The sequence below is a fragment of the Candidatus Ozemobacteraceae bacterium genome (genome assembly GCA_035373905.1).
Taxonomy (GTDB): Bacteria; Muiribacteriota; Ozemobacteria; order Ozemobacterales; family Ozemobacteraceae; genus MWAR01.
Window position 1 is genome coordinate 76,661 of record DAOSOK010000003.1, and the last position, 57,671, is coordinate 134,331.

45 protein-coding genes (1 of these 45 cut by a window edge) are annotated in these 57,671 nt (G+C 62.4%); 22 read left to right on the forward strand and 23 right to left on the reverse strand.

What is annotated here, in order from left to right; translation table 11 throughout:
• The coding region (locus PLU72_02020) for an aspartate--ammonia ligase (protein HOT26934.1) at positions 1–135 on the forward strand (135 nt) is incomplete at its 5' end.
• A gap of 11 nt (positions 136–146) precedes the next feature.
• Here the strand turns inward: PLU72_02020 and PLU72_02025 are convergent.
• On the reverse strand, positions 147–1,052 hold the full coding sequence (locus tag PLU72_02025) for an endonuclease/exonuclease/phosphatase family protein (GenBank protein ID HOT26935.1): 906 nt from the start codon (positions 1,050–1,052) through the stop codon (positions 147–149).
• 190 nt (positions 1,053–1,242) lie between these two features.
• On the opposite strand from PLU72_02025, the gene PLU72_02030 reads away from it, so the two are divergent.
• From PLU72_02030 to PLU72_02045, 4 genes are all read left to right on the forward strand, one after another.
• Positions 1,243–2,094 carry a hypothetical protein gene (locus PLU72_02030; protein HOT26936.1) on the forward strand — a complete coding sequence of 284 codons (852 nt, stop codon included), beginning with the start codon at positions 1,243–1,245 and terminating at the stop codon, positions 2,092–2,094.
• 1 nt (position 2,095) lies between these two features.
• Positions 2,096–3,229 carry a hypothetical protein gene (locus PLU72_02035; protein HOT26937.1) on the forward strand — a complete coding sequence of 378 codons (1,134 nt, stop codon included), beginning with the start codon at positions 2,096–2,098 and terminating at the stop codon, positions 3,227–3,229.
• A gap of 112 nt (positions 3,230–3,341) precedes the next feature.
• Positions 3,342–4,106, forward strand: coding sequence for a methyltransferase (locus PLU72_02040; protein ID HOT26938.1), 765 nt, complete (start codon positions 3,342–3,344; stop codon positions 4,104–4,106).
• Positions 4,107–4,433: 327 nt separating this feature from the next.
• Positions 4,434–7,436: a hypothetical protein gene (locus tag PLU72_02045; GenBank protein ID HOT26939.1), complete on the forward strand. Its 3,003-nt coding sequence runs from the start codon at positions 4,434–4,436 to the stop codon at positions 7,434–7,436.
• An 88-nt stretch (positions 7,437–7,524) separates the two neighbouring features.
• On the opposite strand, the gene PLU72_02050 is transcribed toward PLU72_02045, so the two are convergent.
• From PLU72_02050 to PLU72_02060, 3 genes are all read right to left on the reverse strand, one after another.
• The gene (locus PLU72_02050; protein ID HOT26940.1) at positions 7,525–7,698 is read right to left on the reverse strand and encodes a hypothetical protein; all 174 of its coding nucleotides are present in this window, start codon (positions 7,696–7,698) and stop codon (positions 7,525–7,527) included.
• A 199-nt stretch (positions 7,699–7,897) separates the two neighbouring features.
• On the reverse strand, positions 7,898–9,742 hold the full coding sequence (locus PLU72_02055) for a citrate/2-methylcitrate synthase (protein ID HOT26941.1): 1,845 nt from the start codon (positions 9,740–9,742) through the stop codon (positions 7,898–7,900).
• Positions 9,743–9,767: 25 nt separating this feature from the next.
• On the reverse strand, positions 9,768–11,042 hold the full coding sequence (locus PLU72_02060; GenBank protein HOT26942.1) for an ATP citrate lyase citrate-binding domain-containing protein: 1,275 nt from the start codon (positions 11,040–11,042) through the stop codon (positions 9,768–9,770).
• A 413-nt stretch (positions 11,043–11,455) separates the two neighbouring features.
• On the opposite strand from PLU72_02060, the gene clpB reads away from it, so the two are divergent.
• The 4 genes from clpB to PLU72_02080 all read left to right on the forward strand — a co-directional run bounded on the left by clpB (position 11,456) and on the right by PLU72_02080 (position 17,914).
• Positions 11,456–14,062, forward strand: coding sequence for an ATP-dependent chaperone ClpB (gene clpB, locus PLU72_02065; protein ID HOT26943.1), 2,607 nt, complete (start codon positions 11,456–11,458; stop codon positions 14,060–14,062).
• A gap of 46 nt (positions 14,063–14,108) precedes the next feature.
• Positions 14,109–14,672 carry a hypothetical protein gene (locus tag PLU72_02070; protein HOT26944.1) on the forward strand — a complete coding sequence of 188 codons (564 nt, stop codon included), beginning with the start codon at positions 14,109–14,111 and terminating at the stop codon, positions 14,670–14,672.
• A gap of 247 nt (positions 14,673–14,919) precedes the next feature.
• Positions 14,920–17,187: a phospholipase D-like domain-containing protein gene (locus tag PLU72_02075; protein HOT26945.1), complete on the forward strand. Its 2,268-nt coding sequence runs from the start codon at positions 14,920–14,922 to the stop codon at positions 17,185–17,187.
• Positions 17,188–17,335: 148 nt separating this feature from the next.
• Positions 17,336–17,914 carry a thymidine kinase gene (locus PLU72_02080; protein HOT26946.1) on the forward strand — a complete coding sequence of 193 codons (579 nt, stop codon included), beginning with the start codon at positions 17,336–17,338 and terminating at the stop codon, positions 17,912–17,914.
• A gap of 16 nt (positions 17,915–17,930) precedes the next feature.
• On the opposite strand, the gene PLU72_02085 is transcribed toward PLU72_02080, so the two are convergent.
• The 4 genes from PLU72_02085 to PLU72_02100 are packed head-to-tail and all read right to left on the reverse strand — an operon-like array spanning position 17,931 to position 21,059.
• Entirely contained in the window at positions 17,931–19,538 is a 1,608-nt protein-coding gene (locus tag PLU72_02085) for a GH3 auxin-responsive promoter family protein (GenBank protein HOT26947.1), read from the reverse strand.
• Positions 19,535–19,753, reverse strand: coding sequence for a hypothetical protein (locus PLU72_02090; protein ID HOT26948.1), 219 nt, complete (start codon positions 19,751–19,753; stop codon positions 19,535–19,537). The genes PLU72_02085 and PLU72_02090 overlap by 4 nt, the downstream gene beginning before the upstream one ends.
• The gene (locus PLU72_02095) at positions 19,750–20,937 is read right to left on the reverse strand and encodes a hypothetical protein (protein ID HOT26949.1); all 1,188 of its coding nucleotides are present in this window, start codon (positions 20,935–20,937) and stop codon (positions 19,750–19,752) included. The genes PLU72_02090 and PLU72_02095 overlap by 4 nt, the downstream gene beginning before the upstream one ends.
• Entirely contained in the window at positions 20,934–21,059 is a 126-nt protein-coding gene (locus PLU72_02100) for a hypothetical protein (GenBank protein HOT26950.1), read from the reverse strand. The genes PLU72_02095 and PLU72_02100 overlap by 4 nt, the downstream gene beginning before the upstream one ends.
• 556 nt (positions 21,060–21,615) lie before the next feature.
• Between PLU72_02100 and PLU72_02105 the strand changes: the two genes are divergently transcribed.
• Positions 21,616–23,871, forward strand: a complete 2,256-nt coding sequence (locus PLU72_02105) for an MMPL family transporter (GenBank protein HOT26951.1) — start codon at positions 21,616–21,618, stop codon at positions 23,869–23,871.
• Positions 23,872–23,977: 106 nt separating this feature from the next.
• Here PLU72_02105 and PLU72_02110 read toward each other — a convergent pair whose 3' ends face one another.
• A complete protein-coding gene (locus PLU72_02110; GenBank protein HOT26952.1) occupies positions 23,978–25,102 on the reverse strand; it encodes a hypothetical protein in 1,125 nt (374 codons plus the stop codon).
• A gap of 95 nt (positions 25,103–25,197) precedes the next feature.
• Here PLU72_02110 and PLU72_02115 point away from each other — a divergent pair, with 95 nt between their 5' ends.
• Both PLU72_02115 and PLU72_02120 read left to right on the forward strand, forming a co-directional pair.
• Positions 25,198–26,544, forward strand: coding sequence for a radical SAM protein (locus PLU72_02115; protein HOT26953.1), 1,347 nt, complete (start codon positions 25,198–25,200; stop codon positions 26,542–26,544).
• A gap of 96 nt (positions 26,545–26,640) precedes the next feature.
• Positions 26,641–27,369: a L,D-transpeptidase family protein gene (locus PLU72_02120; GenBank protein ID HOT26954.1), complete on the forward strand. Its 729-nt coding sequence runs from the start codon at positions 26,641–26,643 to the stop codon at positions 27,367–27,369.
• Here the strand turns inward: PLU72_02120 and PLU72_02125 are convergent.
• The 3 genes from PLU72_02125 to PLU72_02135 form a co-directional block, all read right to left on the reverse strand.
• Entirely contained in the window at positions 27,359–28,093 is a 735-nt protein-coding gene (locus tag PLU72_02125) for a hypothetical protein (protein ID HOT26955.1), read from the reverse strand. The genes PLU72_02120 and PLU72_02125 overlap by 11 nt on opposite strands.
• A gap of 86 nt (positions 28,094–28,179) precedes the next feature.
• Positions 28,180–29,415 carry a phosphoribosylamine--glycine ligase gene (gene purD / locus PLU72_02130; protein HOT26956.1) on the reverse strand — a complete coding sequence of 412 codons (1,236 nt, stop codon included), beginning with the start codon at positions 29,413–29,415 and terminating at the stop codon, positions 28,180–28,182.
• 399 nt (positions 29,416–29,814) lie between these two features.
• Positions 29,815–31,374 carry a hypothetical protein gene (locus PLU72_02135; GenBank protein ID HOT26957.1) on the reverse strand — a complete coding sequence of 520 codons (1,560 nt, stop codon included), beginning with the start codon at positions 31,372–31,374 and terminating at the stop codon, positions 29,815–29,817.
• A 268-nt stretch (positions 31,375–31,642) separates the two neighbouring features.
• Here PLU72_02135 and PLU72_02140 point away from each other — a divergent pair, with 268 nt between their 5' ends.
• Positions 31,643–32,488, forward strand: coding sequence for a zinc metalloprotease HtpX (locus PLU72_02140; protein HOT26958.1), 846 nt, complete (start codon positions 31,643–31,645; stop codon positions 32,486–32,488).
• An 18-nt stretch (positions 32,489–32,506) separates the two neighbouring features.
• Here the strand turns inward: PLU72_02140 and PLU72_02145 are convergent, their stop codons facing one another.
• Positions 32,507–33,427 (reverse strand): PfkB family carbohydrate kinase, encoded by a 921-nt coding sequence (locus PLU72_02145; protein ID HOT26959.1) that lies wholly within the window; start codon positions 33,425–33,427, stop codon positions 32,507–32,509.
• Positions 33,428–33,552: 125 nt separating this feature from the next.
• Between PLU72_02145 and PLU72_02150 the strand changes: the two genes are divergently transcribed.
• The 8 genes from PLU72_02150 (at position 33,553) to PLU72_02185 (ending at position 44,068) form a co-directional block, all read left to right on the forward strand.
• A complete protein-coding gene (locus PLU72_02150) occupies positions 33,553–35,034 on the forward strand; it encodes a tetratricopeptide repeat protein (protein HOT26960.1) in 1,482 nt (493 codons plus the stop codon).
• On the forward strand, positions 35,031–35,513 hold the full coding sequence (locus PLU72_02155; GenBank protein ID HOT26961.1) for a hypothetical protein: 483 nt from the start codon (positions 35,031–35,033) through the stop codon (positions 35,511–35,513). The genes PLU72_02150 and PLU72_02155 overlap by 4 nt, the downstream gene beginning before the upstream one ends.
• Entirely contained in the window at positions 35,497–36,006 is a 510-nt protein-coding gene (locus PLU72_02160) for a hypothetical protein (protein HOT26962.1), read from the forward strand. Before PLU72_02155 ends, PLU72_02160 begins: the two co-directional genes overlap by 17 nt.
• Positions 36,007–36,016: 10 nt before the next feature.
• On the forward strand, positions 36,017–36,655 hold the full coding sequence (locus PLU72_02165) for a hypothetical protein (GenBank protein HOT26963.1): 639 nt from the start codon (positions 36,017–36,019) through the stop codon (positions 36,653–36,655).
• A gap of 113 nt (positions 36,656–36,768) precedes the next feature.
• Entirely contained in the window at positions 36,769–37,611 is an 843-nt protein-coding gene (locus PLU72_02170; protein ID HOT26964.1) for a hypothetical protein, read from the forward strand.
• 40 nt (positions 37,612–37,651) lie between these two features.
• On the forward strand, positions 37,652–39,760 hold the full coding sequence (locus PLU72_02175; GenBank protein HOT26965.1) for an adenylate/guanylate cyclase domain-containing protein: 2,109 nt from the start codon (positions 37,652–37,654) through the stop codon (positions 39,758–39,760).
• A 1-nt stretch (position 39,761) separates the two neighbouring features.
• Positions 39,762–40,562 (forward strand): BsuPI-related putative proteinase inhibitor, encoded by an 801-nt coding sequence (locus tag PLU72_02180; GenBank protein HOT26966.1) that lies wholly within the window; start codon positions 39,762–39,764, stop codon positions 40,560–40,562.
• Between the two features lie 23 nt (positions 40,563–40,585).
• Positions 40,586–44,068: a GspE/PulE family protein gene (locus tag PLU72_02185; protein ID HOT26967.1), complete on the forward strand. Its 3,483-nt coding sequence runs from the start codon at positions 40,586–40,588 to the stop codon at positions 44,066–44,068.
• Positions 44,069–44,071: 3 nt separating this feature from the next.
• Here the strand turns inward: PLU72_02185 and asnB are convergent, their stop codons facing one another.
• From asnB to PLU72_02205, 4 genes are read right to left on the reverse strand one after another with little or no spacing between them, the layout of a single operon-like run.
• Complete coding sequence (asnB, locus tag PLU72_02190) at positions 44,072–45,982, reverse strand: asparagine synthase (glutamine-hydrolyzing) (protein HOT26968.1); 1,911 nt, start codon at positions 45,980–45,982, stop codon at positions 44,072–44,074.
• Positions 45,983–45,988: 6 nt separating this feature from the next.
• On the reverse strand, positions 45,989–47,500 hold the full coding sequence (locus tag PLU72_02195; GenBank protein ID HOT26969.1) for a radical SAM protein: 1,512 nt from the start codon (positions 47,498–47,500) through the stop codon (positions 45,989–45,991).
• The gene (locus tag PLU72_02200; GenBank protein ID HOT26970.1) at positions 47,487–48,359 is read right to left on the reverse strand and encodes a glycosyltransferase family 2 protein; all 873 of its coding nucleotides are present in this window, start codon (positions 48,357–48,359) and stop codon (positions 47,487–47,489) included. Before PLU72_02200 ends, PLU72_02195 begins: the two co-directional genes overlap by 14 nt.
• Complete coding sequence (locus PLU72_02205) at positions 48,356–48,970, reverse strand: methyltransferase domain-containing protein (GenBank protein HOT26971.1); 615 nt, start codon at positions 48,968–48,970, stop codon at positions 48,356–48,358. Before PLU72_02205 ends, PLU72_02200 begins: the two co-directional genes overlap by 4 nt.
• Before the next feature lie 135 nt (positions 48,971–49,105).
• Between PLU72_02205 and PLU72_02210 the strand changes: the two genes are divergently transcribed.
• On the forward strand, positions 49,106–49,588 hold the full coding sequence (locus PLU72_02210) for a hypothetical protein (GenBank protein ID HOT26972.1): 483 nt from the start codon (positions 49,106–49,108) through the stop codon (positions 49,586–49,588).
• Between the two features lie 9 nt (positions 49,589–49,597).
• Here the strand turns inward: PLU72_02210 and PLU72_02215 are convergent, their stop codons facing one another.
• The 6 genes from PLU72_02215 to ablA form a co-directional block, all read right to left on the reverse strand.
• Positions 49,598–51,379 (reverse strand): hypothetical protein, encoded by a 1,782-nt coding sequence (locus PLU72_02215; GenBank protein ID HOT26973.1) that lies wholly within the window; start codon positions 51,377–51,379, stop codon positions 49,598–49,600.
• 19 nt (positions 51,380–51,398) lie between these two features.
• A complete protein-coding gene (locus tag PLU72_02220; protein ID HOT26974.1) occupies positions 51,399–52,199 on the reverse strand; it encodes an OAM dimerization domain-containing protein in 801 nt (266 codons plus the stop codon).
• On the reverse strand, positions 52,196–53,758 hold the full coding sequence (locus PLU72_02225; protein HOT26975.1) for a lysine 5,6-aminomutase subunit alpha: 1,563 nt from the start codon (positions 53,756–53,758) through the stop codon (positions 52,196–52,198). Before PLU72_02225 ends, PLU72_02220 begins: the two co-directional genes overlap by 4 nt.
• A gap of 24 nt (positions 53,759–53,782) precedes the next feature.
• Entirely contained in the window at positions 53,783–55,264 is a 1,482-nt protein-coding gene (locus tag PLU72_02230; GenBank protein ID HOT26976.1) for a hypothetical protein, read from the reverse strand.
• The gene (locus tag PLU72_02235) at positions 55,248–56,339 is read right to left on the reverse strand and encodes a hypothetical protein (GenBank protein HOT26977.1); all 1,092 of its coding nucleotides are present in this window, start codon (positions 56,337–56,339) and stop codon (positions 55,248–55,250) included. Before PLU72_02235 ends, PLU72_02230 begins: the two co-directional genes overlap by 17 nt.
• A 159-nt stretch (positions 56,340–56,498) precedes the next feature.
• Positions 56,499–57,671, reverse strand: partial view of a lysine 2,3-aminomutase gene (gene ablA / locus PLU72_02240; protein HOT26978.1) — the 3' portion only. The gene runs 96 nt beyond the window's last position; the window shows 1,173 of its 1,269 coding nt (coding positions 97–1,269); its start codon lies beyond the right edge, outside the window; its stop codon occupies positions 56,499–56,501.

Sequence of the window (57,671 nt, forward strand, 5' to 3'; positions counted from 1 at the left end):
ATCGGCGGCGGCATCGGACAGTCGCGCCTCTGCATGTATCTGCTCGAAAAGGCGCACCTCGGCGAAGTCCAGTCGAGCGTCTGGCCCGTCGAAACCGAACAGGCCTTTCGCGATCGCGGCGTTCCCTTGTTATAAATTACAATATATTATTTACGGGGATAGGCGATCCGGAACTCGTTGATAAGACAGCCGTGGTCCGAATACCCCTCCTCGAAGCCCTCGACGAAGGCCGTTCCTGCGCGGACCGGTCCGTAGCTGAAGATGTAATCGATCTTCACGCCTGGCTTGTTCAGGAACGTCGTGCCAACGTTCGCCGTCGCATCGTTCATTCGTGAAGACAGCCACTTGATGCGGTCGCTCTTCGGTCGCGAGTTGAAATCTCCCAGGAGCAGGACGGGTTCCGGGCTCGTGCGAACCATATCCCAGATTTCCTCGATCTGCCGGGCCGACTCGTCGGCCTCGAGACTCAGATGAGCGACCAGCACACGCAGCCGCCGGTCGTTTCCCAGATCGAGAAGCGCCTCGAGACAGCCGCGCTGCTCGTGCTTCTCGTCGGAACGATAGAGCTTGTGATTCTGCGACCGGAGAATCGGGAATCTGCTGAGAACGGCGTTTCCCTGCGTCGCAAGCAGGCCGAACGCGCGCCGGTAGTTTTCGGCGTAAACGTAGTGCATGCCGCCGGCGTGGTCCGCGAGGTATTTCGGCTGGTTTCTGAACTTCGCGCGGAGATCGCCCTTCGAAATCTCGGTGAAACCGGCAACGTCGATCCTGTGCGATTTCAGAAGGTTCGCGATTCCGTCGAGATTTTCCTTCCGGGCAATCTCGTTCTTCGTCTTCCCCTCTTCATTCCCCCGGGCGTGAGCGATGTTGTAGGAGGCGACCCTCACGCAGACCTCTACCGTTCCGCTTGCCGGCATGGCCGTCGTCATTGAGGCGGCATTCGAAGCACGCGGGTCGATAACGACACGGCGACCGTCGAACGGGCCCGCCTGAAGCCCCGTTTCCAGAAGCAGCACACAGACGATCCAGAGCATGCGAATCGGAAAACGCATCGGAATACCCCCTTTTACGACGGGAAAATGCATCTGATTTCATTCATACCACACCGCCAGCCAAAAGTTTCGATGTAAGCGCATCCGGCCGAACCGGGTGGTTCGCGGGCTTGAAGTCGCACAAACTTCTTCATGGATGACGCGGATCTGCCGATAACCCGGGTGTATTCCGTCATTCAGGGGAACCTTCATGTTCAGCAGGTCCAGAATCTCACGGGCGATCCGGGCGTTTTTCATGCTCTGGATCGCGCTCGGGCTGTCGGGGTGCAACATCTTCGACGGCATGGACACGGCCCTCAAGGCGCGCACGGATGACGAACTGATCGACGAAGGGTATCTGGCTCTCGGCTCGGGCGATTTCGCCGGGGCCCGCGAAACGTTTCAGACCCTTCTCGGCCGGGGAAACGGCACCGACCAGGTAAAGCAGGGAATGGCCGAAGCCGAGGCCGGTCTCGCCGGTTTTCGCGTCCTGTCCGTGCTCGACACCATGCAGAACGGCGTCGGGCCGTACGACCGGGGTGCGCTCTGGTTCACATGCGCGGCCATGATTTCCGACGTCGACCTCCTGGAAACGGCCGCCGTCATGATGCGCCAGGTCTCCTCCCCCTCCCGGACGGAACAGCTCACCCGCGGTCTGCTCCCGCCGCTGATCGCGGCGAAGCGGCTGCTCGAGAAATACGACACCAACAAGAACGGCCGTCTCGACAAATTCGACAACGTGACCTTCACGACCAACGACGGAAAGACCGCGACGTGGCCGGAACTCTACACCGCGCTCATCTCGGGGCCACACTCCTCGGGCACCTCGCTCGAGCAGGCATTCAGGGATCTCGCCTACGGTTTCGACGGCCGCGGCGACGCCTGGACCTTTCTCAGCCCGGTCGCAGGTCTCCGCCTGACCGGCAGTTACAGCGAATCGAACCGGGCGACGATCACCGCCGTGGGCGATCTTGCCGACCGGCTCGAAGCGGTTCACCCCTTCTTCAACGTGAACGCCGCCAGTTTTTCCTCGTTGATCATCGATCTGGACGGAACGGACTGAGATGACCCGCCGAGATATTTATATTTTTCGATATATAGCAAATGCCGGGTTCCTCGCCTGGCTGGCCTGCGTTTCAATGACAGGAACGGCGCTTGCCGGGCAGGCCCACCCGCTGACCTACGAAACACCCCGCAGTCAGGGAATGGGCGGGGCGTTCGTCGCCGTTGCCGATGACCAGCAGGCGCTGTTCTCCAACCCTGCCGGCCTGGGCCAGATAACGGACAAATCGTACGCCGTTCTCGATGCGACGGCCGAGATCAACCAGGACATGCGGCGGGTCGAGAACAAGACCGACGGCCTCTCGGACGCCGACACTCCCGAGGCGCGAGCCACGAACAACCGCGTCCTGAGCGAGATCATGGGGCAGCAGTCTCGCCTCGTCGCCTCCAATCTCGCGTATTATCTCGGAAGCACCGGCTTCGGCGCCGGGTTCCTCTATCAGACGGTCGCCCAGATCGGCGTCGAGCGTCCGACCAGCCCGCGCATCAGGGCGAAAGCCGACGTCGACTCTGTGCTGGTGGGCGCAATCGCCCGGCCGATCGGAAACCGTGTCGTGTTCGGCGACTCCGCGTCGGGCCACTGGGGCCTGGGGATGAAGTTCGTCTCCCGGCGAACCCTCGACCGGGAGTATGATGCGCGCGACTTCGCCTCGCTTTCCGAAGACGATCTCCGGAACGACTCGCTCAAGGGGGCGGCGTTCGATATCGACGGCGGGGTGCTCTACAAGCTTGCGAATCCCTGGAACCAGACGGTCGGCTTTTCCGTGAGCAACGTGTTCGAATCCGAGATCGATGCGCGCATCGGGCGTCTGCCGCGTCGCGTCGACGTCGGCACGGCGATCCGCCCCCTGTCGGGCTCGACGGAGCGGTCGCGCAAACTGCTTCTGGCCGCCGACCTGGCGGATATCACGAGCGACGGCACGTTCTTTTCCAAGCTCAGGCTCGGCATGGAAGCGCGCATGCGGACATGGCTCACCCTCAGGGGCGGTCTCCGGGGCGGCTATCTGAGCGCCGGCGCGACCGCGAAGTTCAGGGAAGCGCGATTCGAGTTCGCGACGTATTCCGAAGAGCTCGGTGAGCGGCCGGGCGACCGCGAGGACCGGCGGTATTCGGTCTCGATGGCTGTCGATTTCTGAGCTGATCACCGCATGCCCGTGACAGGGCGGGTCTGAGCCCCCCCTACAGAAGACAAACAGGGTTATTCCCGCAACTGTACAGAAACCGTGTTGTGCGGTACAATGCGGGACTATGCAGGAGCCATTTCTCGACACCGATGAACGCCTCGACGAGGTCGTCGGCACAAACCTGAAGCTGATCCAGAAGATCGACGGCACCGCCTTTGCCATCGACACGCTTCTGCTGGCCGAGTTCGCGCCCCTTTCGAAGGAGATCGTCCGGGTCGCCGACCTGGGTTCGGGGAGCGGAATCCTCGCGTTCATGCTCAAATACCGGAACCCCGCGCTGTGCATCACCGGGTTCGAGATCCAGGAGGAGTTTCACGCCCTCGCCCGGCGCAATCTCGACCTGAACCCACGCCTCATCAACATGGATTTCGAGCGGGTCGACGTGCGGGAAATCCCTTCGCGCATGCTGCCCGAGTCGTTCGACCTGGTGGTCATGAACCCGCCCTACTACCCGAAAGGAAGCGGCCGCCTTCCCGAGCGGCCGGGGCGGGCCGCTGCACGGCACGAACTGAACGGGACGCTCGCAGATTTCATCGAGGCAGCCGCGTATCTTCTGCCCTACGGGGCGAAACTGGCGATGATCATTCCAGCCGAGCGGTTCTACGAGGCGTGCAGCTTGTTCAAACAAGCCCACTTCGGCATGAAACGTGTAAGGTTCATCATCCCCAAGGAGGGCCAGCCGGCGCATCTCGTGCTCATCGAAGCCGAGCGTTTCTACAACGGCGCCCACGAACCCGTTCCGAACCTCACGATCCACCTCGCCGACGGCCGCTTCAGCGAAGAACTCGACCGCCTCTTCAAAACCGGCCTCACGCGCAAGATCGGCTGAACCGGTTCTCATATATTGAGTCACACTATTCATGGCTCCAGCGCCGAAGATACAGCTTTGCGCCCCCGTTCGTGCTGAGCCTGTTCGAAGCACGAATGACTCTCGCCCCCGTCAGTTGGCTCAAGATGTGAACGACCAAGTCTCGTTCGTTTCATATATGCATTCGCCCTTTTTTGGCAGAGATATCACGAATCCATCGAACTTCACACAACCCCTTACATGAACTTCCCGCATAGAGATCACTATTGTTGACTTCCCTTTATCGTTTGATTAGCCTTGTTTCCGTACGTCCTTGAAACGGATATTTTTCAGGAGGCAATGAGGAAAATGAGATCGAGGTTTCTTTATGTTCTGTTCGCCTGTCTGCTGGCAACGGCATTGTTCACCGTCGGCTGCGGCGGCGCCGGCGGAGATGACGGCATTTCAAACCCCGCTTCCGCAGCGAATCCCGAAGCGAACGAGGGCGGCATTTCCGGCAACGGCGTCGCGACCGGATATGCCAGTTCCAATGCCGTGTCACAAAGTATCCGCATGGCTGTCAGGGCACGGGTGACCAGTCCGGCGGCGGACGCCCGAGTCATTGCCGGCGACTATAACGAAGCCGGCGAATTCGTTTCCTTCAATAAAGAAACCACGACCGACGAGAACGGTTTTTACAGGCTTACAGGGCTTCCCACGGGCAGAAAGAACATCGTTCTCCGTGTGCTGTTCGGCAACGAGATCATGGAGGGCATTCTTCCCCTGATCGAAGACGGTGCGATCGCCACGGCCCCCCTGATCGACCCAACTACAAAGTATCAGGCGATGCTCGTAAAATATGCCGAAGCCTACGACGCCACGTTCGAAGTCAACCTCGGAGAAATCCTCAGCATCATCCCGCCCTCAAAAATCCCCCAGGCACCGGCGGATCTCATGAAGATCGCGCAGGCGTTTGTCAACCGTGAAAAGGCCCAACTCCAGACCTTCCGCGCCGCCGGCTTCGCCGATGCGAAGTTCATCGAGTTCCGCAAGATCGCGTTCGATCTTCAGAACAAGATCAACGCCGGCATCGCCGAAGGCCTGTACACCGCCGAAGAGGGTTGGCAGTTGTTCAACGACCAACTTCGCCTCATGGCCCGGACGCTCGGACTTCCTGCGGATGTCATGCTTGCCCTGCAGGATATCGACAACACGATGATCAACAACGCACTTCCAACCGATGCGACAATATCGCTGCAATTCCAGTATCAGCACATTCTCGCCAAATTGGAAGGACTTCTGACGGCTCTGAAGGTTCTCACCCCGACGTATCTCCCCCAGGCCGATTACGATCTGATCGCCGCCGGCGTCGAGCGCGTCTCGCTCGCGCTCAAGACGGCTCCAGACGCCTCCACGATCGGCATTCTCCTCAAGAATGACGCGCTACACAGCCTTTTCCAGGCTGCGTTCAAGACGATTTTCACCAGTCTTCGCCTGCTCGAAGGCGCACCTCCTCTGATCGCCAGGCTGTATCCCACCCCCACGGAAGTCCAGGCCGTCCAGGCGGCCGCCGGCGGCTACGTTCCCGACCTCGGCGCCATGACCGTCTCCTACGCGATTCGCGGCCAGACCACCCCGACGGTCACGAATCCGACCCCCACGCAGGTCACGAGTTTTCACGACGCCATCAAGGACCTGATGGTCCGCAAGATCATGGCGAACCTCCCCGGCCTCACCCAGGCACAGGCGACGGCGCTGTTCGTCCTGCTGATGCAGGGCCCCGAGATGGGCTTCTCATACGTTCCTTCCGAAATTCCGCCGGACGGTATCGTCGATCAGGTGGGCTCCGAGATCATGGGCATCATCGTCGAGAACGGCAGCAACGTCTATATCCAGCCTCCCGCCGGGTTCCCGGCCGGTCCGGAGCAGTTCGGCGGTTTCATCGCGCTGATCGATCCGGAAAGCACGATCAAGACGGCAACGTCAACGCCTCATATTTATATTGGATACTATACAGCCAAGCCCACGGCGAGCACTCCGCCGACGTTCAGGATCACCGGCATGAACGACGGCGTGGTCACCATTCCGGAGTTCAACAAGATGACCTTCACCGGCGGCCCGCTCGAGCGGGACAGCGCCGGAAAGTTCTGGTTCGGCCTCGGCAAACCCGTGGCGACGGAGTTCGTTCCGACTTCCGACCTGATCGCCAACGCCATGCAGGGTTTCCTCGGCAGAATGGTTCAGATCGAAGGCATGATCACGGAAAAACGCCCCGCTCCGGATTACGGTCCCGCTGTGGTTGAAGTCTACGCGATCATTCTCGCCTCAATGACCGGATATATCCCTCCCCAGATCACCCCTCCAACCGTCCCGGTCTACGGCACGCTTCTCGAGAATCAGAGCGGCCTCTGGAGCTTCGACAAGAATGCGAACGAGCCCAGGAACATGTTCAAGTTCACCTGGACCGTCGGAGGCACTGCGACGAGCGCCTATGTCGACTTCAACCCGGACGGACTGGACAAGTATCCCCAGTTCCGGTATCAGAACCAGGTCAGCGGCCGCGACCTGTGGGAATCCGATGGCCACACCGTGACGATCTCGGGAAAGGCCTTCACCGCCTCCGACGGATCGCATCGGATTTTCATGACCACGTTCGTCGACGAGTCCGTCGTCTGGCCGGACCCGATGGTCCCCTTCACTCCTCCGTCAGCCCCCACCACGGGTACGAATGTGACGAACCTGAAGGGAACCTGGGTGTTTAATCCTGCAAACGCGACCCAGCCTTTTGAATTCACCTGGATGGACAACGGCACGCATATCGCTTTCGTCGAATTCGACGCGGCGAGCATCAACAAGACCCCGCTCTTCCGTTACCAGGATCCTATCAACGGCCACGACATGTGGGAATCTCATCTCCATTCGGTCACCGTTTCAGGCAAGCTGAGCGACGACGGGAAACACCTGTTCATCACCTCCTTCCTTGACGAATCCACCGAGTGGCCTCCGGCTCAGGCCATGCCGACGAATACCGGCATGAAGCTCCGCGGCGTCCTTCTTCCCGAGGGTCCCTCGACGTTCTCCGTCACGCATTTCGAGATTTCGACCGGAACTGCCTGGGTGCCCTTCACGTTCCCGGACAACCTGATGCCCAATGTCCTCCTCGACCCGACTCCCGAAACCCAGAACCTGCTCCTGAACATCTACAGCGCCGGCACCTATCCGGTCGGCGTCGAGCTCTCCGGGACATGGGGCGCTTCCACGCCGTATCCGATGGATATGACAAAAATGGTCCTCCATTTCGTCCCGAAGACCGCGAAGGGCGTCACAGCCACGCCTCCCGACGGCAACCACGGCTGGTTGTTCGGCAACTAACCTGATTCGAAGACCTGAATCCATGGCCCCGGGCTTCCAGCCCGGGGCTTTTTCTTCCGCCCAGCATCTCGTCTCCGTGCAAACCGCATCAGGCCAGTGCGTTCCTGGTGTCGAAACACAACCGTTCGCCCTGAGCCTGTCGAAGGGCGCGAGGATTCTCGTGCTTCGACAGGCTCAGCACGAACGGATTTCCGCCAGGTGCGGCCGTGTTCGCCCTGCGATCCCTGACGACCAGGCTGTACATACTATGGGTTCCGGTCATCCCGAGGTCTCGAAGGGTGATCCGAACCTCATGAGCAGGCCTGCTCGTGGTTTGATGCCTCACCATGAACGGACATGGTGATTTCCCTCACAGTCTGGGAAGGGCGAACGGGTGGATTTCGGGCTTCGGCGAGCAATATCCGACATTCAGCGAACAAAAAGCCCGGGGCCAGGAGGTCCCGGGCTTTTTGTTCGTGGGGTTACTCGGTGAGTTTCGGCAGGTCGTAGAGGACGTCGTCCATGGGGTGGCGATAGAGCGGGGCTTCGAGGCGGCGCTGGTCCATGTAGTGGCCGATCATGCCGATCGTGCGGCCGAGGAGGAAGAGGCCGTTGAGGCCGCCGCTGTCGACGACTTCCTGGATCTTCTCCTCGTTCCAGCCGAGGCCGTACATCATATCAACCGAGAGGACGCCGATGCAGCCGTCGACGTTGAGGATGAGCGTATCCTTCTTCGAGGTGGTGACCTGTTCGACCTCGAGAGCGTAGTCGAGCAGCGGAGTCGCCGGGAAGTGCTCTTTGGCGAACTTCTTCAGCAAGACGACGCGCATGTCGGGGTTTTTGAGGCTCTTGATCAGGTGGCCGATGCCCTGGATCTTCTCGTTCTTCTTCTTCATGTGCTCGACGAAGCCATCGGGCGTCATCTGCGCATCGCGGGCGGCCTTGAACGAGAGGGCGGCGCCGGCGACCGCGCCGCCGAACCGCGGGCCGATCGTGAGAATGCCTGATGCAACGGCGCTCATGAGATCGCGGCCGGCGCGAGCCGTGACGATGGCGTTGTGGGCGCCGGAAACGCAGGGGCCGTGGTCGGCGCACAGTTTGAGCACGTTCTCCATGAAGCCCGCGGCCCACTTCGGTAAACGCTCCTTGAACCAGAGCAGGCCAATCACCTCGCCGAGCGAGTAGCCTTCCGAGATCACCTTGCTGATCTTGTGGCCGGCGTAGATCAGTTCGTCGCCGGAGTCATCCGAGATCGTGCAGGTGAAGTTGGTGGGTCGGCGCACCAGGTTCCGCGCCACGGCTTCCTTGTACATCATCGGGATCGCCGGGGGCTCTACGTCCGGAATCGGCTTGTGGGCACCCTTCGCCACGAGCTTATCGAAAGTTTCCCTGATCGCCTTGTCGAAGTCGTCGAACGAGGTCGGCACGATGGCTCCGGCCGCGCGCAGGGCGTCGTTTTTCGCCTCGGCGGTTTCGCGGCTCGCGTCGGCTTTGGCGCCGGCGTGTCCGAATTGAATACCCTTCGGCATATATTTGATCGACGTGCCGGTAACCCACATCACGAGCGGCTTCTTGATCTTGCCCGAGCGCAGGGCATCGACGATGCGCCATTCCTCTTCGCCGCCGACCTCGCCGAGGCAGACGAGCATCTTGATCGACGGATTGGCTTCGTACCGCATCAGGTGCTCGAGCAGGTTCGAGCCGGCGAAGGCGTCGCCGCCGATGGCGATGCCTTCGAACAGGCCGTCGCTGTTGCGCGCGATGATGTTGTAGGCCTCGTTCGACATGCCGCCCGACTTGCTGACGAAGCCGACCGAGCCCGGCCGGTGCAGCTTGGACGAGCAGATGTTCTCGATCGTGCCGCCGGTGTTGCCGATCTTGAACGCGCCTGCCGCGATGCCGCCGACGGTGGCCGGCCCGATGATGACCTTGCCGCGCTCGATGGCGACAGCGCGCATGTGGCGCGAGAATCGCTCGGGTATGCCTTCGGCGATGACGCAGATGGTGCGGATCTGCTCGATGTCGAGCGCCTGCATCGTCGTGTCGTAGGCGGAGCGGAACGAGGCGAAGTTGATCATCACATCGACGTCGGCGCTCTCGGCGACGGCCGAGGCGATATCAGGATAGACGGGTACGAATATTTCCTTCTTGCCGTAGAAGCATTTGGTCGTGCCGCTGCGGCCCGGATCGACGACGCCGGCCACGGAGGGCTTTTCCCTTTTACAGCAGTAGTCGAAGTCGAGCATGCGCTGGACCGCGTTGGTCTGCATACCGAAGATGATCGCACGGGTGTTCCTGTCGAACAGGAGATATGACGGTCGTTTCATAATCGTCTCTGCGTCCTTTCCGCTGTCACGCCGTCTGCAGGGCGTCGCGCACGACACGGGTCATGTGGTAGTCGGGCCCGTGGACCTCGATCGGCAGACCGAGCTCGGTCGCCGCCGCCTTGATTTTGGCGAGGCCCTCGTGGTAGTTGGGCCCGCCGCGTCGCACGAAGATACGGGCGTTTACCGCCTGCAGCTTCTTTGCGAACTCCTTCAACGCCATGATGATGCCGGTGAAGGTCTTGGCCACGTCGGTGAAATTGGCGATGCCGCCGCCGATGATCAGACATTTCGGCCGGCCCTGGGGATCGGGTTTGCGCGTCATCAGATCCATGACGACTTTCGCGTATTCGTATGTGAGCTGGGTGCTGGGATCGCCGGAATATTCCCCGTAGAAGGCCAGTTCCTTCGCGTAGCCCAGGTCGCACACGGTGTCGGCGAAGATGACCGAAGCGCCGCCGCCCGCGACCATGTTCCAGACCAGGCCGTCGGGGTTGAGCAACGTCATTTTGAGGGACGCACCCGACATCGCGTCAAGTTCGCGCACTTTCTGTTCTTCAGGGGTGAGCGTGCGGCCGAACGCTGCCGGGAACTCGATGTCGTCGCCCCAGAATTTCGCCGCGCAGAACTCGGCGGTGTCATCGAGCTTGGCGACCATGTCGAGGGGGATGATCGATTCGCCCGCGATGGCGAACGGGTTGATCTCGAGATAGGCGAAGTGCAGGGCCGCGAAATATTTGTACAGGCCGATAACGAACTTCGTGACGAGCTTCTTGTTCTTGCCGAGCGCGGGGGGAAGAGCCTTTTCGACGTCGACGGCGTCGATGCCGGCGAGCACCGGCACCGGAATCTGCACGACCTTCTCCCAGTTTTCCTCGACGTTGATGCCGCCTTCGAGCGAGAAGTAGATCACGTCGCCTTCGGCCGTCGACTTGATCGCGACGTAGTATTCGCTCTCATGAGGGATGCAGGGCTCGATCAGAAAATGAGTCAGCGTGCCGGTCGTCTCGCCAACCTTCGTGGTCTTGCCCATCCGCTCCATGATCCAGGCCTTCGTTTCGTCGAAGTTCTTGTTGACGAGGACGAGGCCGTGCTTCCCACGCTTGCCGAACAACTGGTCGGGCTTTGCAACCAGCGGCATCGAGCCGAGCCAGGGGTTGTCCGTGCGAAGCTGTTTCCAGTCGGTCTTTTCATCGACAAGGACAATCTTGCCGTCGTAGCCGATGCCGCCGCTCAGATACTCGCCCAGATGCCGAGCCAGCATCTTCTTGCCGTGATACTCACGGATACCGCGTTGTGCCATGAGTCCTGCTCCTTTCCCTGTCATACGGCTCTCAGAGCCGCATGTTCTATGGGTATATAGTACCTCACCGCAACCGTCAAGCGTATCGGAGCCAAAACGAGCTCATCGCGATTCACCCCGGCGGTGGGGTCATGCAACTGAAAACGGCCGCTCACCGCTGAACGAGGTGACGGAGACAAGTGCATTTCGCGCTTCGACAGGCTCTGCACGAACGGAACCTTGCAGGGACACAGAGCGGAATCGGCAGGCGCGACGGAAACGTCGCACCTACGGGGTTCGGGTGCGACGTCGCACTCCCCCGAATCCGGGAAAAAGGCTTTTGATGCGATGTTCCGGAGTGGCACGCTTTTTGTTAGACAAGAATCGGATATCATGTGTCCCGTTTGTCCGGTGACATCGGAGGTTAGATAGCTATGGATATGAATCGTTTGACGCAGAAGTCGCAGGAAGCGCTGCAGAGGGCGCAAAATCTCGCCGTCGAGTACGGGCACACCGAGGTTTCGCCGGAGCACCTGCTCGCCGCAATGCTGGAGGATACGGAGGGCCTGATTCCCCGGTTGTTCAACCGGATGAACGTTCCGCTCGAGGACCTGAAATCGCGGCTGGGCGGGGAGATCGGCCGCAAGCCGCGCGTCTCCGGGCCGGGCATGAGGCCCGACCAGGTGTACGTCACGCGCGAACTGTCGCAGATTCTCGTGAACGCGGAATCCGAGATGAAGACGCTGAAGGACGAGTATCTGTCGGTCGAGCACCTGGTGCTTGCGATGATCTCGTCCGGCTCATCGACGCCGTCGGGAAAACTGCTGGCCTCGTTCAAGATCGACCGCGAACGACTTCTCAAGGCACTCACCGAGATACGCGGCAACCAGCGGGTCGTTTCGGCCAATCCCGAGCAGACCTACGAAGCGCTCGAGAAATACGGTCGCGATCTCGTCCGCGAGGCGGGAAAGAACAAGCTCGACCCGGTGATCGGTCGCGACGACGAGATCCGCCGCGTCATCCGCATCCTGTCGCGCAAGACGAAGAACAACCCCGTCCTGATCGGCGAGCCCGGCGTCGGCAAGACGGCCATCGCCGAGGGACTCGCCCAGCGCATCCTGCGCGGCGACGTCCCCGAAGGGTTGAAGGACAAGACCATTTTCGCGCTCGACATGGGCGCCCTGATCGCGGGCGCGAAGTTCCGCGGCGAGTTCGAGGAGCGGCTGAAAGCCGTTCTGTCGGAGATCAAGCAGAGCGAGGGCCGCATCATCCTGTTCATCGACGAGCTCCATACCATCGTCGGGGCCGGCAAGGCCGAGGGCTCGATGGATGCCGGCAACATGCTCAAGCCCCTGCTGGCGCGCGGCGAACTGCACTGCATCGGCGCGACGACGCTCGACGAGTATCGCAAGCACGTCGAAAAGGACGCCGCGCTGGAACGCCGTTTCCAGCCGGTTCTCGTCGAGCAGCCCGACGTTCCCGACACGATCTCGATCCTGCGCGGCCTCAAGGAACGGTTCGAGGTGCATCACGGCGTCCGCATCGCCGACTCGGCGATCGTCGCCGCGGCGACGCTGTCGCACCGGTACATCACCGACCGGTTCCTGCCCGACAAGGCCATCGACCTGGTCGACGAGGCCTGCGCGACCATACGCACCGATATCGATTCGATGCCCACGGAGCTCGACACGGTCACGCGGCGCATCATGCAGTTGCAGATCGAGGAGGCGGCGCTCGCGAAAGAGAAGGACGAGGCAAGCGCGGCGCGTCTGGCCGACGTCCGGAAGGAAATCGCGGACCTGAAAACCCGTTCCGACGCGATGAAAGCCCAGTGGGAAAGCGAGCGGGATGTGATCCGGAAAGTACAGGGCCTTCGCGCCGAGATCGAGAAGATGCATCACGACGTCGAGGCAGCCGAGCGATCGTATGACCTCGAAAAAGCCGCCGAGCTGCGCCACGGACGGCTCCCGGCAACCCAGAAGCAGCTGGCCGAACTCGAAGCCGAGCTGAAGCGCAAACAGTCGACCGGCCGCCTGGTTCGCGAGGAGGTGAACGAGGAGGAGATCGCCGCGATCGTCAGCCGATGGACGGGCATCCCGGTCACGCGACTCGTCGAAGGCGAGCGCGAGAAACTGCTGAAACTCGACAAACTCCTCCACGAGCGCGTCATCGGGCAGGACGAGGCGGTCAGCCTGGTCGCGGACGCCGTGCTGCGGTCGCGTGCCGGCATCAAGGACCCGCGCCGCCCGATCGGCTCGTTCATCTTCCTCGGCCCCACCGGCGTCGGCAAGACCGAGCTGGCGCGGGCGCTCGCCCAGGCCCTGTTCGACACCGAGGAGAACATGGTCCGGATCGATATGAGCGAGTATATGGAAAAGCACGCCGTCTCACGGCTGATCGGCGCGCCCCCCGGCTACGTCGGGTATGACGAGGGCGGCCAGCTCACCGAGGCCGTACGCCGCAAGCCGTATTCCGTCGTGCTGTTCGACGAGATCGAGAAGGCGCACCCCGACGTGTTCAACGTGCTGCTCCAATTGCTCGACGACGGCCGGCTCACCGATTCCCAGGGCCGCACCGTCGATTTCCGGAACGTCGTCGTCATCATGACCAGCAACATCGGCTCCCAGGCGCTTCTCGACGGTATCTCGAGCACGGGCCAGCTCGCCCCGGACGTCCGGAAAGACGTGCTGGGAGAACTGCGGCGCTCGTTCCGGCCGGAGTTTCTGAACCGCGTCGACGACATCGTCCTGTTCACGCCCCTCTCGAAGGAACAGCTCGGTTCGATCGTCGAGCTCCAGTTCGGCGACCTGCGGAAACGGCTCGCGGAGCGGCGGCTGACCCTCGACGTCACCCCCGCCGCAAAAGATTGGCTGATCGAGCGAGGCTACGACCCGGTCTACGGAGCCCGTCCTCTCAAGCGGCTCGTGCAGAAGGAGGTCGAGACGCGACTTGCCCGGCGGCTGATCGCCAACGCCATTCCGGACGGCTCGGCGCTTTCTCTCGACGTGGAAGCCGACGAACCGGTCATCGAGGTGGTATAGTTCCGAATCTGTTGCGCCGCACCAGGGCGCGGAAGGGACGAGCGATATGACAATCACGCGCAGGGCCCGGCAGGGATCGATCGGGTGGTTCATGCTCCGGTATGTCGTCCTGCTGGTCGTGCTGACGGTCGGCATGGTGATGATCGACCCAAACTACTTTCAGCTCGGGATCGCCGAAGGCCTGATGGGGCTCGATGATGCAAAGGCCCCCACAACGCCTTTTGCGACCGAAATGACCTTTACGGCGGCGGCAGGCGATCCGTTCAAGATCGATTTCGGCGCCAGGCAGCGGGAACTGCGGGACGTGCGGATCGAACTTCTCGATCCCGACGGGAAGACGATCACCGACCAGGTGAGCCACCTGCTCCGGCCGCCCGATCCGAGCGCGAAGCCGACGTGGCTCACCCTCTACTCTCCTGCCCAGCGCAACGGGACGTATACCCTCCGGTTATCGCAGAATTCGGCCGGCGAGGCGAAGGTGTACATTTTCCAGGGGCCGTTCGTCACGCGCATGATTTACCTGCCGATCTTTGCCGCCATTCTTCTGTTCGTTTTCGATATCATCCGTCGGGCCCGCCCCGGAAATGGCAAGGAGATTCAGCCGGCCTGACCAACGCAAGACAGACATTCCTCCTTCTTGAGTGCTGCACAACAGAAGGCGGTTTTTCATCCCCGTTCGTGCTGAACGTGTCGAAGCAGGAGAGGCTATCGCCCTTCGACAAGCTCAGGGCGAACGGGTGATTTTCACCATGGCTCCTGCGCAAGAGCGGATGGTGATCTGGCCGCTCTTTACGCCCCCCGGGATCGATCAGTATAATTACATCAAATTATCAAATGCCGATCTCGGGAGGTACACAATGAAACGCATCTCCGTCAGCCGGTTCCGGGCATCTCTTTTCATGTTGCTGATCGCTTCGGCGGCGTTCGGCCAGACCGACAACCGAGCCATCTACGATCAGTATATTTCGACGTACAAGACCTACAAAGATGCCATTTCGAACGGTCTGCCCGAGGCCGAGGTAAAGAAGGCGCTCGAGGCCTACACGCAGGCCAAAAGTGCATATGAATCAACCCTGAGTGCAAAGACGGACGACGGGCAGCCGGCCACGTCAGCGGATCTTTCGAACAGCGTGACATCCTCCGCGGCGGATTCATCGGATCTTGCCGGCGACGAAGCCCCCTCGTCGCGGTCGGCCACCGCCACGGCACAGATTCCGGCGGAAATCCGCAGTATGGTCCAGGCGCTGTGGAGCGATGCAAATCGCCGGTCTCCCGACAAAGCGATTGCAACCATCGAGAAGTTCGTCGCAATGAACCCGAATTCCCCGTATGCGGCGCAACTCAAATACGAAGTCGCGAAGGCATACGAACAGCTCAAGGGCGACGTGAACAAGGCGACGGCGCTCCTGAAAGAGATCGCGGCCGATTCCCGCCACCCGGCCATGGCCGCCGAGGCGCAGGCGCGGCTCAGGTTTTACGACGCGAACAAGCAGTATGCGCAGTGGAAGAATACCCTCAACACGAAGTATTCGGGTCTGGCCGCGGAGTACGGCAAATACCGGGACACCTCGTGGCTGGCGTTTCCGGTGAAGATTTTCCGGTTCGGCTCGTATTTCAAGGACGTCTGGTCATTCACCAACACGCAGGACGACTACGTCAAATTCATGATCGCCTACGAAAACCTGGCGGCGCGCTTTCAACCTGCCCCCGATGTCTCCTTCGATCAGTTCGAGACTTCGACGGGCAGCAAAATTGCCGACCCCGCCGAGGTCCGGTTGCTGTATGACAATTCAAAATCCTGGTATACGCGCTGGAAGCTCGTCAACGAGGCCCGTCGCTCGATCGACGTCCAGTATTTTATCGTCGACAAGGACATCTTCGGCCTCGCGCTCCAGGGCGCGCTTCTCCGGAAGGCCCGCGAAGGGCTCAAGATCCGGTTCATGATGGACGCCCGCGGCACCAAGGGCTTCACCCGCAAGCTGATGGGCCAGGATTTCGTTCAGGAGCTCGTCAGCTACCCGAACGTCGAGGTCAAGGTGTTCAACCCGGTTCACGAAAACCTCGTCACGTTCGTGCTCGACCCGCGCAAGATCATGGCCAGCAACCATGACAAGATTCTCGTCGTGGACGGCGAATACTCGGTCGTCGGCGGCCGCAACATCTCGAGCCATTACTTCGTCGATCCCGAAGACATGCCCACGGCGTATCGCGACTGTGACGTTGTCGTTCGCAGCACTGACGTGGCCGACCAGCTCGACAAAGCGTTCGATGAAGAGTTCACCGAACGCAAGCAGACGAACATCGTCGCCGACCTGTGGGGAAACATCGATGTCATGAGCAAGGAGCTGGAGCTCGCATTCGCGGCCATGGGCGCTCACATCACCGGAAGCGTCTTCACACCGTCCCAGGGCCTCGACAGCCGCCGGGCGAAGGCCCTCGAGGAGTATCGCGCCGAATTGGCCGGATACAAGCATATGAAGGGTTTCTCCGGCTTCGATCCGTTCGCCGGTTCGCATGAAGCGCCGGTCAAGATCATCGACAAGCACTCGCTCGCCGGCCCCCGCAACGACATCACCGACTGCCTGATCAAGTTCATCGACGGGTCGCGCTCAGAGATCGTCATGCAAAATCCGTACGTCGTCCTGTCCGACCGCGTCATGGCGGCCCTCAAGCGCGCCAGCGCTCGCCGCGTCCGGATCATCGTCCACACCAACAGCCCGGTCTCGACCGACAGTCTGGCGACCCAGGCGATGTTCTACGCCGACTGGAAGAACATCCTCAAGAATCTCCCGACCGCCCGCATTTTCACCTTCGCCGGCCAGCGGAAGCTTCACGCCAAGAACTTCGTGTTCGACAACAAGGTCGCGGTGGTCGGCACCTACAACCTCGACTCCCTGAGCGAGGAAGTGAACTCGGAAGTCGTCGCGGCGATCAAGTCGCGAGGTTTCGCGAACGAACTTCGCACCGGCATCATGTCGGACATCTCGGTTTCGAAGGAATACCGGATCGAGATCGACAAGAACGGCGACGTGAAGGCCGTCTTCGGCCCAGACGACCTGCCCGGCAAGAAGATGTGGCTGATGAAGGCCCTCTCGAAGCTCACCTTCCTGAAATCGATGATCTGACGACACTGCCCGTCACACGCAGGCTCCGGAAGATTCCGGGGCCTGCGGCCTTTTCCGCCCCTAGTCACCGCCGATTGCCGGCAACGGGTTTCCCCCGAACGGGATTTGTGTTATACAAGGCGCGATTTCCGACCGGAGGGCTGCCGCCATGGGCGAAGGGCATTTCACGCTGATCGTTGGGCCGATGTATTCGGGGAAAACATCGGAGCTGATTTCGTTCGTCGAGATCTACACGCTCGGACGGAAGCCCGTGAAAGTCTTCAAACCCGTTCTCGACGACCGGTATGGAAAGGCCTGCATCGTCTCCCACACCCAAGCGAAGGTGGATGCGACTCCTGTCTCGTCATCCAGGGAAATTCCGAAATCCGTCTCCGGTGACGAGCGGGCCGTTTTCGTTGATGAAGTTCAGTTTTTCGACCCGGCGCTGTCCGAGATTCTCCTCGATCTGACACGCCGGGGCATCGATGTTTTCTGCTCCGGCCTGGACCTGAATTTCAAGAACCAGCCCTTCGAGACGACCATGATCCTGATGGCCCACGCCGACACGATCGTGAAGAAAAAGGCCGTCTGCCACCGGTGCGGAGAATACGAAGGCACGATCTCGCACAAGACCGTCAAGAGCGACCAGGAGATCGACGTGGGCGGCTTCGAGAAGTACATCGCCACCTGTCGCGCCTGCTATCGCGATCTGAACAGGACTCCATCCGCAGACCACCTTCCCGAGTAACAGGGGCGTTCCGGGGCTACGGCCTGAGAGCGGTCTTCCACCCAGTCCGACGATCGAGAGCGGCCATTTTCGCCGTGCCTGCACGGGCACCTTCGCCTGAGATGCGTGCCAATCGCCGTGTTTCGAGGTCGCGGCGGTCGAAGGAAAGCGCGACAACCTCTGCGGGCCCGAGCTGGCCGGCTTCTCTGCACCACCGGTAATGAAAGTTCTCCCGAAGAGCCTCTTCGAGACGGTTCGCAAGGGTCTCGAAATCCGAGGACAGGTGTTCCAACGGAACGAAAAGGCAGTAGTGAGGGGCCGATCGTCCCGCGAGATCGCGTTCCGGCGCCAGAAACGCGGCCGATCCGGAACCCAGCAGGCGCGAGAGAACGCGTTCCACATGACGCGCGTTCAGCTTCTCGCCGCACAGATCGGAAACCATCGATTCCTTGCCGGAGAATGCCAGCGCCGGCAGAGACCTCCACCAGCCTTTCATCTCCACGATGTCATGCAGTCGGTATCGGTACAAACCGCCGGGAGTGGTGATGAGAACCCGGTATCTCCCTCCCGGTTCGAGCTCGGCGGCCGTGCGACAGGCGCCATCCCCCTCCTCGCCCTCCTGGAATTCGAAGAAACCCGAGCGCACGGCCAGCACCGGCGCCGGAGCACCCGAACGGGGAATCGTCACCGCGCCTTCGGTCGCGAGCAGCCCTTTCGTCTCGAGTTGTACGCCGGGGAACAACAGCCGCAGAGACGGAATTCCCGCCGCAGCCTCGCCTTCGGTCCAGGTCGAGATGAGGCGGAGGTTCGGCCACAATCGCGTTCCGAGCCCTTCATCGCGGCCGGCGAGCAGATCCGGAAGAAGGGTTCGAAGCATGCGCGCGCGGCCGGGGCTCTCCGTTTCGAGCGCATCTGCAAGCCTGTCTCCGAGAGGCGCAAGGTCGCGGAGCAGAGCCGGCAGGAAGGTGGGATTCCAGAGCGAGACCAGGCGAAGATCTTCGGCCCGAAGGAGGCTCAGGAGCGTCGCAAACCGCCATGACTCGCCGTCGGCGTTCCGCAGAACGTCTGAAGGAACGGCCATGACGGCATCGATCAACCGTTTTCCCCATCGCCCGAAATACTCGGCGTCGTTCTTGAATCCGACGGGAATCCCCGCCGCCGTGCGTTCTTCGCGTGTGACGCGGGGGCTTATCACCCAGTAGGCCCTTCCCAGCGCCAGCTCGGGACGGCGGGAATACAGATCGACCAGCCAGGGATGGATCGCCCGATTGAAGGCTTCCTGAAGCCCGCGGGTATAGGGAATCAGCTTGGTCCCGCCCGAAGAACCGCTGGTGAGCTCGAACAGCTCGACGGGGTCGGCGGTCAGGACGGTGGGCGCACCTGAGGCAGCTTCTTCGATCCAGGGAATGAGATCTTCATACTCGACCTGCGGCACTTCGGCCTGGAAGGCTTTCACCGAGCGGATCCGGCCGAACCCATATCTGCGTCCGAAGGCCGTTTCGGCGTTGGCCGCCAGGATCGTCCGAAGCGCCTCTTCCTGGATGCGCCGTATCGGCTGGCGGGAAACGCGGGAAAATTCCATGGCTTCGTGCAGGCAGGTTGCCAGCCAGCAGGCATGGATCGCCGCGAGACCGAGACCGTTCATGGAATCGTCACCGGTTCGAACGCCCGGGGCCCTCGAAGCGTCGCACAGGCGAATCGTCCGCTCCTTCGCGCGACAAGGCAGGCCAAGGAGGAGCCGCGTTCACCGGCGTATGTCTCGGGCGACAGCCCGACCATGGTCTCCCCGAACCGCCGTTCGTGGCGGGCCACGGGAACGACCGTTCCGGCCAGGGGTTTGTCGCGCTCGCTCCGATTCATAGCATCCCCAATGGAATGGCGAGGGGGCGCCGCCGGCCAACATCGGCGACGGGAGTCTCGGGCCACGCAACGGTGAACAGGCTGCTCGCATACGGAAAATAGAAGAACCGGTCGGCGGCAGGCTTCGCCGGATGCCCTTCGGCCACGCCCCAGGCCGCAAACAGCGCCCCCTCCCGGCGGGCGGCATCGAGGGCGGCGTCGAGCAGGGCTGGCATGACGCGGCGTTCCCACCCCGGTTCGACGGCCCACGGATCGAGAAGCCTGTGGGGCACCTCGCCGCCTTCGGCAGGGAGAGGACAACGCCCCCACAGCGCGCCGCCGGCTTCCCAGACACGCCGAATCGCCGAGAGAACGGGATGAAGATCGGAAAGGCGTATCTGCTGGGTTTCCGAGCGATTCCATACCCCGACGGCCGCGACCAGCGCGTTCCCGGCGAAGGCCCCCAGCACGTCGTTCACGCGCAGGCCCGGCCAGAGACTTTGCGGGCCCCAGGCGGCACCGTCGGGTGGAGACCACCAGGCCCCGTCGCCAGTGCGGCCAAACCGTTCCGCAAGCGTCCGAAGCGCGGGGATATCGTCCCCGGTCAGGGGGCGAATCTCGCATGCAAAGGGTGTCCGTATCCTGCGGCCGCGGCGGGGCCAGCGACCGCCCGGCCCTCGAAGCGGGAATAGTGCCGTCAGATAGCCGCTCAAACGGAGGTATCCGGGAAGGGGGCCGCGACCAGCCGGGTTCGCGAGAACGTCGCGTGCCGCCGCGTTTCCCTCGAGAATCGACGTCACGGTGAGGGGTGCGGGGAATGCCCGCGAAACTTCTCGGAACGCCTGGTATCCGCGGGCAAGCAGTGTTCCGCCGCGGTGATCGGGATGAACGCGCAGGTGGTGGATGTATGCCAGCCGCGCGGGCGCTCCCTCGATCCAGGCAGGCCTCAGGCTGCGGATTCCGATGGACATCAGCTCCCCGTCGACCTCGCGGCGCGAGTATACCAAGTGATGCTCATCGCCCTGCGCCGCAAGCGCCTGAAAAAAGGAAGGCTCGGCGTGGTAGGAAAGGGTCAACCCGGGGGTCGGCATTCGGCATCGGTTCACCAGGCGCCGAACGGCGGCGTCGAACTCGCGCTCCTCGGGACCGAGCTCGGAGCCGGATCGCCAGACCAGCCATCGATAGGGACGGGGCAGCTCGTTCACCAGCGGCCTCCCTCGGCCATTCTTGCGAGGGGGAGGCCAAATTTCGCATCAGCCTCGGGGCGGCCGTCGTCGACCAGGAAGCGGTGGCTGGTCCCGCCGGACTGGATCAGAAGCAGTTTCATGCGAATCTCCGGTTCGGATGCCGCTTGTCGGAGAATTTTCACACCGCGACCGCCGAAGGCGAATCCGGCCGGCGTTTCTACGCTTTTCAAGCTATCACAGCCGCGAAAGCAGGGGCAACAAGGAGAGGTATTTTGTTTCGCAGAGTTCCTGGTTCATGTATTCTCAGGAGGCGGGAGGCGGGAATCCGGATTTCCGCAAGCGGATCGTTCGATACTCCTCGTCTCATATGGTAGGCAACAGCTATCACGAGTAAAATATAATTCCTCAAGACCGGCATGGCACAGCCGTTCGCCCTGAGCTTGTCGAAGGGCGAGTGCATTCGTGCTTCGACAAGCTCAACACGAACGGTATCGAGGATGCGGGTGATTGTCGTGTTACGTGTGAGACGAGTAGTATGCCGTCGACACTCCGGCGAAGCCGGAAAAATATACATTATTATTGTTTATATAACTATAGTATTTGCCGGAGGACCGTCTGGAAGAGCCACCTTTCAAGGAGATCGAGAACCGGAACAGCGTCCCGCTCACCGAGAGGGCCGTCAGAGCGTGTTACGCGTTGACAGACAGGTTTCCGTGGGCCGTCCTGTGCGTTTTTCTCGGTCTCTGCATACTGTCGTTCGGCGCGTTTTCCGAGATCCGGACCGAGGACGAGATCGAGTCGACCATCACGGACCGGAGAGCGCTCGAGGTCCACGAGGAGTTCCGACGCCATTTCGACGAGGAGCGGCGTATCGCGATCGCCTGGGACATCCCTGCGCTGGACCGCCAGGCTCTCATCCATCTTCGCCGGGTCGTCGACGCCGTAAAAGCGGTCCCCGAGGCCGGCCGGGTTTTCTCGGTCCTCGACCTGCTTGGCCCCCAACGCGATTCGGAGCGTTTTGCCGAGTCGCTCACCGACGGCCGCATCGCGCGGCTGGCCGAGTTTCTCCGGGACGACCGGACGGCGAAGGGGCAATTGATATCGGATGATATGCATGCCCTCGCAGTCGTGGTGATTCCCGACACCGACAGGCACGACTGGCAGAACCGGTTGTGCGAAAGCCTCGACCGCACCCTTTCCGGCCTGTTCGAAGGCCGCGAGTTTCACGTTTTCGGGTATCCCTGGTTCAAACAGCGATTCATGGCCGCGGTGGAACGCAACAACCGCATCTTCCTCGCGGCGAGCTTTCTCGTCTGCGCCGTCCTGGCCTGGTTCCTGATCCCCGATCCCGGGATTCTCCTCATGATCGTGCTTGCGGTGCTGCTGCCAGCGGTCTACACGTTCGCCATCTACTTCATGAACGGCAACCGGGTAAATTTGTTCACCGCTCCCATCGTTCCGTTCGCCCTCGTGATCTCGCTCAACGAGATCATCTTCATCGTCAGCCATTTCACCGGAGCCGGCCGAAAGGCGGACATCCCGGACGACCAGGCCGGAGAAGCCGAGTATCTGCGGCTCCACGAAAGAAATTTCCGGTATCTCATCCGCCCCTGTTTCATCAACATGCTGACCACGCTGATCGGGTTTTTCGTCCTGTCGGCCAACCCGTCCAGGAACATCCAGTTGTTTTCCGTCTACACCTCGCTGGCCTGTTTTTTCTCGTATCTCGTGATCTTCGGCTTCGTCTTCGCGTTTCTGCGAATCCACCGGCCGCCCGCCACGACTTCCGGCGGCCCGCGCTCACCCCGGTTTTTCCAGCTTCAGCGGGGCGTGAAACGGCTGGTCTTCGGGTATCCGCGTGCGATTCTCCTGGCGGGCGCGCTTGCAAGCTTTCTCGGGGGGTTTGCCGCACTCCAGATGCCGGCCCGGAACGGACTCGACGACATTTTTTCCCCCGCCGACCCCCTGATCCGGTCGTTCAGATTCATGGCCGAACGCTTCGGCGCCCCCTACTCGATGACGCTGATGGTGCGCGGCCGGGACCTGCTGACCCCGGAGGGCATCCGCCAGACCGAACGGCTGCAGAAGAAGGTCTCCGGGGTCGCCGGCGTGACCCGCGTGTTCTCCGCGGCCGATCTCGTTCATGCGTTCAACGAGCGGTTCACGGGTTCGCCGGGCATTCCCGACACGCCCGATGCGATACGGGCCATCCTCAGCTTTTTCGCGAATCGCGGTATGGCGGGGTTTTACGCCGCTCCCGACGGCCGGAGGCTCGCCATCGAGATCGGCATCGCCAGCTCCGACGACCGCGAGATCCTGCGCATCGGCGATGCCGTCAAAGCGGCTGCGGAAGGGGCCTTGCCGGAAGGCGTCGAGGCCGAGCTGACCGGCGAGATCTATCTCGGCGCGATGATGCAAGGGCTGATCCTGGACAACGTCGCCCGTTCCTTCGCCGCGGCGCTGGTGATGATCGTGGCGGTGTTCTGGGTGGCGTTCGGCCGGTTCCGCCAGGCCCTGTTCGCCCTGCTGGTGAATTTTCTACCGATCCTGGCTGCGTACGGAACGGCGAGCCTGGCCGGAATGCCGTTCAATCCCTCCACCGCCGTGGTCGGCTGCGTGATGAGCGGCCTGGTGGTGGACGACACGCTCCACATCCTCACCCATTTCGGCGACAGCCGCGGGAAGAGCCTGGTTCGCAGGGTGCTTGGGGTGCTCGACGCGATGTTCCACCCGGTCCTGTTCTCGGCCCTGCTGCTGGGCCTCGCCAATGCCGTCTTCCTCGCCAGCGATTTCCAGCCCTTCCGGGAGTTCGGCGGGATCGGCGCCCTGATCGTGGTCTTCGGGATCCTGGGCGACCTGGTCTTTCTGCCGGCCCTGTTCCTGGTCTTCGGCGAAAACCGCTCCGAACCGGTCAGAGCGACGGCAACCGCCGAAGATGCGGGCGTCGAGTGAGCACGAAGCGGCGAACGCCGGTTCCCGGCAGGATGACGAATACCCGAGCCAAGAAAACGGCCGGGGAAGCAGGTCGCCGCCCCGGCCGTGATCGCGTTTCGACGCATCAGCCCTTGAAGATCGTGTTGAAGCGGCGATCCTGGAGCATCAGGGTCATGACCATGGCCGAGAACTGCCACTGTTCCTCGGTCGTGGCGCCGAGTTTCACCGTGTAGATGCAGGTGTCGCCGTTCGCCGACACGCGGTTGGCCCTGAGAGCCACCAGGTCCTGTTCGGAAAGGTTCTTCCCGGCGTTCGAGGCGACCCAGGCCGTCAACTGTTCCTTGAGCCGGGCGGCGTCGGCGGGCGAGGCGCACCGGAACAGCATGTTCAGTTCGTACGCGTAGCCGTCGCCCTGGCGCGAGGCGCCGACGTCGTAGCTGAACTTCCGGACTGCGGCGAGGCCGTTCTTGAGGTCCTGCTCGAGCCGGGCCGCCTGTGCGTCGGTGAGATAGGACGAAGGCTTGAACACCTTCCGGAACGTGGCGCGGGTCTTGCCCACGAAGCCATCGTAGCGGTTCTCGAAGGCTTTGATCTCATCGCGTTCGGCGGCGATGGGAACGAACTCGGCCATGAAGGTGACCTTGTCGGGTTGGGGGCGCGTCATCGGCCTGTCGCCGTCGAGGACGCTCACGATCTCGCTGAGAAGCGAGTAGTCGCCGGCCGGAACGGTGGCGATGAGCGTATACTGGCCGAAATTCATCAAAACGGCCTCGCTGGGCCTGAAGGCGAAGGGGAACAGGCGCGCGGACTTGCCTGCGATTCGCGCCTCGCGCGACTGGCGGGCGGGCGCGGCGATCTTCTGGGCTTTGAGGGTATCGAAATAGCGCTGGTAGCGTTTTTCAGCAAATGCCTCGAACTTATCGTATTTCACATTGCCTTTGAGGATGAAGCAGACGTTCAGCTGGTCGACGGGCATCTCGCGGGCGACGATGGCGTAGGCCAGCGATTCCTTCTTGGGATCGGGGATGCCGGCTTTCCTGAACCGGGCGTCGATCACCTCGCGTCCGATCACGTCGGTGAGGCCCTTCTGGAGGTCGAGTTCGTCCTCGAGGAAGCTCGAGATACCGCCCAGGTCGACGAATCTCAGGTCCCTGGGGTCGTTCACGAGCGCGCAGGGCTCGGCCAGGACGGGAGAAGAGATCGAAACCGCGAGCAGACACAGGATCAGGGCTACATACAACCTGTTCATGTTTTCCTCCATCCGGTTTTTGTCTGAAGAGAACCGATCGAAAATATGCTACCCTTTTTCCGCACCGAAACACAATCGCATCGGGACAGTACCGTTTGGATATTCTGCTGGTTCTCCCCCACGGCCCCATCCATCGGCCCGCCGCCGGAAGCTATAAGCGAGCGCTCCGATATGCGCCGCTGACGCTCGCCGCGCTCGTTTCGCTCGTTCCCCGCGAACTCGGGGCCAGGGTCCGGGTCATCGACGAAGGCGTCGACGTCTGGGATCCCCGCTCGTATCTCGATGCGGACCTGGTCGGGATCAGCGTCATGACGGGAACCGCGAGCCGCGCCTACGCCATGGCGGATTATTTTCGCCGCCGCGGCAAGACCGTCGTCCTGGGCGGGGTCCACGCGACGCTTCTCCCCGAGGAGGCGAAACGACATGCCGACTCGGTCGTGATCGGGCTGGCCGAGGAGACCTGGCCGCAGGCGCTGCGCGATGCGGCTGCCGGGCGGCTCCAGCCCTTTTACCGGATGCGCCGCGATTTCGACCTGAGACAGGTCAGCCCCCCCGTTCCCGACCGGTCGATATTCGATCGAACAAAATATATCACTATAAATTCCATCGAGGCCACCCGCGGCTGCGCCCATAAATGCTCCTTCTGCGCCATCGCCCGTGCCTGGGACAGTCGGTTCTTCGTGCGACCGGTCGAGGAGGTCGTCGCCGAGGCGGAGTCGCTCGACGGGTCGGAACTCTGCTTTCTCGATCCCAGCCTCACCTGCGACCGCAATCACGCGCTGGCCCTGTTCCGCGGCCTGGCGCCGCTGAAGAAGTGGTGGGTCGGCTGCGCCACGATCGACGTCGCCTTCGACCGGGAACTCCTGTCCGCGATGGTGGACTCCGGCTGCCGGGGCCTGTTGATCGGTTTCGAGTCCGTCTCGCAGACGGGGCTGGAGGAAGTCAGAAAACCCTTCAACCGGGTCGCCGACTACCGCGAGGCCGTCCGCCGGTTCCACGACAACGGCATCGGGGTCCAGGCGTGCTTCGTCTTCGGCCTCGATACCGACCGCCGCGACGTGTTCCGCCGCACCGCCGATTTCGTCTACGACATCGAGGTGGATCTCCCCCAGTATTCGGTGCTGACCCCCTTCCCCGGCACCGAGGTGTACCGCGAACTCGAACGGGAGGGACGGATCATCGAGCGAGACTGGGCGTTGTTCGACGCCGAGCACGTCGTCTTCCGGCCTCGCCACATGAGTCCCGATGAACTCCAGGAAGGGCTGATCCGGGCCTGGCGGAAGAGCTACTCGCTTCGTTCGATTTTCAAGCGGTTGGCCGGCTCCCGTTGCCTTCTCCCGATTTCCGTCCCGGCGAACCTCGGATACAACCATTATGCGAGCCGTCTGGAGCGGTATTCCCGCACGTTCATGACCCGCGAGGGAGACGAGTTCCGGGAGTAGGCGGACCACGCCTCACCGGTTTTCCGCGTTCGCAGGAGACAGATGCGGCAAATTCAGTTACACTTGGGCATCAGTTCAAGCCCCGGAGGATTTCCGATGTCTTTGCTATGCCTGGCATGCCTGTTCCTGACGCTTTCCGCCCCGCCCGCCCTCGCCGCACCCACCGCTTCACGGACGTGGACCATTCCGGCAGCGCTGGAAGTCCAGCTGAACAGGCTGGGAGCCGGACAGTGCATCTGGGTCGTCCCGAACGATCCCGCGTCCGTCCCGGCAACCGTCGTTCTTCTGCGGAAGCGCGACAGCGCGTGGGAAATCGCCCGTCCGCCCTTCCCGGCCGTTATCGGGCGGAACGGCATGGCCCCGGAAGGCGAGAAGCGTGAAGGAGACGGCCGCACGCCTTCAGGCATCTTTCCGCTGGGGTTCGCGTTCGGCTACGCCCCGACGCTGGATATCCGATGGCGGTACCGGCCGTCGAGCCCCGACGACGTCTGGATCGACGATCCCGAAGCCCCCGACTACAACACCCTGACCAGGAAAAGCCACACGCAGGCGAAATCCTTCGAGTATATGAAGCGATCCGACGATCTGTATAAACTGGGACTCGTCGTCGAATACAACACGGCTCCAGTGGTGGCAAGCCTTGGAAGCGCGATTTTCATGCACCTCTGGAAGGACCAGACCACCGGCACGGCAGGCTGCGTCGCCATGGCGGAACCTTCCATGCTCACCCTGCTCGCCTGGCTCAACCCCGATTTTCGCGTCTTCGTCGCAATTTTTCCAAACGAAGAACCGGATGCGAGCGACGCACCCCGCCTCAAACCATGAACATAAGCGCGATTCTCCCGAGCAGGGAAACGGCAAAGCCCCATGAACAGACGGTATACAGCAGATACCATCCCGGCGTTGCGGCCTTGAGAACCTCGATCGAATCGACGTACACCACCTCGCAGGCGGTCCCGCCGGTATCCTCGCGGGTCGTGCTGCTGCAGCGCCAGAACTCGTAATTGTCCGACCCCTGGTAATCGCACAGGATCCCCCGAAGACGCACCTGATCGCCTTTCCTGACCGTGGCGATCTTTTTCCGGGTGGCCGGGTCCTTCGTGATCAGGTGGTTGTTCGCAATGTGGGCATGGCTGAACGTCACGCCGGGGGGAAACTGCCAGTTGATGCTCCACGAACCGCTCCACATCTTCACCCGGTGGTAATCGTGGATCTTCAGATTGTCGCCCCAGATCACGCCCAGGTCGAGGGTATCGACCGAGTCGGCGGTGTGGTAGATGTCCCACCAGGCGTTGATGTTGTTGTGGTCGACCACCAGGCCCCACAGCTCGTATTCGGCGACCGGCCGGACCCGGTAATGCACGCCGCGATAATCGAACTTGAACTCCTTGCGGGTGGTCGGGGTCTGCACGGGTTCCTGGAAGAGGGCCGGAAGGATCGCCTCTTTCGGCGGAAGGGCGCCCTTGTTCCACCCGGCGGCGACCCAGCCGCACAGGGTCGCGATCAGCAGCCAGGAGAACAGTTTTTCCAGCGTTTCGTGTCCGGGCATCGTGTTTCTCCGGTCATCTTCGCGGGACCATCACCCGATTCACTAATATATAATTATCGATATATAATTTGCGGCATTAAACCGGGTCAGGCGGCGCCGATGTCCCTGCGGTAGTGGATATTTTTGAGCGCCAGTTTCCCGATGTCGCCGTAGGCGAGGCGGCGGGCGTCGGCGAGGGTTTCGCCGACGGCGGAGACGGTGATGAGCCTGCCGGTGCGGAACACCCATTCCCCCGAGGGGCCGATCTCGTTCGACGAATGATAGATGGTCGAATCTTTCACGTCCTCCATCTTGAGAATCTCGGGAAGGGCCTCGTCGTCGTTCGGGTAGCCGGCGCGGGCGAGCACGACCGACACGGCGCTGTGCTTGCCGAACGCGACTTCCGAGCCGGTAGCGTCGAGACGGCCGAGAGCGCAGTCCATCAACAGGGAGGCCAGGTTGCCGCGGAACCGGGCGAGGATGCTCTGGGTTTCGGGGTCGCCGAGGCGCGCGTTGAACTCGAGCACCTTCGGCCCCGTCGCCGTCAGCATGAGCTGGAACGAGAGAAAGCCTCGATACATCAGCTTGTCGGCCTGCATGCCCGCGACGGTCGGAATGACGATGCGTTGCCGGATGCGCTCCTCGAGCTCGGGCGTAAGGTCGGGCGACGGGCTGACCGCTCCGAGACCGCCGGTGGTCGGTCCTTCTTCGTTGTCATGCGCGCGTTTATAATCGCGGCAGGAGCTGAACGACACCCACTGGTTGCCGTCGGTCAGGATCGTGTAGGAGCACTCGACGCCTTTGACGCGTTCCTGGAGGATGATGGGCGGGCCGAAGCTCTTGAACAGCCGGTGGGCGGCTTCTTTCGCCTCGTCGACGGAGTTCACCACGGCGACGCCCGTTCCCCGGGAAAAGCCGTCGCATTTGACGACGCGAACCCAGGGGTTTTCGTCGAGGAACTGCTCGGCCTCGCGCGGATTCGCGACGACCTGGGTCATCGGCGAGGGAATGTTGTGCTTCACCATGAAGGCGGCGGCGAACGCTTTGCTGGTCTCGATCCGGCCGGCGTCGGCGGCGGGGCCGATGACGGGAATGCCCGCCCGGACGAGCGCGTCGACGGTGCCTTCGGTCACGTATCGCGACGAGCCGATCACGGCCAGCTCAACGTTGTCACGGGCGAACTGGACGAGTTCGGCGTTCCCCCGGAAAGGCTGGCACGCGGCGATTTCCCGCATTCCGGCATTTCCCGGGCAGGCGTAAATCTTCAGGACCGACGGGGAATGGGAAAGAGAGTGAACCAGAGCGTGTTCGCGCGCTCCGGAACCCAATACGAGAATCTTCACTGCACAGCCTCCACAACCGGACCTCTGATCGCCAGCGCCGAATGGTACTACATCCCAGCCTCCGAGTCAATTCCACAGCGGCTTTTGCAATTTTCGTGTATCACCACGGCACAAAGCCTTCCCCCCTCGTTATCTCTTTCACCGTTCTTCGTGTCTTGGCGCCTGGCATGTTCAATCAGGCTCTCGTTGTTGCGATGGCGGACGGTTCCAGGCGGTTCACGGACCGCCCCTCCGGATTTTGAGGAGCTGTTCCTGTCTCTTCGTGTGATAAAACGATCTTCGTATCTCGTCGGCGATTTTTCGATTTTCGACAAATCTGCCCCATCTGCGGAATCTGCGGATGGGTTCAAAGAAAAAACCCCGCCTCGAAAGGCGGGGGTGCGTCTGGACGTATATCGGTTACTTTGCTTTGTTCTTCAGGGCGTTGTACTGGTCGGAATACACCTTGAGTTCTTCGTAGACTTTCTTCGCTTCGTCGTACTGCTTGTTTTCGACCAGCTTGTTGTATTTGAGATAGGTCTCGTAATACTGCTTCTCGACGGTCTGGATGTCGCCGCTGACCGAGACTTCGACGTTCGAGGTCGGGGTCATGCCGGTTCCGAGCTGGCCGCCCGAGTTGATGCCGAGGTTCTGGCCCTCGCCGAAGGTGATGCCGTATCCGCCGTTCGAGGTGTTGGAAGCTTCGGTCGAGAACGTCTTGCCCCTGTTGAAGATGCTGATCTTCTTTCCTTTGAAGATCCCCTGGACCCACTTGGCGACCTTGCTGCCGACCACGCCGCCGACGATACCGCCGATGATGGGCCCGATGATCGGAATCGGCGACAGAACCGCCATGCCGATAGTGGAGCCGATGGAGGAGCCGACCAGGTCGACCGGATCGATCTGGCGGAGGGCCTTGCCGAGGTTGAACTGGCCGCTCCTGATGTCGCCGGCGAGCGAGGAGCCGATCTGGCCGCCCGCCGAGCCCATCATGACCGGAACGACCGCGCCGACGAGCGCGCCGACCGGGCCGGGCAGGAACGCGCGGACGAGCGAGGCGGTGAACTGGCCGCCCGCGGCGCCCAGGGCCGAACCCACGACGCTGCCGGCGAACTCGACCGATGCGACGGCCTTGGCGGCCTTTCCGAACGAGGGCTTTTCACCCCTGATCATCTGGAGGGCCAGGTTGGTGCCGACGGCGACGCTCGTCGTCACGGCGAGGTTGGTGAACGAGAAACTGCTCTTGAGCGACTGCTTGGCGTTCTGGGTACCTTCGGCGACGCCCTTCTGGAGCTTGCCCGAGAAGGTGTCGGCATACTGCACGTCGGCCTGCGGCTGAAGCGTGCCTTCCTGCTCCTTGGCGGGATCCTTCTTGTCGCCCTTCTTCATGAGGCCGACCTTCTGGGCCAGCGCCACGATGCGGGCGCGGATGGCGTCGATGATGACCTTCATCTTGGTCTTGATGGCGTCGACGATCGTCTTCAGCTTGGAAACAAGGGCGTCGCCCTTGCCGTTCATCGGCATCTGACCGGCCTGCACGCCGAGTTCGTTCAGCCCGACGCCGAGCTGTTGCTCGAACGAGGGGTCAGGCGGAAGACCGCGCTCGGCATACCAGTTGTCGACCTGGCCCTTGTACGACTGCATGCCGTCGCTGACCATCGACTTGGTGTTGCCGAGAATCGCCTTGATGCGCTCTCCGATGGTCATCGCTTCCATGTTGGAGGGGGCGACCTTGTTATAGAGCGGGGTTGCCGTCGTTTCGATCTGCTTGAGCGCCGATTCGATCGTGTTCAGGTTGGTCTTGAGCATGCCGATCTCGGGAACGCTGTTCATCACGGACGAAAGATCGACCTTCGTTCCGGCCGGAACCTGCGTGACGGTCGTTCCCTGCTGCGCGTAGGCCCCGAACGTCGAAGCCACGAACATCAGCACGGTGAAAAGGGAAACCACCCTGATCCTGAACTTGCTTCGAAACATCATATACTACCTCCATTCCCTGTAGGAGCGGTTTTTTACAACGGTGAGCGGTACAACATCAGTTCAATTATAGGAACGGATCATCAAAGCGTCAATGCTCATCGTCGCCGTGCGACGTCGCACCGCGGGGGGAAATCATGCGCGAAACGCGGGAAAAAGGCCATCTGATGCGCCATTGAGATGCAAGCGGGTATCTGGCAAGGGTTTTGCGATTTATTCTATCGATCCACAACGTTCATCCGACCACATGATTCCGGAGGTGTGTTTCACCATGACAAACGCCGTGAAAACCTATGCTCTGCTGGCGGCCCTGATAGCCCTCACGCTCGTCGCCGGGCAGGCGATCGGCGGCGAGCAGGGGCTGTTTGCGGCTCTCATGATCTCGTTCGTCATGTCGTTCGTGAGCTACTGGTTCTCCGACTCGATCGTGCTGAGCATGTATGGCGCGAGACCGGCCCATCCCGAGCGGTTCGGCGCTCTCCATCAGATCGTGCAGGCGCTGGCCGGACGGGCCGGCATTCCCGCCCCGCAGGTCTACATCATTCCGACAATGTCGCCGAATGCGTTCGCCACCGGCCGCGGCCCCGGACACAGCGCCGTTGCCGTCACGGAGGGACTTTTGGCAACCCTGAGCCGCGAGGAATTGACGGGCGTCCTGGCTCACGAGATCGCGCATATCGCGAATTACGACGTTCTGCTTTCGACGGTGGTCTCGGTTCTGGCAGGTTCGCTGTCGTATCTCTCGCGGCTGGTGTTCTGGACCGGGATGCCGTCGGATCGCGACGGAGACGGTCAGCGGGACAATCCGCTTCTGGGGCTCGTATCCGTGATTCTCGCCCCGCTCATCGCCCTGTTCCTTCAGATGGCGATCTCACGGAGGCGGGAGTATCTCGCCGACGAGACCGGCGCGCGCCTCTGCGGTGAGCCACGGTGGCTGGCCTCGGCCCTGGCCCGGCTCGAGCAGGGCGTCGCGGTGCGGCCGATGAACGGCGCCGAGCCGGCGACCTCTCACATGTTCATCGCCTCCCCCTTCAGCGGCGGCGGCCTCGCGGAGCTGTTCTCCACCCATCCTCCGATGCAGGAGCGCATCCGGCGCCTTCTCGAAATGCGGATCTGAGCTGACGCTGAGTCGCCCTCAGGCGGGGGGATGCAGCCGCTTTGGAAGGAGGGCCATCGTTTCGGCGAGGGTCGGCAGGGCGGCCCGGCCGCCGAGCGCCCGGCATTTCAGGGCGGCGACGGCAGCGGCGAAGCCGAGGCAGGTTTGGGTCGGCCATTGTTTCGTCAGGGCGTAGATCAGGCCGCCGTGAAAGGCGTCGCCGCAGCCGGTCGTATCGACGACGGGGCTGACCTTCCAGGCCCGCTGGCGGAACAGGACACCGTTCGCGGCGGCCACACAGCCTTCCTCGCCGAGCGTGATGCAGACCATGCGCGCGCCGTAGGTGGTCAGCTCCTGGAGCGCCTCCACCGGGTCTTTCGTGTTCAGGAAGCTGAACGCGAAGCCCTTGCCGACGACGAGATAATCGATCAGCGGGAGCAGGGGCTCGATTTCGGGACGATACGTTCCCGAGTCGAGCATCACGGGGATCTTCATGCGCCGCGCGATCTTCGCCGCCTCAAGCGAGGCCTGGATGTGCAGGCCGTCGAGGTGCAGGAACCGGCTCTGCCGGACGACGTCTTTCTGCAGCTCGTCGACCTCGAGCGGGAAGGCGGAGCCGCGATGCCAGAAGATCGTGCGGCGGCCCGTTCCCCGCTCGACGGCGATGAAAGCCGTCTGCGACTCCTTGTCGGGCGCCGTGACGAGACCTTCGAGGTTCACCCCTTCGTCGGCAAGTCCCTGTTGGATCAGCTTTCCGTATTCGTCGCCGCCGATCTTTCCGAGAAACGCGGTCGAGAGACCCAGGCGCGCGGCCGCGACCAGGGCCGTCGCGACCGGGCCGCCGCCCTGGATCCTGAATGCCGACGTCTCGGCCTTCACGTCGACGGGCGGATACTCGGCCACCGTCGCGAGCAGGTCGATGGAACACTGGCCGAGACCGGCCACGTCGAACCGTTTCATACCCCCGGATTCTACCGCATTCGTCCCTCCCGGGGCGAGCGGAAACGGGAATTTCCGACGTATTTGCCCAGAAAGCCCGGGGATGGCATAATAGGGGCGAGAACTTCGATGGGAAGCATCCTGATGTGAGTACAGGCAAGTCACGCCCCCCGGCCTCGGCCGGATCCTCGCCGATCCAGGATCTGCGAAAACTGCTGTCATCGTGGGCCAGGGAAGCCGGCCCACCGATGTCGCGTCCCTCGTGGAACGATCTCCAGTTGTTGCTGCTGCCCCTGAAGGGCTCGCCGACGGCCTTCTGGGACACCTTCCTTCCCTCGCTTCCTCCCTCGCACGCGCTTCTTGCGGCCATGGTCATCGCCCAGTCGGATCCCCAGGTCCGCGCCGCCTTTCTCCAGCGGGCATGCACTGCGGCTCTCCAGACACCGCCGGCCCAGCTTTTCGAGGCCCTGAAGCTGTTTCCGAAAGATCTCGTCCTGTCTGGATTCGGCCCGGCGCTGCTTTCTCCGGCGCCGCTCGGCCCTCTGGCCGCGGCCATTCTCGCCCATCTCGGAATCACGATCGCCCCCGGCGACGTCCCGCTCGTGCTGACGGCCTCGACGGGCAGTGACGAGATGCTGGAACATCTCGCCCGGCTCGTTCCGCAGGAGCACGTCGATTCGGTGATCCATGACCTCGAAACGCAGCTCGACGCCTCGAAGCCCGGTATCGCCGACCTTCGGGACGCGTTCGTCAAGCTCCTCAGGACGCCCCCCGAACGTCCGCTCCCGGCCCCGGAAGTCGAACCGGCACAGCGTCCTCCCGATCCGGCTCAGACGGCGGCACCACAGCTCCGCCCGGAGGAAACGATGGCTCAGGCGCAGGCCCGCCTCGCAGGTCTGCGCCCGGCCGGCGTCAGGACGAGCACGGAGCCCGGCGGGAATAGTATGGTCAATACTATTACAAACCCGTTGTCCGGCATCGACAGGAACCTTCTGGCGGGAATCGTCGCGATCGCTCTCTGCATCCCGCTGGTCCTGTATCTGTCATCCGACACGGGCCAGGAGCCGGCGGAACCGGCGGTGATGCCGCAGGGTCCCGTGAAACTTCCAAAATTCTGGACCGATGCCGTCACCAAGCGAAGAATCACCCGGGAATTCCTCGCTGCAGACAACGACTTTCAGATGGGCGAGATGTTCCTGGTCCGAGAGCAGTTCGGCGACGCCCTGTCGCTGTTCCGGGACGCCCTGCATCGAGATCCGGAGCATGTAGCCGCCCAGTTTCGCATCGGCTGCTGCCTTTTCTCGCTCGACGATCACAAGGGAGCCGCCCAGGCGTTCAGGAAATCCCTCGAGATGCAGCCCGGCCTGCCTCAGGCAAACCTGTTCCTGGCACGCATCTCGGTGGCCGCCCACGACTGGGACACCGCCGTCGCCCATTACCAGAAAGAGTTCGATCTGACGGGCGACGTGGCGGTCGCCCTCGAATACGCCGGAACGCTCAGAAAACTCGGCCGGTTCCCGGAAGCGATCAACCTGCTGACCCGCCTCCCGCCGCGCTTTTCCGGCCATCTCGAGGTGGTGAACCTGCTGGCCCAGCTGCGCGAAGACGCCCGAGGGATCGCGCCATGAACCGACGGGCCCTCTCCTTCGTCGAAGTCATCATTGCGATGGGCATTCTCGCCATGTGCATGCTTCCGGTCATGACCATGTTCGGCTCGTCCGGTCGGGCCGTGCTGAAAAGCCAGAATCTGGCCTTCGCCGTCGGGCTCGCGCACAGGATTTCCCAGCATCTGTTCGACGCCCCTTACGAAGCGATCGTTGAAGTGCCCCTGCCGGGAAACGCCATCGCCGGCGGCCCCGACGACGGTTTTTTCAATCCCCTCCTGAACGACAAAACCACCGGTGCGGGCGCGCTCCGAATCACGCAGGCACAGCTTCCCGAGTTATGGATGTTTCTTCGCAAATACGATTTCCGGTATTCCCTGATCGTGAACAACGTCAACTTTGCCACCGGCGACCAGATGAAATGCGTCGGCATCATTATCACCTGGAAGGAAGGCGGAAAGGATCTGCTCTACAAACTGTATACCTATGTACCTGACCTTTAGGCGAAACGCGCGGGGAACGACCTTCGTCGAGCTGTTGATCGGCACGACGATTCTCGCTCTCATTCTCGGTTTCGTCGCCCGCTGGTTCTTCATGCAGAAGGAGTATCAGAAACGGCTGACGCGGATCAGCGACATCCAGAACGACTTCCGGAGGGCGAGCTGGGAAATGATCCAGGAGGTCCAAATGGCACGCACGATCATCTGGCCTCGAATCAACTCCGACGATTCTCTCCGGTCCGACACGAAACTCGTGTTCAAGGATTTCATGGGCAGGATCATTTCGTATTACCACGTTCCCGGCACGAAGGAAGTACGCCGGTGCGTGATTCCAAACGGGCCGGGCGACCCCGTCGTCAACCCGGCGCCCATCGGACGGGGCATCGCAACGATGACCTTTACAGCCACGAGCCCCACGAACAGGGTGATCTCCTACTGCATGTCGACGGACGGCGTCTTTTCTCTCGACGCCGTGTATCTCATGAACGCGGATTGAACCGATGGACATGAACGAACGAAAAGGCGTCGCCCTTTTTCTGGTACTCGGTCTGGCGGCCGTGTTCGTGCCCGTTTTGCTGTATCTTTCGCAAACGGGAAGCTCCCAGGTCCGGTTGGCCGTGAAATATCACGAAGTGCACCAGTCGGAAGCGGCGGCCATCGCCGGCACCAACTCGGGGCTTTCCCGTCTTCGCGGCAATATGACCGGTCTTCAGCAGCTCACGAACCTGCTGATCGGGGAGATCGCCTACGATCTGACCATTCAGCCGACCGGAACGGGACTCCTGACCCAGGAACTGTATCACCTGTTTTCCAAGAGCGCCAAGGGCCAGCATACCTTCATTCTCATGAGCGACGCGGAGCAGATGTATCCCGATCCCAACCCGCCCGTGACGGTCATTTCGCACGACACCTGGAACACGATCGAACCGTATGACATCAACCTGGCCGCGGACGTGACGTCGATGGAAAATCTCCGCGGCCAGGATATCCTGAGTTACGAAGCCGTGAAAAACTATGAAAAATCCGTCTCGAAAGCGGCCTATTCCAGCGAACTGATGTCGAAACGGAGCAAACTGCCAACAGAGCTTCAAGCCGACTGGGCGAGCATCGTCTCAATTCTCGAGAGCGAAAAGATCACCTTCTGACGTTCACCAATTTCCCGAGAAAACAGGGCTACTCCATTTCGCAAGTTCACACGACGAATGAAAATCGGTTACAATTGATTACAGGAGAGATCCCAAAGGGAGGTACAGGACGTATGAAAATCCGACGAACATCGGCTGTTTTCCTGGCCGGACTTTTTGTTTTCACTCTCGGGGCCGCTTCTGCGGAAGATGAGTACAAAACCGACCGCAGGACGAAGGTATCGGACAGCACCATAAGCAGCGTCCAGAGCGAGGGCTTCAGCCTCACCAGCAAAGATGCGGCTCCGACGGGCGCGAAGGCGCGACCACTCGGAGAACTCGAACTCGCCATCCAGGAATACCTGTTGTATTTTGATGCCTATCGACAGGCTCAGCAGTCGACGGTTCCCGCCGAACGCGCCAAGGCCTCGCAACTCCTTCGAACCTATCGTAACGCGTATGCGAAGGCCCTGAAAATGCTGCGGGACGACAAGCTCATCCATCCGATGATTCCCCAGAATCCTCTCAAATTGTATATGGAAACGGCAGAAAGTGCGCTTCTGGGCGATCCAAAGAAACGGAAGCGTTTTTATGATGAGGTCAAAAAAGCCGCCAAAGATGCCCTCAAACACGGAAAGAACGCTGATGAGATCGTCGCAATCATCAAAAACAAAATCGAGATCCTGAACCAGAACTGGCAACAGAGCAGCTCGAGTTCCAGCAGCCCTGGTTCGATTTTCCCTCCCGGACTGCCTTCCCCTGGCCAGTTCCCTTCCCCCGGCCAGCTTCCCCCCCCCGGGGTGAATCCTCCTGGCCAGTTCCCTCCACCCGGCCAGAACCCTCCTCCCGGCCAGTTCGTTCCCCTCAGCAGCCAGAACCAGCCGCCCGGACAGAATCTCCCCGGTCTGAACATGATGCCTGGCCAATATCCGCCGCCCGGGGGCCCCGGGTATTCTCCCAACCCTCAGCAACCCTGACGCTCCGTCATCGAATCGCCTGAAACACGTGTAGACATCCTTGACACCTTCGAACGAGAAAAACCAGGCCCAGCATTCGTGGAAGACCCTCCCCACGGGAGGATTTTTCGTCGCCACTCTCGCGGTGCTGCTTCTTGCGGCACCGCTTTTTACCGCTCTCGACACCCGTCTGCGTGATTTCTGGAGCCGTCTCCGCCTGAACGCAGCGGACCCCGGAGGGCACCCCTGGGCGGCAAAACTCGCCCCCCTGCTTCCGAAGCCGGCCTCGCCGGGGCCTGTCGTGCTGGTCCTGGCCGACGACCGGTCGATCCTGGGGATTCAGAATCTGTATCAGGGAAACCGGCAGGCCTACGCCGACGTCGTGCGCATCATCGCGAGCGCCGGCGCCCGCGTCATTGCCCTCGACACGTTCTTCGGAACGCCGAGCGGCGATGCGGACGCCGACGAGGAGCTCGCGAACGCGGTTGCGGAAGCGGGAAACGTCGTTCTCAAAGCCTTCCGGCGCGGCCCCGAGACGATGACGACGCCGTATCCGATCCTCGCGAGGGCCGGCCACGTGGCGCCATCGTATTTCAGCCCGCTGGTCGACGAGACGATCCGACGCTCCTCGGCCATCTTCCGGCCGGCCCGCGGGCAGCCGGTGCCGGGCTTCCATGCGGAGATCGTGCGGATCTGGCTGGGCCTCCCGCTCCAGAAACTGAGCTACGAGGACGACCAGCTCACGTTCAAGACGGCCTCGGGGCCGATCTCGATTCCCCTCTCGAATCGCGAGCATGCGCTGATCAACTACAATTTCGACCCGCAGTCGGTGACCCGCGTATCGCTGTATGACGTCAGGCAGGGCTCCGTCGCCCCGGCCGTCTTCAAGGACAAGGTCGTCATCGTCGGGCCGGCCCATTCGATGAGCGAGGAACGGCTGTTCACGCCTCTCGGCCGGCCCGAGTTCCCGCCGTTCATCCATGCCGTGGTCGTGTCGAACTACCTTGACGGCACAGCGCTGGCCCCCGCGCCGCCATGGCAGGCGCCGCTCGCCGCGGCAATCGCTCTCGCCATCGCAGCGTTCATGCTGGCTCCGCGTCTGCAGCCGCTCGCGTTCGGGGCGATCAGTCTGGCAGGCACGATCGCGCTGTTCGCCCTTTCCGCCGTCGCCTTCTTCGGATACGGCCGGATCGTCGACGTGACCTCGACCGTCGCGGCGCTCGATTTGACCTTCTTTTTCGCCGTCGGCATGCGCTACTACGCCGAACAGTCGGACAAGCTCCGCATCAAGAATGCGTTCCAGCACTACGTCACGGCCTCGATCGTGAACGAGATCCTGAAAGACCCCGCCAAGCTCAACCTTCACGGCGAGGAACGCTGCCTCTCGCTCTTCTTCTCAGACATCGAAGGCTTCACGACCCTGTCGGAAGGCCTTTCCCCGCTCGTCGTCGTGAACCTGCTCAACGAGTATCTGACCGAGATGACCGACATCATCTTCAAATACGACGGGCTGCTCGACAAATACGAGGGCGACGCCATCATGGCGGTGTTCGGCGCCCCGGTCGACCAGGCCGACCACGCGATCCGGGCCTGCCGGTGCGCGCTCGACAGCCAGAAGGCGCTGGCCGAACTGCGCGCCCGGTGGCGCAAGGAAGGCAAGCCGGAGCTGTTCGTCCGGATCGGCATCAACACCGGCGTCGTGGTGGTCGGCAACATGGGTTCGCGGATGCGGTTCGACTACACCTGCATCGGCGACAACGTCAACCTCGCCGCCCGCCTCGAAACCGCCAACAAGATGTTCGGAACGAGCATTCTGATCAGCGGCGACACCGCCGACCTGGTCAAGCCGGCGATTCTCACCCGGTTCCTCGGCATGATCCGGGTCGTGGGCCGCAAGCAGGCCGTGCCCGTCTACGAGGTTCTCGCCCGGCTCGACGGCCACGACGGCGCCGACATCGAGCTTCAGCAGCACCGGAAGAAGACCTACGAAGATGCCCTACAGATGGCCCTCAACCGGAACTTCGCCGGGGCCATCATGTATCTGACGCAGTATATGTCGGCCGAGGTCGAGGACAGGCCGGCCCGGCTGCTGCTCGAGCGCTGCAGGGCGTATGCCGCGGCGCCGCCGCCGCCCGACTGGGACGGCATCATGATCCAGGAACAGAAATAGCATGGCGGTCATTCCCGGGGTGGTGTATCATCGGATCATGCGACGCCTGCTTCCCTCCCTGATCCTGTTCACGGCACTCGGCGCGGTCATGCCCTCCCCTGCCGCCGCATGGCGGAAGTGGGAGCACGTGCAGCCGCGCGAACTCGAGATCACTCTCCGGCCGGAGACGCCCGAAGTCGTCGCCGGCGACGTCGCGACGTTCACGATCAACGTGCGCAACCGCACCGACAAGACCGTCGATCTTCGGTTCGAAACCGGCCAGCGCTGGGATCTCGCGGCATTTCACGATGGGACGCAGATCTGGCGCTGGTCGAACATGCTGCGCTGGGAGGACGCCCCGCACAGCATCCCGATCAGGACGGACCGTCCCGAAACCACGACCATGGCCTGGCGGACGGTCGATCGCAACGGCGGGCCGCTTCCGCAGGGCGTGTACAAGGTGCAGGGCATGGTCATGTGCGAGCCGCGGGCCCTCGTGACCAACGCCGTCGCAATCCGCCTTCTTCCGCCGGTCGAGCGACGGCTCGACACCCTGAAAGTCAAGGTCGGCTCCCATTTCGAGGTCAGGGTGCCGCGCTTCGCCGGGGATCGGCAGGTCCGATGGATGATCGACTACGACTATAACGACAACCGGATCGACCCCGTCGAGCGGCGCAGCGACGATAAGGACGAGATCATCACCTTCGTCGCCAAGCGCGTCGGTCACGTCACGGTCCGCCTGTACGAGCATCCCGAATTCAAGTTCGCCGACAGTTCCCTCGAACGACGCACCTTCCGCGTCGAGGTCGTCGAGCGCGACTGACGCAACAGCCACCGGAGGCCCACATGAGCAGCCCTCATTCCAGCAAGCGCACCATCGAAGAGTTGATGCTCGAAAAGCAGATTCTGACGGCCGAGCAGCTCGAAAAGGCACGGAACATCCAGGCGCAGACGCTCGAACGCCTCGAGGAGATCATCATCCGGCTCGGGTTCATGGCCGAAAAGGACCTTCTCGAACTCTGGGCCGAATTTCTCGGCGTGGCGGTGGTCGACCTGACCAACATCAAGGTCGATGCGAAGATCCTGTCGCTGATCCCGGAATACCAGGCCAAACAGTACAAGATGATCCCCTACAAGCGGACCGGCAACCGGCTGACCGTCGTGATGGCCGATCCGTTCGACATCATGGCACAGGACATGATCGCCTTCCTCACCCAGTGCAAGCTGGACATCCTCATCGCTCCCAAGGCGCAAATAGAACTTGCTATAAAACAGCTGTATTCCTGGGAGGGCTTCTCGGTCGCCGGAGAGGAAAGTTTCGTGGGCGGCGGCGCGGGCGGCGAGTCGGGCGAAGACATCATGCGCCGCACGTCCGAGGAAGGGCCGGTGGTTCAGTTCCTCAACGCGATCTTCAAACAGGCGATTCTCAAGCGCGCCTCCGACATTCACGTCGAGCCGCGCGAGGACATCCTGCTGGTCCGGTTCCGCATCGACGGCATCCTGCACGACGCGATGACCGGCCCCAAGAGCCTGCTAGCGCCGCTGATCAGCCGCATCAAGATCCTGTCCCATCTCGACATCGCCGAGCGGCGCATGCCGCAGGACGGCCGTCTGAAGGTGAAGATGGAGAACCGCGAGATCGACTTCCGCGTCAGCACCGTGCCCAGCCTGCTCGGGGAAAAGGCCGTGCTGCGTCTGCTGCAGCGCGAGGCCTCGTTCGACCTCGACAATATCGGGTTTTTGCCCGAGGATCTCGACAAGCTCAAGGCGGTCATGGACGAGCCGTACGGCATGATCCTCGTCACCGGCCCCACCGGCGCAGGCAAGACGACGACGCTGTTCGGCATGCTGAAATACTTCAACAATACCGAGATCAATATTTTCACCATCGAGAACCCGATCGAGTACCGCATCGACGGGATCACGCAGGTCCAGACGAACGAGAAGATCAACCTCGACTTCGCCCAGGGACTGAGAGCAGCCCTGCGCCAGGATCCCGACGTCATTCTCGTCGGCGAGATCCGCGACCTCGAAACGGCGGAAATCGCGTTCCGGGCCTCGCTGACCGGTCACAAGGTGCTCTCGACCCTGCACACGAACAACGCGGCCGCATCGATCAACCGTCTCATCGACATGGGCGTGCCGGCCTACCTGGTCACGGCCGCGGTCCGCGCGGTCATCGCCCAGAAGCTCCTCCACCGGATCTGCCCCCACTGCCGAACGGAGTACCGTCCCTCGCCGAAGACGATCCAGCGGCTCAAGCTGCCGCCCAACAAGATCATGGGAGCGAAGTTCTTCAAGGGCACCGGCTGCAAGCACTGCAACCAGAGCGGCGTCTACGGACGCCAGGGCGTCTACGAGGTGTTGATGGTCACGCCCGCCATCCGCGACGTCATCGTCGACGGCGGCGGCCAGGAAGCGACGATCAAGCGCGTGGCCCGGCTCGGCGGCATGAAGACCCTGCGCGAGATCGCGGTCCAGCGCGCTCTCGAAGGCGCCTGCACACTCGAGGAAGTGCTCTACGTCACGCCGTCCGACGACGAGGCCCCCGGCCTCGGGGCGGCGGCGCTCGCCGCGGTGCTCGGCCGCGGCGCCGGCCAGACGTTCGTGGCTCCGACTGCCGTCGCCGTGCCGGCCGCGGGCGCGGAGGCCGGCGGCCAGGTCGATCGGCCCCTCGACATGAACGATCCCGTCGTTCGGTCGCTGATGGCGCGTCTCGAGGAGGAGTTCCTGTTCTTCTCCGACGAGGATATCGCGGCCAAGCTCCAGATGAGCCTGCTGCAGGTCCAGGAAGCACGCGGCTCGCTCGGTCTCACTCATGACCGCGAAGGCTTCCGGAAACGGTTCGGCCGATTTCCCGAAGAGCTGACTGAAGACGAAGTCATGGGGCTGATCGAAGACGTCCAGGAGCGTCAAGGCCGGCTGCCCGACTTCGTGTTCGACGATCCGGCGTCGGGCGAGATCTTTGCCAGGTCGCTCACGAAGATGGCGTTGAAACTGCTTTCCGGTCGCGTCAGCGATCCGGAGCAGATTCCGTCGGCTTTTTCCGACGAATTCTGCGCCGGCTACGGCATGGACCAGGCCGTCGCCTGGGCCGGCGGAAGCCGGTTCAAACTTGTCGAGATGGTCCTGCCCGAACGGTATAAGCCCTGGCAATTCGGAGAGGCCGGCGCCTGGATCGCGAGCGGCGACCTCGGCGAGCGGACCCGCGAGGCTCTCGAGTGGCTCATCACGACGAAACTGGGATGCAGTCGCGGCGACCTTCCGCAGATGCTGACCGCCGAGGTCATGCGTTCCTGCGGTCTCGACGTCCTGCTCCAGCGCCACGGCAACTCCGTCTATCGCATGGTTCAAACTATATATCCAGGAGTATTTCAGCCGTGGCAGTTCGTCGACGAGGAGTCGATCATCTGGTTCCGGGAAGACCGATATGAGACGGCCCGGGCGGCCACGCGGTGGCTGATCGAATCCCGGCTCGCGCTTCCCCTCGAGGAAGTGCCGCGTCGGCTGACGCTCCGCGATTTCCATCAGAACAGTCTCTCGAAACTGCTCGATCTGTTCAACCAGAACCTGTTCCAGGTCGTCGACAATGCGTATCCGAACAGGTTCAAGGCCTGGGAATATTCCGAGCAGAGCGATCTATGGCGCTCGGCCGACGCGCTCGACAAGGCAAGAGAGGCCACGGCGTGGCTGATCGGGGAACGCCTGCAATGGGAGACGGCGAAGGCGCCGGCCCAGCTGACGCGCCGCCATTTCCTCAACAACGGCCTGGGCTGGATGATCGGCAGCCTGTTCAACCACTCGCCGTTCCTCGCGCTCGAGAACAGCTTCGAGGAGCTGAAGAACAACGAGATCTTCCAGAAGGCGCTGTTCGGCTTCGCCCAGGAGATCCGCGACATCACCACCCGCTGGCAGACGCTCGCCGAGAAGATCGCCCTGAACCATTTCGGCAAGGCGAAGTTCAAGGTGACCCTGCCGAACCTGAAGGTCGCTGCGATCGTGCCCGAGACCGAGAGCATCTACTACAACGCGGCGAACCAGATCGAGTACGTGCCGCAGATCGTCGTCGCCAAGCTCAGCGCCTACGACGATTTCAGCGACTTCTCCAACTGGGTCCCCTACTGCGACAGGCTCGTCTACTGGGTTCTCGCGGACGACCGCGCGCCCGGCTACGCCCCGCCATCGCACCCGAAGATCAAGCTGGCGTTCTCCGACAGCCTCATCGGAAGCCTGCGTGCGAAGGGGCTTCTCGACGTCGTCGAGAAGGTGAACTCGCTCAAGAACGGATTCGACCGGCTTCTCGACCGGAAGGCGCCAGCCGGCATGTGACGATCAGCCGGCCGGCGGCCCGTCGCCGGCCCGGCCCAGATGGACCTCGGCCCAGACGCCGAACATGAACAGCCCCCAGAGGGCGAATCCCCAGTCGCGCCGCCGCTCCTCGAGCTCGCGGTGCAGGGTCATGATGCGCGACGTATCGGGAAACCAGTTTCTGAACAACGGCGAGCGGACCGTCGTCACGAACGCATCGCGGAGCGGCCCCGTGAGCCATCCGGATACGGGGCTGTTGAAGCCGGATTTCGGGCGGTCGATCAGTTCGTCGGGAAGAACGCCGCGCAGGCTCTCGCGGAGGATTTTCTTCGTCGAGGCGAGGTCGAATTTCTGTCGCCACGGGATGCTCGCGCTTCTCGCCAGCACGTCGAGATCGAGGAAGGGACTTCGCAACTCCAGGCCGTGCGCCATCGATGCGGTGTCGGCCTTCACGAGGATGTCATCCGCGAGCCAGGTTCGGAGATCGACGTAGAAATGACGCCGCTGCTCGTCAAGGCCATCGCACCGGTCATAGAACGCCCGGAACCGGTCGAACGGGGTATACTCCCCCAGCTCGCGCACGATGTCGGGAGCCAGAAGTTCGCGGCGGATCCCGCTCTCGAACAGCGCGCGCCAGCCGAAATGCGCGAACGCGGCATCGGCGCCGGCCCAGCGGCAGAACTGGCGCACCTTGTATTCCAGGGAAACCTTCCCATACCCGATGGGAACAAAGTTGCCGAGTCTGTCGGCAACGCGCAGCAGGAACGCCCAGCCGGGAACGAACCGCCGGCCCAGCATCGCGAGGAGGTCGGCCCGGCACGTCTCGTATCCGCCGAACATCTCGTCGCCGCCGTCTCCGGTCAACGCTACTTTCACCCGTTGCGAAGCGAGTTCGCACACCTTCCAGGTCGGCCAGGCGGACGAGTCGGCGAACGGCTGATCGAAATACCAGGAGAGCCGCCTCAGCTCGTCCAGCGTGGGCGGAACAATCTCGACCCCTTCGACGCCGACGCCGCGCGAACGGCCGAACGCCTCGGCCCGGACACGCTCGTCGAAGCCGGCTTCCGGAAAGCCTGCCGAGAAGGTCCGCATATGCGGATACTGCGCCACAGCCATGTCCAGGACCGCCGACGAGTCGATCCCGCCGCTCAGGAGACAGCCGATTTCGACGTCGGCGACGAGCCGGCGTTCCACGGCCTGCCGCAGAAGCTCCCGCACCTCTTCTTTGCCGGCGGGTCTGCATGGCCCGGAGAGCAGATCGGCCGCATCCCACCAGGTGCCGCCGCTCAACGACGCCGAGGAAACGTCCAGCCGGAGCCAGCAACCGGGCTCGAGGCGGCGGATCTGCCGGAAGATGCTCTTCTCGCCCCCGATGTATCCGACGGCGAGGAGGTCGCTGACGGCCCGGACATCCAGCTCGTCGCTCCTTCCCGGCAGAACCCGCAACGCCTTGAGCTCCGAGGCGAAGCCGAGAGTTCCATCCAACCAGGTATAAAATAACGGTTTTATCCCAAGGCGATCGCGGACCAGCGTCAGGACACGCTCAGCGGAGTCCCAGACGGCGAACGCGAACATGCCGCGGATGCGCGCCAGGCACGACATGCCGTATCGCTGCCACATCCGAAGCAACACCTCGGTATCGGATCGGCTGCGGAGGGGGGCGTCGGAGGCGAGTTCGGTGCTCAACTCGCGGTAATTATATATTTCCCCGTTGAATACGAGATGGAACCGGCCGTCGGAAGAGGAGAACGGTTGGGCGGCGTGATCGCTCAGATCAATGATGGCGAGCCGCTGATGCCCGAGCCATGCGTGCGGAAGCAGTCGTTCGCCGCGGCCGTCGTCGCCGCGGTGCCGGATGCGCGCCAGCATTCTGCGCCCGACCGCCGGGTCCACTCCCGGATTCCTCGCATCGATGATGCCGGCGATGCCGCACATCGGTCGTCAGCCCTTTCTGTGCCGCATCACCATTCGCCGGAACAGGGGATACTCGAAGAGAAGGCGGGAGAATCCCTTTTTGAACCTGAACCTGGCGAAGGGGCGATACAGCGCGATGATCAGCCGGATTATTTTATAGTATAACGAATTTTCCGTGGGCAGAAGCTCGGCCTTCCGGTCGATGAAATAGGACATGACCTGCATCATCTCGATGTCACGCTGGATCGAGGGTGTATACCACGGCTCCGGCTTGTCGCCCTCGGCCTCCTCGCAGGCCCACTCTTCCAGGGTCGCCGGCGGCCGGTAGCCGTGGCGGGTTGCGACCTCGGCCATGACGGTCCCAGGGAGGGGATGAAACTTGTTCGGCTGGAAGATGACCGCGCGGGGATTCTCGTCGAGAACCCGCAGGAGCAGGCGGCGCGTCGCGGCCATTTCCTCGCGCGTCTCGCCAGGGGTTCCGACGATCCAGTTGTAGGCGGCGATCAGTTTTCCGTTCTTCGCAAGCCGCCTGTTCGCCTCGATCGTGTCCTCGACGGTCACGCCCTTTTCATACAGGGCGAGGATGCGCGGCGATCCTGACTCCAGGCCGACATGCAGGATCTCGGTGCCGCTTTCGGCGAGGGCGTCCAGGAACGCGTCGTCCATGCGCAGGATCTCGTTCACGCGCGCCCCGCGGAAACTCATCGGGATTTTGATCCGCCGCCGCTTCAATTCGTCGATGACGCCCTTGATATGCTCGGGGTTCACGAACGAGTCGTCGTCGTAAAAGTAGATCAGGCCGGCGTCGTATCGATCCCGGAGATATTCGATGTGATCGACCACCTCCGTCGCGGGCAATGGGAGCCACTTCGGCTTGTATTCCCTGTACATTGCAGGAGATATACAGAAGGCGCAGCGATAGGGACAGCCGAACGCGCTGTATATCGGAAAGACGCGGCGCGACGTTCCGAAATGCGCGTAGACGCCGTAATCCGGGATCAGGCGGTACGGGATCTCGCGGAACGGCACCGGCTCGAAGCCCTTGAAGGGCTTCCGGCCGACGATCCGCCCTTCGTGCCGGGAATACAGACCCGGAACGCAATCGAGTTCGTCGCTCGCCGGCATGTCATGTGCGGCCAGAGCATGACTCAGCCGAACGGCGGACGAGACGCCGGAGCCGCTGATCGCGTAATCGACGGCGGGGTTTCCGAGAACCGTTTCGGGTGCGATCGTCGCCAGCGAGCCGCCCCAGACGACGGGATACTTCCCCGCCGCCTTTACGGCGCGACTGACCTCGAGAGCGCTGGCGACGGGCGCGCCGCCCATCACGGTGAGACCGACCCACAGGACGTCGGCATCGAGGGCTTTCACCACCTCGTCGGCGTTGCCGCCCGAGGCGCGGAGATCGATGATCCGCACGTCGAAGCCTTCCTTGACGAGACCGGAAGCGACGTACAGCAGACTCAGGGGCGGATGCCGGACGAACTCACCCGCAACGCCCATCGAAGGCTGGACGAGGAGGATCTTACGGCCTGTCACGGAGTCTCTCATACAGCCGGCTCATGATATACGCCTGAAATGCCGCGAGCACCGTCAGATGGAGGACAATCCACGTGATTCCGGTCGCGATGCCCCAGAAACCCGGTCCAATCAAACCGAATACGGCAAGAAGGCCGCCGCCGAGAAGGAAGAGAATCATCTGCGCGAAAATGCAGTGGCCGGATCGGAACATCAGGCCCATGCTCAGGATCAGGAAAAAGGTGCGGAGCGAGTCCCTGACGTGGCGGACCTTGGAAATGCCCGTCCGATCGCCGTACCCGATCGGCACATAGCTGACGAACCGGTTCGTCATGCAGGAATAGACGGTCAGCGACGTCGAGAAGGAAAACTTGAGGCTGAACAACTCGCGGCCGCTCGTAACGATGTCGCGCCGGAAAATCCGCATGCCGCTGTTCGGATCGGGCGAATGGTGGCCGGTGAAATACAGGATGATGGACCGGAGCAGGAGTCGCAGAGCCTTGACGAATACGGTCTGCTTCTCGATCCGGCGGGCGCCGATGATCATGTCGTATGTGTCGGACAACGGCAGCATCTCGCCGAAATCGTGCGGATCGTACGTCCCGTCGGCGTCGATGATCGCGATCAGATCGTGGCTCGCCCGGTCGATCCCGCTCAGGAGCGATCGCCCGTAGCCCGTGTTCTTCGGATGGCGCACAAGGACCGCGCCGGAGGGCACCGCCGCCGCCGTCCCGTCGGTGGAACCGTCGTCGACGACGATCACTTCCAGGGAGCCCGGAACTTTTCCCGAGAGAGCGTCGAAAACGGATGTCACGACGGCGCCAATCGCCCGCTCCTCGTTGTATGCCGGAATGATGACGGACAGTCCGCCGCTGGTCATGCTTCAGATTTCCTTTCCGATGTGGTGGCGGGCTTTTCGAACACGAACTCGATCTCTTCGAAGCCTCCGACCCAGTATGCCCAGATTCTGGAACACGCAGCCGGAGACATGGCGGCAACCGCGTCGAAGAGGCGCCCCAGCAGGAGACCGGCACGATATTGAAACGGGGAAAGGCAGGCCTTTTTCAGTTCCGGTTGCGCGAACCACGTCAGCATCATCGACACGAGTCTGAGCTCGACCCCCGAATACCCGCCGGGGAACGAGGGGTCGAAATACATCGGAAACGATACATCGAAGCCGGCCCGGTGCTGCGGATGCGTGAAGCCGCGCGAGCAGTGAGGAACCCGGACGATCAGAGTCCCGGCGGGCGAGAGAAGCCGCGCCCATTCGCGCATCGCTCCGAATGCATCGGGAAGGTGTTCCAGTACATGCGAGGCGACGATGCGGTCGTATTTTTCCGGCTCGAGAGGATAAGGAAACGACGAGAGATCGAAGCGGAGGTCGGCAGCCGAAGCAGGATCAATATCTATATTTATATATCCAGCCAGAGGATATCGCCCGCAACCGAGATTCAGGCGCCGCAGCCGTTCGGTTCCCCGTTGTTCGCTCATGCTGCGATTATACACCACCGCTGCCTGCCCGGCGAAGAAAACTTGCAGGCTTTGCCGATGCTCCCGGCCCGTTTCCTCCGTCCGGATCGTGTATACTACGGACTGAGGAGTGATCCGCAACACCGGGGAGAATCGATGAACCCGCATCCGCTTGACGTTTTCCTTCCCTTTCTGACCGTGCCCGCCGGCATATTGGCCATCCTGCTCGCCATCAACGTGATCCTTTTGGCGGTGGCATGGCTGGGCGGCTGGAGCAGTCTTGCACGGGCATATCCCGGCCGCCAGCAGACCGGAGGAGAGACGCGAAGTTTTCGAAGTCTGCGCTTCGGCTACTGGACCGGCTACAACAATTGCGTGACGATCGGCGGCGATTCTCAGGGTCTGCACCTGTCGATGCCATGGTTCCTGCGGGCAGGCCACGAGCCGATCTTCATCCCCTGGGCCGATATGCAGATCGTGGAAAAGCAGTCCTTTTTCGGTCTGTCTCCCATCGTCGGTCTCGCGTTTAAAAACTGCCCTGGCGTCCGCCTCCATCTGCAGGCAAGCCTCCTGGCCGACATCCAGGCGGGCGCCGGAAGCCTTTGCTCGACGGCGGGAAACGCCGACGGCGATCGTTAGCCGGGATGTTCAGAGGACGGCGAGCGCCGAAAAACCGATCACCAGCAGGAGAACGCCGACCCACCGGCCCGCCGGGCTTTTCCGCTCGAGGACGAGGTCATGAACTCCGGCTGGCAGATCCGCCGTCATGGCGCCGTCCGCGTGGTCCGGGAACAACGTGATGTCCCGGCCCGCGGCTGTCAGCCTCCAGTCGCGATCGTAATGGGCCGCAATGCGTATTCTCGCACCGCAGCTCGCGACATCGACGCGAAATCTCGTTCCGGCAAGCCAAGGCTCGCCCGGTTCCATCGCGCCGGCGCCGCGCACGATCGACGGGAAGAAAAGGGAATTCCCATCGGATCTGCCGGCGGCGGCCAGTGGTGCGTGAAAAGGCTTGAATGAAGGAGCCACCGCCCGTCCCTCATTCATATAGTATTCTATATCCGACGGACCGAACGGTTTGCTTATGCCCGCGAAAACGGCGGAAATAGCCGGCAAACCGCCGAACAGCAGCAGGAACAGGATCGGCACCGCAACTCCCGGCAGCCTTCTTCCGGCCGTCCGGGCGCAGGCGAATCCACCGTCTGTCATTGCAGGGGCGAGAAGGATCTGTGCCGGAATCAGCAGGCGCCAGGAAAACTCGAGAAGCTCCCCGACCGGTGAAACAAGCTGCCAGAGAGGCATTGAACACCGAAACATCGCAAGGCAGGCCAGAAACCCGACCAGACTGCACGGAAGAGCGTCCCTGCGCCAGGCAAGAAGCCATCCGGCGATAGCGAGCCCCAGCACGATCACCACCGCAAGAAACATCCACGACCTCAGGAAGCGAAACAGCACCAAGCCGTCTTCGGAATGAATCCGCACTCCGCTGCCCAGGAGATATCCGAGAGCCGGTCTCAGCCCCTGGAACCGGCCGATTTCGACCAAATCCTTGTTGCCATTGACGTCCGTGTCCGATCGAAACACCTCATCGATGAACAGAGACTCGATCCCCGGCCTGACCTTGTTCTTCCCTTCGAAATGCGCCTCTTTCACCGAGAGCATAGCCGGCAGCAGAAAGGGTGCCGCCAGGCATCCGCCGACGGAGGCTGCCGCGAGAAACGCGACGAACTGCCGCGCCGATCTCGCCATGACGGAACGTACAACGGAAACGAATGAGGCGAGGCAGATACAGACGAACGTCATCTGAAGATGCGTCCAGCACATAGCGCCGATCGCGATCGCAAGACGGCGGGAACTCGTCTTCATGGCCGCCAGAACGCAGGGAAAGAGCAGAACCGCACACAGGTGCTGGAAAAAGAAGTTGTGGTACAGATGCATCGCCACACCAGGACCGGAAAAAAGCAACAGGCTTCCGACGATCCTCCGGGGCCGGGACAGTCCTTCCGCCCCGAGAAACCCGCGCATTCCCCAGGATCCCGCGATCGCGAACGCGAGCACCGACAACTTGAGAGCCATGCCTGGCGTACAGCCTGACAAGATGAAAAGGGACGACACGAACAGGGGCGACTGGCCTGAATACCGGAACGTCAGGGCTCCGAACCCGTTGAACACGAAGGGATCCCAGTCGGGAATCCCTCCGGTCGTGAGAAGCACCAGGGCATAATCGTTCGCGGCACGCAGGTGAAGCGGCATGTCGATGGCGGCAGGAACACCCGGTTGCAGGAAATACAGAAAAAACAGCGGCAGGACGGGCAAAACGATCTCGAGCAATGCTCCCGCTGTCGATGACGTTCGCACGCGCGCCGCCAGGTTTCCCAGAAACGAGAAAGCCGGCATGCGAAACTGCGGGTTCCGGATGCCGGCTTCCATGGGAATTTCCTCGCGGGAATCAGGCCGTGCGTTTTGCCAGGCCGCGTCGGACGATGTCGTTCACGGCGAACGAGGCGACATCGTCGGCGTATTTTCCCGGGCCGAACCCGGCGTCATAGCCGAGTTCCTTGGCCAGTTCGTGGGTGATGCGGGGGCCGCCGCAGACCAGCACGACCTTGTCGCGCAGTCCCTCGGCCTCGAGCAACTCGACGAGCTCGGTCAGGTTCTGGATATGGACGTTCTTCTGCGTGACGGTCTGGGAAACGAGCAGCACGTCGGCCTTCAGCTCGACGGCCTTTTTCACGAACTCCTCGTTCGTCACCTGGCTGCCGAGGTTGTGGGCTTCGATCATTTCATACCGTTCGAGGCCGTAATGACCGGCGTAGCCCTTCATGTTCATGATTGCGTCGATGCCGACCGTGTGGGCGTCGGTGCCCGTGCTGGCGCCGATGATGACGACTTTGCGGCCGATCCGGTCGCGGATGAATTCGTTCGTCTCGGCCATGCCCATCACCTGGTTGTCGACCGTGTGGACCTTGATCGATGTATAGTCGACGGTATGTTCGCAGGCGCCGTAGACGACGAAGAACGTGAACTGCGCGTCGAGGCTCTTGTGGTAGACGACCTGCGGCTCGCGCAGTCCCATCTTCTCGGCGAGCTGCGCGGCGGCCGCGACGGCCCGGTCGTCGTCGGCGACGGGCAGGGTGAACGATACCTGCGTCTTGCCGTCGTTCATCGTGTCGCCGTAGGGCTTCACTCGCGTCAGGTCGAGGGTCTTGTCGAAATCCTTCTTCGATGTCGAATACAGGCCGCTGCTCATGATTTCTTCCCTCCCAGCATCAGGTCGATGAACGGATTGACGTATGCGGTGTCTTTCTCGACGACGCCCTCGAGGCCCTTGCCGCCGTTGATCGGCCGCTTCACGCCCGCGAACTTGCCTTTTTCGAGGGTCTTGAACAGGCCGTCGCGCTCGATCTCGGCGAGGAGCCTGGCGGCGTTTTCCAGGACCGCGTGTGCGCGCTGTTCGATGATGCCGCCTTTTTTGAACTCGATCTCGTCGCCAAGTCCTTCCATAGTGCTAAATATATATCGCGCGTTTTCGAGCGCCAGATACCGATCCGACATGAACGGCGTGTGGATCGCCTCGGTCAGCATGCCCAGCAGACAGATGCGCTGGTTCGTCATCGACGTGACCATGTTGAACAGGGCGTCCTGCACGTGGCCGCGGAAGATGTTGCCGGTCATGAACTTGGTCGGCGGCATGTATTTGAGGGGAGCGCGCGGGAAGATCTCGCGCGCCATCTGCGCCTGCGCCAGTTCGTAGAGAAAGCCCTTCTTCAGCTCGGGATCCATCTCGAACGCATGGCCCAGCCCCATCTGTTCCTCGGGCAATCCGGCAAGCACGGCGAACTGCTCATTGATGAACTGCGAGGCCAGAACGGTGTGCGCGGCCTCGAACGCGTCGTCGGTGGTCAGGTAGTTGTCCTCGCCGGTGTTGATGATGACGCCGGCGAACCCGTTGATGATGCGGGAGAAATACTGGTCGACCATCGTGCGCTGCATATTGATGTCGCGAAACAGGATGCCGTACAGCGCGTCGTTGAGCATGACGTCGAGCCGTTCGAGGGCGCCCATCGCGGCGATCTCGGGCATGCACAGGCCGGAACAGTAGTTACACAGCCGGATGTAGCGGCCGAGCTTCCCGCCCTCCTCGTCGAGGGCGGCGCGCATGAGCCGGAAGTTCTCCTGCGTGGCGTAGGTGCCGCCGAACCCTTCGGTCGTCGCCCCGAACGGAACGTAGTCGAGCAGGCTCTGGCCGGTCGTGCGAATGACGGCGATAACGTCTGCGCCCTGCTTCGCCGCGGCGCGGGCCTGAACGATATCTTCGTGAATATTTCCCGTGGCGACGATGACGTACAGGAGCGGCCCCGTCTTGTCGCCGACGGCTTTCAGCGTTTCCTCGCGCCGGTTCCGGTTCGCGCGGATGCGCTCGACCGTCTCGCGGGCCAGCTCCATCGCCTTCGCCCGGACCTCGAACAAATCGCCCATCGGGAGAGTAGCCAGGTCGAGCTCGCCGCTCGACGTGCGCTCGGCGATCTGCTGCGGCGTGAGACCGGTTTTGAGGACCGCGTTTCCGATCGCATTCGCGGCCCCCAACGCCAGTTTGCCGGCTTTCTGCAGGTGCGCCACCACGACGTTCGGCAGCGGCACCTCTTCGGCATCGACGCCGTCGATCCCCAGGAGGCGGAGCACGGCGCGCTCGACGGTCACCGTCGTGTGACGGTCGATGAACTTCTGGGTGTCGAGGGCGATCTTCTGAGCCAGCTCGCGTGCCTCGGCAACCCGCTTCGGATCGAGATTCAATTTGCTGTGTGACATCCGATTCTCCATTCCCTTCCTCGTTCAGCCGCGAAGCTTCGCCCGGGCCAGTTCGAGGAGCTCCCCGTCGAGACCGAGCAGTTCCGCCACACGCACCGCATCGCGCGGCGGGGGGCTGTCCCACTCGACCCGTTCGAGCCGGTAGTCCATGTGTTCCTGAAGCTGGTCGAAACTCCGCTCTTTCTGAATATCAAGCCGACTCCGCAGTTCATCGAAATCGGCCCGCTTCAAACCGATCACCTGAAAATGCCTCATCCCCTTCCCCACCACGTTGCCGTAGTGCGTCGAGGCGAGACAGAAGCCATTATACCGCGAGACGAACTCGAGAAGCGCACGCATCAGCGCCTCGCCCTCCTCGGGGTTTGTGCCGCGCGCGAACTCGTCGAGCGCCGCCAGGCCGACACCGTGCCGCATCAGCCCGAGCAGGCGCCCGACCTCGGCCACTTCCGCCCCGAACGTGCTCAGCCCCTGCTGCACCGACTGCAGGTCGTCCGAAAGATAGAAGAGATACCCGAGCGGCGGCATCTCCAGCCGCGCGGCTGGCACGAAAAAACCGCACATCGCCAGCGCCGCGTGAAGCGTCACCGTCGCCAGCACGACGCTCTTGCCGCCCATGTTTGCGCCGGTGATCACGTTCGACCCCGCTCCCAGCTCGACCGAGATCGGCACGAACCGCCTTCCCCGCTCCGCCAGTTCGGCCGCCACCATCGGGTTTACTGCATCTTTCAATATATATTCTTTCGCATTTTCCCGAAGCTCCGGCCGGACGGCGTTCAGTTCGCAAGCCAGAAGAACTTTCGCCAGCAGGAAGTCGAACGCGCCGACGGCGTCGACGCAGGCGTCGAACGTGTGCAGGGAAGCGCGCAACCGGGCCGTCAGCGTGCGGCGCACCTGCTCCTCGGCCTCCCGCTCCCGGATCGCCAGTTCGCGGCGCCGCTCCATCAACGCATCACGGGCTCCCGCCCCTCCGCCGGTCGCTTCATGCAAGAGTTCCCTCTCCACGCGCTGTTTGTCAGCCCGAATGGAACCCAATTCCGGCGCATACGAATCGGCCAGAAAGAACGACCGCGTCACCGGCGGATCGGGATTCAGGACCGCCACCACGTCCGACACGTCAGGAATCGCCATCCGCACGTCCGAAAGGCCGCAGGCGGCGACCAGGGGACGGAGATCGCAGGCATTGATGGCGAAGTTCTTCAGTTCGAACAGGTCGACTTCGTCGAGAATCCGGCCTTCTTCTCCGAGCCGTCCGAGCGTCCCCCGGATCTCCTTGAACCGTTCGAGCACCAGCCGAGCATCATCGACCCAGGACCGGTTCGCCCGACACCAGTCCAGCAGCCGCCCCACCGCATCCAGTTCGCGGTTCAGCGCCGCCAGCTCCGTCGCGGGAAACGGCGCAACCGCCTTCTTCCGTTCGCGTCCGAACGGCGTGAGGGGCTCACACCGCCCCATCACCCAGGAAAACCCGATCCGTTCCTCCTGTTCCCGCCTAAATCCCGGCAGCATACCAACCTCCGATCACATCCACGAGCGGCAGAGGTACGGCCGCAGACAGGGTCTTCATGACGGCGGGGACGGCATCCGGGCCGGTCGCGGCCGTGCCGGGATGCACCGCGACGCAGGCAACGGTGAGCGGGCGCGCGGCCCGGACGTCGATGCCGGCCGCGCGAAGTCGTTCCCGGCGGCGGTCGTCGAGGAACAGGCGGGTGCCGTCCTCGACGACGAGCACAAGCCCCGACCAGCCGCATTCACGCGCCAACGGCTTTTGCCCGAGGAGCCGGTCGGCGAACTCGTTCGTCACCGCACCGCGAATGCCAATCGCCACGGTCGAGTCGAAAACCGCATCGGCCGTATCGCGATCCACATCGGATGTCGCAAAACTCCGCGTTCTCTTCGCGTCACGGTCGATGACAAAAAGCTTCGCCGGCCGGTCTTCGTCGTCCCGGACAAGACACCGGCCAGAGATGTCTGGCGGGGCTGCGGCAAGCGTCAACTGCGCCAGAACACGGCCCGCATCCGCAACGCAACTCTCGACGGACCTGGCCGGATCGAGCCTGACCGTGAACACGGCGGCACCGCCGCCCGACGGCGCGGCGAGACTCAGGCGGCCCTGGGCACCGTCGACGAACACCCGGCGGGCGCCGTGCGCTTCGAGAAGCCGGTAGACGCGCGTCAGATCGGCGACGACGGAGGGTCCGGCGAGCTCGATCCAACCTCCGCTGTGCGCCTTCACGATCAGCACTTCACCCAGGGGGGTGTGAATCCCCGTATCGGCCAGGATTTCGCGTGTGATGTCCCCGTGGGAGAGACACCCCGACGCCGTCGCGAGAATGGCTCCGCGGGGCACGGTCAGCACGGCCCGGCTCCGCTCGGAAGCACCGTTCAGTGCAGCGCCGTCGACCCCCACCGACGTCACACCGACCGGTTCGCCGGCATGCGCATCGAGAAACGCCTGCAGCGCGGTCGTCTTGCCCGTTCCCTGGCATGCCCCGACGAAGGAGAGAGTCGCATATGTCGACGTCAACGCCCGGAGCTTCGCTCGAAGCTCCCCTGGCGACAGCCGTTCGACGCACCTCACCATGATTCGGGCCTCACGAACATCATATTTTCGTATGTGGCATGCACGCGGAACCACCATGATTGCGGTGGGGCGGGTGTGAAACCCGCCCCTGCAGACGCGCGGCGATTCGTATTTCATGAGAAGTTCGGGCGCACCCGAGGGTGCGCCCGAACCGGACGGTCAATGGTCGTTTCCGGCCTTGCGCTTCTTGCCGCGCAGCTTTCGCTGTGTGACCTCGGGCTCGAGCGCGATCTTACGATGCGACAGCCCCGCGATGCCTTCGAGTTTCACTTCCCTCTCGCCGCGGCACACGTCGCAACGGCAGCCGGGCTTGTAGTTGCTCGGCTCCTCGTAGCAGGAGATGACGCCTTCGAAGTTGCGCAGGATCACCTTGTTGTAGCCGTGCGAGATGGCGTAGTCGGGCATGACGGGAATCTTCCCGCCGCCGCCCGGGGCGTCGACGACAAACGTCGGCACGCAGAACCCTGACGTGTGGCCTCGCAGCCCCTCGATGATGTCGATGCCGACCGCCACCGGCGTCCGGAAGTGGGAGAGACCCACCGACAGGTCGCACTGGTAGATGTAATACGGCCGAACCCGCGCCTTGACGAGGCCATGCACCAGGCGCCGCATCACATGCACGCAGTCGTTGATGCCGCGCAACAGCACCGACTGGTTGCCGAGCGGAATGCCCGCGTTGGCGAGCATCTCGCAGGCCCGGACCGACTCTTCGCTCAGCTCGTCGGGATGGTTGAAGTGGGTGTTGAGCCATATCGGATGATATTTTTTCAACATCTCGACCAGGGCGGGAGTGATGCGCTGCGGCATGACCACCGGGGTGCGCGAACCCAGTCGGACGATCTCGACGTGCGGAATCGCCCGCAGTTTTTTGATGATGATCTCGAGCTTGTCCTCCGAATACAGCAGCGGATCGCCGCCCGACAGGAGCACGTCGCGAATCTGCGGGGTGTTCCGGATGTATTCGATGGCCGCATCGATCTGGGCCATCGGCAGAGGCAGGTCGGTCTGGCCTGCGAACCGGCGCCGCGTGCAGTGCCGGCAGTACATCGCACACTGGTCGGTGATCAGCAGCAGGGCTCGGTCGGGATATCGATGTGTCAGCCCCGGCACCGGCGAGTCGCCGTCCTCGTGCAGGGGATCGACGAGATCGGACTCGGACTTGTACAGTTCGTCGACCGTCGGGATCGCCTGCTTGCGGATCGGACACGCCGGATTATCGGGGTCGATCTTCGAAAGATAATACGGCGTGATCGACATGCGGAGCGACTGAAGGCATTTCTGGATGCCCTCTTCCTCCGATTTGGTCAGCGAAATGTACTTTTTCAGCGATTC

Bases quoted from the DNA above. Each gene is read 5' to 3' on its own strand.
- PLU72_02200 (HOT26970.1), bottom strand. From the start codon at position 48,359: ATGACCAGCGGCGGACTGTCCGTCATCATTCCGGCATACAACGAGGAG.
- PLU72_02205 (HOT26971.1), bottom strand. From the start codon at position 48,970: ATGAGCGAACAACGGGGAACCGAACGGCTGCGGCGCCTGAATCTCGGT.
- PLU72_02140 (HOT26958.1), top strand. From the start codon at position 31,643: ATGACAAACGCCGTGAAAACCTATGCTCTGCTGGCGGCCCTGATAGCC.
- PLU72_02050 (HOT26940.1), bottom strand. From the start codon at position 7,698: ATGACCGGAACCCATAGTATGTACAGCCTGGTCGTCAGGGATCGCAGG.
- PLU72_02075 (HOT26945.1), top strand. From the start codon at position 14,920: ATGAAACGCATCTCCGTCAGCCGGTTCCGGGCATCTCTTTTCATGTTG.
- PLU72_02230 (HOT26976.1), bottom strand. From the start codon at position 55,264: ATGCTGCCGGGATTTAGGCGGGAACAGGAGGAACGGATCGGGTTTTCC.
- PLU72_02165 (HOT26963.1), top strand. From the start codon at position 36,017: ATGAACGAACGAAAAGGCGTCGCCCTTTTTCTGGTACTCGGTCTGGCG.
- PLU72_02090 (HOT26948.1), bottom strand. From the start codon at position 19,753: ATGAATCGGAGCGAGCGCGACAAACCCCTGGCCGGAACGGTCGTTCCC.
- PLU72_02120 (HOT26954.1), top strand. From the start codon at position 26,641: ATGTCTTTGCTATGCCTGGCATGCCTGTTCCTGACGCTTTCCGCCCCG.
- PLU72_02055 (HOT26941.1), bottom strand. From the start codon at position 9,742: ATGAAACGACCGTCATATCTCCTGTTCGACAGGAACACCCGTGCGATC.
- PLU72_02215 (HOT26973.1), bottom strand. From the start codon at position 51,379: ATGGAAGCCGGCATCCGGAACCCGCAGTTTCGCATGCCGGCTTTCTCG.
- PLU72_02155 (HOT26961.1), top strand. From the start codon at position 35,031: ATGAACCGACGGGCCCTCTCCTTCGTCGAAGTCATCATTGCGATGGGC.
- PLU72_02145 (HOT26959.1), bottom strand. From the start codon at position 33,427: ATGAAACGGTTCGACGTGGCCGGTCTCGGCCAGTGTTCCATCGACCTG.
- PLU72_02210 (HOT26972.1), top strand. From the start codon at position 49,106: ATGAACCCGCATCCGCTTGACGTTTTCCTTCCCTTTCTGACCGTGCCC.
- PLU72_02125 (HOT26955.1), bottom strand. From the start codon at position 28,093: ATGCCCGGACACGAAACGCTGGAAAAACTGTTCTCCTGGCTGCTGATC.
- PLU72_02080 (HOT26946.1), top strand. From the start codon at position 17,336: ATGGGCGAAGGGCATTTCACGCTGATCGTTGGGCCGATGTATTCGGGG.
- PLU72_02025 (HOT26935.1), bottom strand. From the start codon at position 1,052: ATGCGTTTTCCGATTCGCATGCTCTGGATCGTCTGTGTGCTGCTTCTG.
- PLU72_02100 (HOT26950.1), bottom strand. From the start codon at position 21,059: ATGAAACTGCTTCTGATCCAGTCCGGCGGGACCAGCCACCGCTTCCTG.
- clpB (HOT26943.1), top strand. From the start codon at position 11,456: ATGGATATGAATCGTTTGACGCAGAAGTCGCAGGAAGCGCTGCAGAGG.
- PLU72_02170 (HOT26964.1), top strand. From the start codon at position 36,769: ATGAAAATCCGACGAACATCGGCTGTTTTCCTGGCCGGACTTTTTGTT.
- PLU72_02040 (HOT26938.1), top strand. From the start codon at position 3,342: ATGCAGGAGCCATTTCTCGACACCGATGAACGCCTCGACGAGGTCGTC.
- PLU72_02225 (HOT26975.1), bottom strand. From the start codon at position 53,758: ATGTCACACAGCAAATTGAATCTCGATCCGAAGCGGGTTGCCGAGGCA.
- PLU72_02235 (HOT26977.1), bottom strand. From the start codon at position 56,339: ATGGTGAGGTGCGTCGAACGGCTGTCGCCAGGGGAGCTTCGAGCGAAG.
- PLU72_02085 (HOT26947.1), bottom strand. From the start codon at position 19,538: ATGAACGGTCTCGGTCTCGCGGCGATCCATGCCTGCTGGCTGGCAACC.
- asnB (HOT26968.1), bottom strand. From the start codon at position 45,982: ATGTGCGGCATCGCCGGCATCATCGATGCGAGGAATCCGGGAGTGGAC.
- PLU72_02070 (HOT26944.1), top strand. From the start codon at position 14,109: ATGACAATCACGCGCAGGGCCCGGCAGGGATCGATCGGGTGGTTCATG.
- PLU72_02135 (HOT26957.1), bottom strand. From the start codon at position 31,374: ATGATGTTTCGAAGCAAGTTCAGGATCAGGGTGGTTTCCCTTTTCACC.
- PLU72_02110 (HOT26952.1), bottom strand. From the start codon at position 25,102: ATGAACAGGTTGTATGTAGCCCTGATCCTGTGTCTGCTCGCGGTTTCG.
- PLU72_02220 (HOT26974.1), bottom strand. From the start codon at position 52,199: ATGAGCAGCGGCCTGTATTCGACATCGAAGAAGGATTTCGACAAGACC.
- PLU72_02035 (HOT26937.1), top strand. From the start codon at position 2,096: ATGACCCGCCGAGATATTTATATTTTTCGATATATAGCAAATGCCGGG.
- PLU72_02180 (HOT26966.1), top strand. From the start codon at position 39,762: ATGGCGGTCATTCCCGGGGTGGTGTATCATCGGATCATGCGACGCCTG.
- PLU72_02030 (HOT26936.1), top strand. From the start codon at position 1,243: ATGTTCAGCAGGTCCAGAATCTCACGGGCGATCCGGGCGTTTTTCATG.
- PLU72_02185 (HOT26967.1), top strand. From the start codon at position 40,586: ATGAGCAGCCCTCATTCCAGCAAGCGCACCATCGAAGAGTTGATGCTC.
- PLU72_02160 (HOT26962.1), top strand. From the start codon at position 35,497: ATGTACCTGACCTTTAGGCGAAACGCGCGGGGAACGACCTTCGTCGAG.
- PLU72_02060 (HOT26942.1), bottom strand. From the start codon at position 11,042: ATGGCACAACGCGGTATCCGTGAGTATCACGGCAAGAAGATGCTGGCT.
- PLU72_02045 (HOT26939.1), top strand. From the start codon at position 4,434: ATGAGATCGAGGTTTCTTTATGTTCTGTTCGCCTGTCTGCTGGCAACG.